At 54.4% G+C, this 56,755-nt stretch carries 53 protein-coding genes, 2 tRNA genes and 3 pseudogenes; 37 read left to right on the top strand and 21 right to left on the bottom strand.

The window, feature by feature from the left end:
• The first annotated feature begins 34 nt into the window (after positions 1–34).
• The 7 genes from AC2FGC_RS10625 (at position 35) to AC2FGC_RS10595 (ending at position 5,938) form a co-directional block, all read left to right on the top strand.
• Complete coding sequence (locus AC2FGC_RS10625; protein WP_170411194.1) at positions 35–547, top strand: MarR family winged helix-turn-helix transcriptional regulator; 513 nt, start codon at positions 35–37, stop codon at positions 545–547.
• Complete coding sequence (locus AC2FGC_RS10620) at positions 544–1,245, top strand: response regulator (protein ID WP_058272724.1); 702 nt, start codon at positions 544–546, stop codon at positions 1,243–1,245. The genes AC2FGC_RS10625 and AC2FGC_RS10620 overlap by 4 nt, the downstream gene beginning before the upstream one ends.
• Before the next feature lie 69 nt (positions 1,246–1,314).
• Positions 1,315–2,241: a histone deacetylase family protein gene (locus AC2FGC_RS10615; protein WP_496782287.1), complete on the top strand. Its 927-nt coding sequence runs from the start codon at positions 1,315–1,317 to the stop codon at positions 2,239–2,241.
• A complete protein-coding gene (locus AC2FGC_RS10610) occupies positions 2,238–2,480 on the top strand; it encodes an exodeoxyribonuclease VII small subunit (protein WP_496726181.1) in 243 nt (80 codons plus the stop codon). Before AC2FGC_RS10615 ends, AC2FGC_RS10610 begins: the two co-directional genes overlap by 4 nt.
• Complete coding sequence (locus AC2FGC_RS10605; RefSeq protein WP_496726182.1) at positions 2,481–3,347, top strand: polyprenyl synthetase family protein; 867 nt, start codon at positions 2,481–2,483, stop codon at positions 3,345–3,347.
• Between the two features lie 14 nt (positions 3,348–3,361).
• Positions 3,362–5,290: a 1-deoxy-D-xylulose-5-phosphate synthase gene (gene dxs, locus AC2FGC_RS10600; protein WP_472722590.1), complete on the top strand. Its 1,929-nt coding sequence runs from the start codon at positions 3,362–3,364 to the stop codon at positions 5,288–5,290.
• Between the two features lie 225 nt (positions 5,291–5,515).
• Positions 5,516–5,938, top strand: coding sequence for a hypothetical protein (locus AC2FGC_RS10595; RefSeq protein WP_496726183.1), 423 nt, complete (start codon positions 5,516–5,518; stop codon positions 5,936–5,938).
• Positions 5,939–6,085: 147 nt separating this feature from the next.
• Here the strand turns inward: AC2FGC_RS10595 and bfr are convergent, their stop codons facing one another.
• Positions 6,086–6,571, bottom strand: coding sequence for a bacterioferritin (gene bfr, locus AC2FGC_RS10590; protein WP_496726184.1), 486 nt, complete (start codon positions 6,569–6,571; stop codon positions 6,086–6,088).
• A gap of 359 nt (positions 6,572–6,930) precedes the next feature.
• Positions 6,931–7,006, bottom strand: a tRNA-Thr gene (locus AC2FGC_RS10585).
• Positions 7,007–7,229: 223 nt separating this feature from the next.
• Here AC2FGC_RS10585 and AC2FGC_RS10580 point away from each other — a divergent pair.
• From AC2FGC_RS10580 to AC2FGC_RS10560, 5 genes are all read left to right on the top strand, one after another.
• On the top strand, positions 7,230–8,063 hold the full coding sequence (locus AC2FGC_RS10580) for an arsenate reductase/protein-tyrosine-phosphatase family protein (RefSeq protein WP_496782285.1): 834 nt from the start codon (positions 7,230–7,232) through the stop codon (positions 8,061–8,063).
• Entirely contained in the window at positions 8,060–9,058 is a 999-nt protein-coding gene (locus AC2FGC_RS10575; protein ID WP_496726186.1) for an ArsJ-associated glyceraldehyde-3-phosphate dehydrogenase, read from the top strand. The genes AC2FGC_RS10580 and AC2FGC_RS10575 overlap by 4 nt, the downstream gene beginning before the upstream one ends.
• The gene (gene arsJ, locus AC2FGC_RS10570; RefSeq protein ID WP_496726187.1) at positions 9,055–10,320 is read left to right on the top strand and encodes an organoarsenical effux MFS transporter ArsJ; all 1,266 of its coding nucleotides are present in this window, start codon (positions 9,055–9,057) and stop codon (positions 10,318–10,320) included. Before AC2FGC_RS10575 ends, arsJ begins: the two co-directional genes overlap by 4 nt.
• A complete protein-coding gene (gene arsB / locus AC2FGC_RS10565) occupies positions 10,317–11,366 on the top strand; it encodes an ACR3 family arsenite efflux transporter (RefSeq protein ID WP_496782283.1) in 1,050 nt (349 codons plus the stop codon). The genes arsJ and arsB overlap by 4 nt, the downstream gene beginning before the upstream one ends.
• A gap of 269 nt (positions 11,367–11,635) precedes the next feature.
• Positions 11,636–13,612, top strand: coding sequence for an HAD-IA family hydrolase (locus AC2FGC_RS10560; protein WP_496782281.1), 1,977 nt, complete (start codon positions 11,636–11,638; stop codon positions 13,610–13,612).
• A 145-nt stretch (positions 13,613–13,757) separates the two neighbouring features.
• Here AC2FGC_RS10560 and AC2FGC_RS10555 read toward each other — a convergent pair whose 3' ends face one another.
• Together AC2FGC_RS10555 and AC2FGC_RS10550 are read right to left on the bottom strand one after the other, a co-directional pair.
• On the bottom strand, positions 13,758–14,558 hold the full coding sequence (locus AC2FGC_RS10555) for a hypothetical protein (protein ID WP_496782279.1): 801 nt from the start codon (positions 14,556–14,558) through the stop codon (positions 13,758–13,760).
• On the bottom strand, positions 14,555–16,363 hold the full coding sequence (locus tag AC2FGC_RS10550; protein WP_496782276.1) for a hypothetical protein: 1,809 nt from the start codon (positions 16,361–16,363) through the stop codon (positions 14,555–14,557). The genes AC2FGC_RS10555 and AC2FGC_RS10550 overlap by 4 nt, the downstream gene beginning before the upstream one ends.
• A 445-nt stretch (positions 16,364–16,808) precedes the next feature.
• On the opposite strand from AC2FGC_RS10550, the gene rfbC reads away from it, so the two are divergent.
• From rfbC to rfbA, 4 genes are read left to right on the top strand one after another with little or no spacing between them, the layout of a single operon-like run.
• Positions 16,809–17,378: a dTDP-4-dehydrorhamnose 3,5-epimerase gene (gene rfbC, locus AC2FGC_RS10545; protein WP_496726192.1), complete on the top strand. Its 570-nt coding sequence runs from the start codon at positions 16,809–16,811 to the stop codon at positions 17,376–17,378.
• Positions 17,375–18,415, top strand: a complete 1,041-nt coding sequence (gene rfbB, locus AC2FGC_RS10540) for a dTDP-glucose 4,6-dehydratase (protein ID WP_496726193.1) — start codon at positions 17,375–17,377, stop codon at positions 18,413–18,415. The genes rfbC and rfbB overlap by 4 nt, the downstream gene beginning before the upstream one ends.
• Positions 18,412–19,284: a dTDP-4-dehydrorhamnose reductase gene (rfbD, locus tag AC2FGC_RS10535; RefSeq protein ID WP_496782274.1), complete on the top strand. Its 873-nt coding sequence runs from the start codon at positions 18,412–18,414 to the stop codon at positions 19,282–19,284. Before rfbB ends, rfbD begins: the two co-directional genes overlap by 4 nt.
• A gap of 11 nt (positions 19,285–19,295) precedes the next feature.
• Entirely contained in the window at positions 19,296–20,165 is an 870-nt protein-coding gene (gene rfbA / locus AC2FGC_RS10530; protein ID WP_496782272.1) for a glucose-1-phosphate thymidylyltransferase RfbA, read from the top strand.
• Positions 20,166–20,301: 136 nt separating this feature from the next.
• On the opposite strand, the gene glf is transcribed toward rfbA, so the two are convergent.
• Genes glf through AC2FGC_RS10515 form a run of 3 tightly spaced genes read right to left on the bottom strand, consistent with a single transcriptional unit; the run spans position 20,302 to position 23,139 of the window.
• Positions 20,302–21,450 carry a UDP-galactopyranose mutase gene (glf, locus tag AC2FGC_RS10525; protein WP_496726196.1) on the bottom strand — a complete coding sequence of 383 codons (1,149 nt, stop codon included), beginning with the start codon at positions 21,448–21,450 and terminating at the stop codon, positions 20,302–20,304.
• A gap of 1 nt (position 21,451) precedes the next feature.
• Entirely contained in the window at positions 21,452–22,342 is an 891-nt protein-coding gene (locus AC2FGC_RS10520; protein WP_496726197.1) for a hypothetical protein, read from the bottom strand.
• Entirely contained in the window at positions 22,339–23,139 is an 801-nt protein-coding gene (locus AC2FGC_RS10515) for a glycosyltransferase family 25 protein (RefSeq protein ID WP_496726198.1), read from the bottom strand. Before AC2FGC_RS10515 ends, AC2FGC_RS10520 begins: the two co-directional genes overlap by 4 nt.
• 585 nt (positions 23,140–23,724) lie before the next feature.
• On the opposite strand from AC2FGC_RS10515, the gene AC2FGC_RS10510 reads away from it, so the two are divergent.
• From AC2FGC_RS10510 to AC2FGC_RS10480, 7 genes and pseudogenes are all read left to right on the top strand, one after another.
• Complete coding sequence (locus AC2FGC_RS10510; RefSeq protein ID WP_496726199.1) at positions 23,725–25,509, top strand: ABC transporter ATP-binding protein; 1,785 nt, start codon at positions 23,725–23,727, stop codon at positions 25,507–25,509.
• A gap of 203 nt (positions 25,510–25,712) precedes the next feature.
• A pseudogene (locus AC2FGC_RS10505) lies at positions 25,713–25,839 on the top strand (IS5/IS1182 family transposase); the annotation flags it as partial.
• Between the two features lie 239 nt (positions 25,840–26,078).
• Positions 26,079–26,552: pseudogene (locus AC2FGC_RS10500) on the top strand (DDE-type integrase/transposase/recombinase); the annotation flags it as partial.
• Positions 26,553–26,891: 339 nt separating this feature from the next.
• The gene (locus AC2FGC_RS10495) at positions 26,892–28,238 is read left to right on the top strand and encodes a class I SAM-dependent methyltransferase (RefSeq protein WP_496726200.1); all 1,347 of its coding nucleotides are present in this window, start codon (positions 26,892–26,894) and stop codon (positions 28,236–28,238) included.
• Between the two features lie 174 nt (positions 28,239–28,412).
• The gene (locus AC2FGC_RS10490) at positions 28,413–28,604 is read left to right on the top strand and encodes an ATP-binding cassette domain-containing protein (RefSeq protein WP_496726201.1); all 192 of its coding nucleotides are present in this window, start codon (positions 28,413–28,415) and stop codon (positions 28,602–28,604) included.
• Positions 28,605–29,543: 939 nt separating this feature from the next.
• The gene (locus AC2FGC_RS10485; RefSeq protein WP_496782271.1) at positions 29,544–29,933 is read left to right on the top strand and encodes a methyltransferase domain-containing protein; all 390 of its coding nucleotides are present in this window, start codon (positions 29,544–29,546) and stop codon (positions 29,931–29,933) included.
• Positions 29,934–30,566: 633 nt separating this feature from the next.
• The gene (locus AC2FGC_RS10480) at positions 30,567–30,806 is read left to right on the top strand and encodes a hypothetical protein (RefSeq protein WP_496726320.1); all 240 of its coding nucleotides are present in this window, start codon (positions 30,567–30,569) and stop codon (positions 30,804–30,806) included.
• A 25-nt stretch (positions 30,807–30,831) separates the two neighbouring features.
• On the opposite strand, the gene AC2FGC_RS10475 is transcribed toward AC2FGC_RS10480, so the two are convergent.
• Positions 30,832–33,987 carry a rhamnosyltransferase WsaF family glycosyltransferase gene (locus tag AC2FGC_RS10475; protein WP_496726203.1) on the bottom strand — a complete coding sequence of 1,052 codons (3,156 nt, stop codon included), beginning with the start codon at positions 33,985–33,987 and terminating at the stop codon, positions 30,832–30,834.
• Positions 33,988–34,343: 356 nt separating this feature from the next.
• Between AC2FGC_RS10475 and AC2FGC_RS10470 the strand changes: the two are divergent.
• Both AC2FGC_RS10470 and AC2FGC_RS10465 read left to right on the top strand, forming a co-directional pair.
• A pseudogene (locus AC2FGC_RS10470) lies at positions 34,344–34,543 on the top strand (IS5/IS1182 family transposase); the annotation flags it as partial.
• A gap of 38 nt (positions 34,544–34,581) precedes the next feature.
• Positions 34,582–35,433: a class I SAM-dependent methyltransferase gene (locus AC2FGC_RS10465; RefSeq protein WP_496782269.1), complete on the top strand. Its 852-nt coding sequence runs from the start codon at positions 34,582–34,584 to the stop codon at positions 35,431–35,433.
• Between the two features lie 22 nt (positions 35,434–35,455).
• Here AC2FGC_RS10465 and AC2FGC_RS10460 read toward each other — a convergent pair whose 3' ends face one another.
• The 6 genes from AC2FGC_RS10460 to AC2FGC_RS10435 form a co-directional block, all read right to left on the bottom strand.
• On the bottom strand, positions 35,456–35,749 hold the full coding sequence (locus AC2FGC_RS10460) for a hypothetical protein (RefSeq protein ID WP_496726205.1): 294 nt from the start codon (positions 35,747–35,749) through the stop codon (positions 35,456–35,458).
• A gap of 331 nt (positions 35,750–36,080) precedes the next feature.
• Positions 36,081–36,866, bottom strand: coding sequence for a hypothetical protein (locus tag AC2FGC_RS10455; protein WP_496726206.1), 786 nt, complete (start codon positions 36,864–36,866; stop codon positions 36,081–36,083).
• Positions 36,867–36,917: 51 nt separating this feature from the next.
• Positions 36,918–37,496 (bottom strand): tyrosine-type recombinase/integrase, encoded by a 579-nt coding sequence (locus AC2FGC_RS10450; RefSeq protein WP_496726207.1) that lies wholly within the window; start codon positions 37,494–37,496, stop codon positions 36,918–36,920.
• A gap of 18 nt (positions 37,497–37,514) precedes the next feature.
• Positions 37,515–38,018: a hypothetical protein gene (locus AC2FGC_RS10445; protein ID WP_496782267.1), complete on the bottom strand. Its 504-nt coding sequence runs from the start codon at positions 38,016–38,018 to the stop codon at positions 37,515–37,517.
• Positions 37,990–38,343, bottom strand: a complete 354-nt coding sequence (locus AC2FGC_RS10440; RefSeq protein ID WP_496726209.1) for a DUF6538 domain-containing protein — start codon at positions 38,341–38,343, stop codon at positions 37,990–37,992. The genes AC2FGC_RS10445 and AC2FGC_RS10440 overlap by 29 nt, the downstream gene beginning before the upstream one ends.
• 65 nt (positions 38,344–38,408) lie before the next feature.
• Positions 38,409–38,485, bottom strand: a tRNA-Arg gene (locus AC2FGC_RS10435).
• Positions 38,486–38,599: 114 nt separating this feature from the next.
• Here AC2FGC_RS10435 and AC2FGC_RS10430 point away from each other — a divergent pair.
• Positions 38,600–39,625: a LacI family DNA-binding transcriptional regulator gene (locus AC2FGC_RS10430; RefSeq protein ID WP_108860587.1), complete on the top strand. Its 1,026-nt coding sequence runs from the start codon at positions 38,600–38,602 to the stop codon at positions 39,623–39,625.
• 4 nt (positions 39,626–39,629) lie between these two features.
• Positions 39,630–40,844 (top strand): winged helix-turn-helix domain-containing protein, encoded by a 1,215-nt coding sequence (locus tag AC2FGC_RS10425; protein ID WP_496726210.1) that lies wholly within the window; start codon positions 39,630–39,632, stop codon positions 40,842–40,844.
• 9 nt (positions 40,845–40,853) lie between these two features.
• On the opposite strand, the gene AC2FGC_RS10420 is transcribed toward AC2FGC_RS10425, so the two are convergent.
• Together AC2FGC_RS10420 and hpaR are read right to left on the bottom strand one after the other, a co-directional pair.
• Positions 40,854–41,543, bottom strand: a complete 690-nt coding sequence (locus AC2FGC_RS10420; protein ID WP_496782265.1) for a fumarylacetoacetate hydrolase family protein — start codon at positions 41,541–41,543, stop codon at positions 40,854–40,856.
• A gap of 488 nt (positions 41,544–42,031) precedes the next feature.
• Entirely contained in the window at positions 42,032–42,466 is a 435-nt protein-coding gene (gene hpaR / locus AC2FGC_RS10415) for a homoprotocatechuate degradation operon regulator HpaR (protein ID WP_496765850.1), read from the bottom strand.
• 240 nt (positions 42,467–42,706) lie between these two features.
• Between hpaR and AC2FGC_RS10410 the strand changes: the two genes are divergently transcribed.
• The gene (locus tag AC2FGC_RS10410) at positions 42,707–44,119 is read left to right on the top strand and encodes a pyridoxal phosphate-dependent decarboxylase family protein (protein ID WP_496726213.1); all 1,413 of its coding nucleotides are present in this window, start codon (positions 42,707–42,709) and stop codon (positions 44,117–44,119) included.
• Between the two features lie 15 nt (positions 44,120–44,134).
• Entirely contained in the window at positions 44,135–44,905 is a 771-nt protein-coding gene (locus tag AC2FGC_RS10405; protein ID WP_496726215.1) for an HpcH/HpaI aldolase family protein, read from the top strand.
• 4 nt (positions 44,906–44,909) lie between these two features.
• On the opposite strand, the gene AC2FGC_RS10400 is transcribed toward AC2FGC_RS10405, so the two are convergent.
• Entirely contained in the window at positions 44,910–46,052 is a 1,143-nt protein-coding gene (locus tag AC2FGC_RS10400; protein WP_496726216.1) for a DUF3095 domain-containing protein, read from the bottom strand.
• 139 nt (positions 46,053–46,191) lie between these two features.
• Here AC2FGC_RS10400 and AC2FGC_RS10395 point away from each other — a divergent pair, with 139 nt between their 5' ends.
• The 5 genes from AC2FGC_RS10395 (at position 46,192) to AC2FGC_RS10375 (ending at position 50,447) form a co-directional block, all read left to right on the top strand.
• A complete protein-coding gene (locus tag AC2FGC_RS10395) occupies positions 46,192–47,364 on the top strand; it encodes an MFS transporter (RefSeq protein WP_496726217.1) in 1,173 nt (390 codons plus the stop codon).
• 23 nt (positions 47,365–47,387) lie between these two features.
• Positions 47,388–48,422: a glycosyltransferase family 4 protein gene (locus tag AC2FGC_RS10390; RefSeq protein ID WP_496726218.1), complete on the top strand. Its 1,035-nt coding sequence runs from the start codon at positions 47,388–47,390 to the stop codon at positions 48,420–48,422.
• A 111-nt stretch (positions 48,423–48,533) separates the two neighbouring features.
• Positions 48,534–49,556, top strand: a complete 1,023-nt coding sequence (locus AC2FGC_RS10385; protein WP_496726219.1) for an aspartate-semialdehyde dehydrogenase — start codon at positions 48,534–48,536, stop codon at positions 49,554–49,556.
• A gap of 188 nt (positions 49,557–49,744) precedes the next feature.
• A complete protein-coding gene (locus AC2FGC_RS10380; RefSeq protein WP_496726220.1) occupies positions 49,745–50,044 on the top strand; it encodes an ArsR/SmtB family transcription factor in 300 nt (99 codons plus the stop codon).
• Between the two features lie 4 nt (positions 50,045–50,048).
• Complete coding sequence (locus AC2FGC_RS10375) at positions 50,049–50,447, top strand: VOC family protein (RefSeq protein WP_496726221.1); 399 nt, start codon at positions 50,049–50,051, stop codon at positions 50,445–50,447.
• Between the two features lie 112 nt (positions 50,448–50,559).
• Here the strand turns inward: AC2FGC_RS10375 and AC2FGC_RS10370 are convergent, their stop codons facing one another.
• Together AC2FGC_RS10370 and AC2FGC_RS10365 are read right to left on the bottom strand one after the other, a co-directional pair.
• Positions 50,560–51,096, bottom strand: coding sequence for an SRPBCC family protein (locus AC2FGC_RS10370; RefSeq protein ID WP_496726222.1), 537 nt, complete (start codon positions 51,094–51,096; stop codon positions 50,560–50,562).
• Positions 51,097–51,198: 102 nt separating this feature from the next.
• On the bottom strand, positions 51,199–51,849 hold the full coding sequence (locus tag AC2FGC_RS10365; RefSeq protein ID WP_496726223.1) for a carbonic anhydrase: 651 nt from the start codon (positions 51,847–51,849) through the stop codon (positions 51,199–51,201).
• Between the two features lie 153 nt (positions 51,850–52,002).
• Here AC2FGC_RS10365 and AC2FGC_RS10360 point away from each other — a divergent pair, with 153 nt between their 5' ends.
• The 3 genes from AC2FGC_RS10360 (at position 52,003) to AC2FGC_RS10350 (ending at position 54,563) form a co-directional block, all read left to right on the top strand.
• On the top strand, positions 52,003–52,383 hold the full coding sequence (locus AC2FGC_RS10360) for a hypothetical protein (protein WP_058279209.1): 381 nt from the start codon (positions 52,003–52,005) through the stop codon (positions 52,381–52,383).
• Between the two features lie 63 nt (positions 52,384–52,446).
• Positions 52,447–53,829, top strand: a complete 1,383-nt coding sequence (locus AC2FGC_RS10355) for a leucyl aminopeptidase family protein (protein WP_496782263.1) — start codon at positions 52,447–52,449, stop codon at positions 53,827–53,829.
• Positions 53,826–54,563 (top strand): C40 family peptidase, encoded by a 738-nt coding sequence (locus tag AC2FGC_RS10350; RefSeq protein WP_496726225.1) that lies wholly within the window; start codon positions 53,826–53,828, stop codon positions 54,561–54,563. The genes AC2FGC_RS10355 and AC2FGC_RS10350 overlap by 4 nt, the downstream gene beginning before the upstream one ends.
• On the opposite strand, the gene AC2FGC_RS10345 is transcribed toward AC2FGC_RS10350, so the two are convergent.
• Both AC2FGC_RS10345 and AC2FGC_RS10340 read right to left on the bottom strand, forming a co-directional pair.
• Positions 54,560–54,910: a DUF2794 domain-containing protein gene (locus tag AC2FGC_RS10345; protein ID WP_058275250.1), complete on the bottom strand. Its 351-nt coding sequence runs from the start codon at positions 54,908–54,910 to the stop codon at positions 54,560–54,562. The two genes, AC2FGC_RS10350 and AC2FGC_RS10345, sit on opposite strands and share 4 nt — an antisense overlap.
• 76 nt (positions 54,911–54,986) lie before the next feature.
• Complete coding sequence (locus AC2FGC_RS10340) at positions 54,987–56,651, bottom strand: ABC transporter permease (RefSeq protein ID WP_496726226.1); 1,665 nt, start codon at positions 56,649–56,651, stop codon at positions 54,987–54,989.
• Positions 56,652–56,755 lie beyond the last annotated feature (104 nt).

The raw sequence follows: 56,755 nt of genomic DNA, 5'->3' as shown, positions 1-56,755 counted from the left end.
ATAAACTCGGAACGAGTAACGAATGAGGCATACTATGTCGGATACCCGCCCCGCCCCAGCCTTTGGTGGCGAGAGCCTGTTGTTTTTGACCGACGAGCAGTTGCGACAAGGAATTGAGGCGATGTTTTTCGCCTATCGCGGCTTTACAGCAGATCCCGATCGCATATTGACCGAAATGGCCTATGGACGGGCGCATCACCGGGCAATCCACTTCATCAACCGTGCACCGGGGACGACGGTCAATAACCTTCTGGCCATTCTGGGCGTAACAAAACAGTCTCTAAACCGTGTTCTGCGCACGCTGATCGAGGATGGACTTGTGGAAAGCCGGGTCGGATCAGTGGACAAACGTGAAAGACACCTATTTCTGACAGAACAGGGCAAGGCGCTAGAGGCCAAACTGTCTGAGGCGCAGCGCGTCCGAATGCGTGCAGCGTACAAAAAGGCGGGACCCGAGGCTGTGTCGGGGTTTCGTAAAGTGCTTGAAGCGATGATGGATGCTGATATGCGTCATGCCTATACGAAACTGCGGGAAACCACCTCATGAACGAAATGGATGCCCATCTGCTGATCGTCGACGATGACGAGCGCATTCGCGATCTGTTGAAGAAGTTTCTGATGCGGAACGGATTTCTGGTCACGGCTGCACGGGATGCAGCTCATGCACGGCGGGTGCTTTCGGGGTTGGATTTCGACATGATCGTGCTGGACGTGATGATGCCCGGCGAAGATGGGGTCAGCCTGACTAAAGCGCTGCGCGAAACCCATACCACTCCTATCCTGCTGTTAACCGCGCGCGGCGAAACTGAACATCGCATTGCCGGGCTTGAGGCCGGTGCGGATGACTACTTGGCCAAACCGTTCGAGCCAAAAGAGCTGTTGTTGCGGATCAATGCGATCCTGCGGCGGATGCCGGAAACACCTGCGCAGGACGCGACGGCGAAGATACTGCATCTTGGTCCGATCCGGTACGATATCGAACGTGGCGAGATGTGGCAGGGCGAAGACCCGGTGCGCCTGACGGCGACCGAAAGCCAGTTGATGAAAATTTTCTCGGCCCAGCCCGGAGAGCCGATCAGCCGAACCAAACTGGTCGAAGATCTGGGCCGCGACAAGGGTCAGGCGCAGGAACGCGCGGTGGACGTTCAGATCACCCGTCTGCGCCGCAAGATCGAACAAGACCCCAAGCAGCCGCGTTACCTGCAGACCGTCCGCGGGGCCGGATATATGTTGGCGCCAGATTGATTTAGCCGCGGCGCGGCGCTTTCTTGCCTTCGGCGAGGATATTTTTGGCCAGATGAAGATGGGATCCCGATGACAACCGCCCTTTTGACACACGCTGATTGCCTTGATCATGTGACCCCGCAAGGTCACCCTGAGAGGGTGGCGCGATTAGAGCATATTCTGCATGCGTTAGACGGCTTGGAATTGATACGTGTAACCGCCCCTTTGGCGGCGGATGACGACTTGCTGCGCGTGCATCCGGAAAGCCATATCCGTGAAATTCGAAATAGCAGGCCATCCGATGGCTTCAAACAGATTGACGGCGACACCTTCATGTCGCCGGGGTCGGTCGATGCAGCCTATCGCGCTGCCGGGGCGGTCGTGCGCGCAGTAGACATGGTTTTGGGCGGCGAAGCCTCGAATGCGTTTTGCGCCATCCGCCCGCCCGGTCACCATGCCGAGACCGAAACGGCAATGGGGTTCTGCCTGTTTGGAAACGCCGCGCTGGCTGCCAAACACGCATTGGATCATCATGGATTGAAGCGCGTAGCTGTCGTTGATTTCGACGTTCACCACGGAAACGGCACGCAGGATCTGCTGTGGGATGAAAGACGTGCACTGGTGATCACCAGCCAGCAAATGCCGCTGTGGCCTGGATCGGGGCGCCCGGATGAAACCGGCGCTTATGAGACCGTTTTGAACATCCCGCTGGCACCCGGCACTGGTGGGGCCGAGATGCGGACAGCTTACGAGACGCAAGCCTTCCCGAGGTTGCGCGCATTCAAGCCGGAACTGATCATCATCTCGGCAGGTTTTGATGCGCATCAGGACGATCCGCTGGCCAACTTGAACTGGTCTACAGGCGATTTTGCTTGGGTTACAGCCGAGCTGTGCAAGATCGTCGATGAGCTGTGTGAAGGTCGTATCGTCTCGACTTTGGAGGGCGGGTATGATCTGAACGCCCTTGCCGAGGCCACTCGTGCCCATGTGGAAGAACTGATGAAGGCAGCCCGATGACCGATACTCCTGTTGATCAGATGACATTCGAACAAGCGATGAAAGAGCTTGAGGCCGTTGTCGGCCAGTTGGAGCGTGGGGACGTGGCGCTGGATAAGTCCATTGCATTGTATGAGCGCGGTGCCGCGTTGAAGAAACGCTGCGAAGACGAATTGAAGCGGGCTGAAGAAAAGGTCGCAGCCATTACTTTGGATGCCAATGGGCAGCCAACCGGGACGACGCCTGTCGAAGGTCAGTAAATGTTCAAGGAAATTCTGGCGCAGGATGCCGCGCGGATTCAGGCTCAGTTCGATCTGGTCCTGAGCGCGCTGGACGAATTGGATGTTACCCGGGCGATGGCCTACACCACGCAGGGCGGCAAGCGATTGCGTGGGTTTCTCGTGCTGGAAAGCGCGCGGATGCATGGCATCGACTCAACACAGGCAATCTGGCCTGCGACAGGCATCGAAGCCCTGCACGCCTATTCGCTGGTCCATGATGACCTTCCCTGCATGGACGATGACGATCTGCGTCGTGGACGTCCGACCGTGCACTTAAAGTGGGACGAAGGCACCGCCGTTCTGGCCGGTGATGCCCTGCAGACATTGGCCTTTGAGCTGTGCACCCGGCCCGAGGTCGGAAATGCAGAGGTTCGTGCTGAATTGGCTCTAACCCTGGCCAAAGCAAGCGGTGCGCAGGGAATGGTGCTGGGGCAAGCGCTGGATATGGCGGCTGAAACAGCGGCCGCGCCCCTGACACTGGAGCAGATCACCACGCTGCAGGCTGGTAAGACCGGGGCGCTGATTGAATGGTCCGCCTGCGCCGGTGCGCGGTTGGCCCAGGCAGATCCCGAACCCTTGCGCCAATATGCCCAGGCGCTTGGCCTTGCTTTTCAGATCGCTGATGACATTCTGGATGTTGAAGGTGATGCCGAGAAGGCCGGCAAACGATTGCAAAAAGATGCCGAGGCAGGCAAGGCCACGTTTGTTTCGCTTTTGGGTCTGAACGCCGCAAAATCCCGCGCTGTAGAACTGGTCGATCAGGCCTGCGCGGCGTTGGATGGATACGGTGCCAAGGCTGAAACCTTGAAGGACGCGGCCCGCTTCGTTATTGCCCGGGACAGCTAAGCCAGGAACGCCAAATGTCTGACCGCCCGAACACGCCCCTGCTGGACCTTGTGAACCGCCCTGCGGATCTCAAGCAGTTTTCGGACGCGCAATTGCATCAGGTGGCGCAGGAGTTGCGGTCCGAGACGATCTCGGCCGTGTCTGTCACCGGTGGGCATCTGGGCGCGGGTCTGGGCGTGGTCGAATTGACGACCGCCCTGCACGCCGTGTTCGACACGCCGCGCGACAAGATCATCTGGGACGTTGGTCATCAGTGCTATCCGCACAAAATCCTGACCGAACGGCGCGACCGTATCCGTACCCTTCGCATGAAGGACGGGCTGAGCGGCTTCACCAAGCGCAGCGAGAGCCCCTATGACCCGTTTGGCGCGGCGCACAGTTCGACCTCGATCAGCGCTGCGTTGGGTTTTGCCGTCGCTCGCGATCTGGGCGGCGTGACACCAGAAGGTCTAGGCGACGCGATTGCCGTGATCGGCGACGGCTCGATGTCTGCCGGCATGGCCTTTGAGGCGATGAACAACGCCGGCCACCTGAAGAAACGCCTGATCGTCATTCTCAATGACAATGAAATGAGCATAGCCCCGCCAGTTGGCGCGCTGTCCAATTACCTGTCACGCATTTATGCGGAAGAACCGTTTCACGACCTGAAAGCCGCCGCCAAAGGTGCGGTGTCTTTGTTGCCGGAACCTTTCCGCGAAGGGGCAAAACGCGCCAAGGAGATGCTCAAGGGCATGGCCGTGGGCGGCACATTGTTTGAGGAGCTGGGCTTTTCCTATCTCGGTCCGATCGACGGGCACGATATGGATCAGCTGTTGCCTGTCCTGCGCACGGTCAAGGCCCGCGCCACTGGCCCGATCCTGATCCACGTGTTGACAAAGAAGGGCAAGGGGTACGCCCCCGCCGAGCAAGCCAGGGACAAAGGTCACGCGACAGCAAAGTTCGACGTAGTAACGGGGGAGCAGAAGAAAGCGCCCTCAAACGCACCATCTTACACGTCGGTCTTTGGCAAAACCCTGGTGGAAGAGGCCGCACGCGATGACAAGATCGTTGCTGTCACGGCCGCGATGCCCGACGGAACCGGGCTGAACCTGTTTGCGGAACGCTATCCGTCGCGCTGTTTCGATGTGGCGATTGCCGAACAACACGGTGTGACCTTCGCCGCCGCTCTGGCTGCGGGGGGGATGAAGCCCTTCTGCGCAATTTATTCCACATTTTTGCAGCGTGGATACGATCAGGTCGTGCATGACGTGGCCATTCAGCGCCTGCCGGTTCGTTTTGCGATCGACCGTGCAGGGTTGGTGGGCGCAGATGGCGCGACCCATGCAGGGTCGTTCGATATCGCCTATTTGTCCAACCTGCCCGGCATCGTGGTCATGGCCGCAGCGGATGAGGCCGAGTTGGTGCATATGGTGGCCACCGCCGTCGCGCATAATGAAGGCCCGATTGCGTTCCGCTATCCTCGCGGCGAAGGTGTCGGCGTCGACTTGCCCGAACGTGGCGAGGTTCTGGAAATCGGCAAAGGCCGGATCATCCAAGAAGGCGCACGGGTCGCACTGTTGTCCTTCGGGACACGGCTGGCCGAAGTGCAGAAAGCGGCCGAAGCTTTGACTGCGCGTGGGATCACCCCCACTATCGCTGATGCTCGATTTGCCAAGCCCTTGGACCACGACCTGATTTTGGATCTGGCCGCCAACCACGAGGCGTTGATCACGATCGAAGAGGGTGCCATCGGCGGCTTTGGCAGCCATGTTGCCCAACTTTTGGCCGATGAAGGCGTCTTTGACCAGGGTCTCAAGTATCGCTCGATGGTTCTGCCTGATACCTTTATCGACCAGGCCAACCCCGCAGATATGTATACAGTAGCGGGCCTGAATGCCGAGCAAATCGAGGCCAAAGTGCTATCCGTTCTGGGTGTAGCAACCATCGGCGAAAAACGCGCCTGAGGCATGAAGCTAGGCAACTGAATTTCACCGTTGTTGGAAAATCTGCAAGCACCGCTTTTGACGGAAATTTCGGGCAGCCGCCGAATTCAGCCGCTTTTGGGTGAGTCCTTGAGAACACAGGAACCGCTTGAGTCCCGGCGCAGCGTTCCCGCTTCCCCGCATTTCTGATAGTAGTAAGAAAAACAAAAACTCCACCCTTGAGCAGGCGGGCGGATGAGAAACATCATGGCAGTTTTGGTCGCGCTTTTTTTGATGAGCGTGGCGGCAAGTTCAAAAGAGATTCAGGTTGGCAATGATCCGGGGGGGCGGATTGTGGATCGCATGGTCCAGATCGAAATCGCCAACCGGACCAACGCGCAATTCCAGATCAACGGGGACTATTGCCACTCTAGTTGCACCATGCTGCTGGGTGCGGACGATGTTTGCGTTTCGCCCGAGACGATCTTTGGCTTTCACGGCCCCCATCACCCAAACCGAACGAAAATGACGGCAGATGAGTTCGACAGGAAAAGCGCGTCACTATCCAGCTACTACCCAAATCCGATCAGAAACTGGTTCATGTCCAAAGTAAGGTTCGCCGGGCCCAATGAGCTTTTTTATGTGACGGGTGAGTACCTGATAAGCCTCGGCGTGCAGGAATGCGCTTAGAAAGCTAGCATCTCAATACCGCGGCTGTTCCCGTCAGGTCATTCGCGCAGGCACACATTGAACTGAAAACAGAGTTCGGTTTTATCCAGAGCCTGATGTCCTGTTCACGGCGGTCGCTGAAACTCGGCTGATAACCACCACTACAGGTTAGTCGGCGTCTTCCATCTTCGTTGCATTGAGTTGCGCGAAAAGCTCGGGCCCGACGCGATCATACAGTTCGATCTGAGTCTCTAGAAAGTCGATATGGCCTTCTTCATCCGACATCAGGCTTTCGAACAATCCCATTGAGACATAGTCTCCGGCCTCTTTGCAGACATCCCGCGCTTCCTTGTAAAGCGCCCGCGCGCTTTGCTCTGCTGCAAGATCGCATTCCAGCGTTTCACGCGGGTTTTCACCGATCCGCAGGGGATCAAGTTTCTGCAGGTTGGGATGCCCTTCCAGAAAGATGATACGTTCAATCAGTTTGTCGGCGTGTTCCATCTCTTCAATGGATTCTTCACGGCTTTTCTTGGCCATGCTGCCAAGACCCCAATCGTCTTGCAGGCGATAATGCAACCAGTATTGGCTGACGGCCGTTAGTTCGTGGCGCAGAGCTTTGTTCAGGTATTCAATTACCTTTTTGTCACCTTTCATGATGAAACTCCTTGGCTGTGTCTAAGAACTGGCGTGGAAACAACTTTTTAAGCTGAATGCTACCACCAGAGCGGCTTAACCCAAAACCTTCAAATATCTGTTTTGAAACAGATATTTGCAAGTTTCCTGACGATTCTCGTTTGAACCAAAACCCGTCACTTGAAAGCGTTTTTCCACCACACTTACGATTCCCTGATACCTGCTTACCGATCGGAAGCATGGCCCTTGCGGATCAAAATCATGCGGGCAAACAGCTCCGGAGATTGAGCTGCGCTAGCATCCGATGATAGCCCGCAGGATCGAACCAAAAGTGAGATACGAGGTAGGCCGCTAGTTTAGCATAACTTTATAGGGGAACGTGGTGCCTCAAGAGGGACTCGAACCCCCGACCTTGTCCTTACGAAGGACCTGCTCTACCAGCTGAGCTATTGAGGCAAACGACGGTTCCCTTAAACCCTCGGGCAGAGGCGTGCAAGTCTCGATGTCCTTGGACGCCTACCGGTGTGTGATAGTGATTCCCGCAACTCAGATCGCTTGAAACCCAATCCATCACCACGCTCCAGCCAGAATATCTCGCCTATTCGGACGCTTACACTCGTCTTCAAGGGTCGTGTAATTTCGATTGACTGGCTTGTCTTATTTTAATATTTCATGAAATATGATAGAACAGATAACAGACCAATTGGCCATCCTGGGTCATCCGCAGCGTATCCTTGTGTTTCGCATGCTCATGCGACGTTTTCCTGACAGCGTCCCGGCAGGAGAGCTGGCGGCGGAACTCGACCTGAAGGCCAGCACCTTGTCGAACTATCTGAACGCGCTTCAGCGTTCAGGGCTGGTCACGCAGGAACGTTCAGGGACGTCGCTGCTCTATTCGATTGAAATGAAAAACGTGCAGCAGATGCTTGATTATCTGATCGTCGATTGCTGTCGCGGTCGCCCTGATATCTGCATGCCATTTTCTCAGGGAAATGAGGCCGCGACAGACCGGAAGTTCAACGTCTTGTTTTTGTGTGTGGGCAATTCTGCCCGGTCGATTTTTGCGGAATCCCTGCTGCGCACCCTGGGGGGTGACCGGTTCAACGTTTACTCGGCTGGTACGCAGCCCACATCCGAGCTCAACCCGATGGCCGTGCAAGTTCTGGACGACAAAGGGCATGACACATCCATCCTGCGGTCCAAGAACATGTCCGAGTTTGCAACCCCCGGCGCGCCCGAGATGGATTTCGTCTTCACGGTCTGCAATCAGGCCGCAAATGAGGAATGCCCCGCTTGGGAAGGCCAGCCAATCAGTGGCCATTGGGGCATGCCGGACCCGGTCAGGGCCGAGGGCACGGATGCCGAAAGAAGCCTTGCATTTCAACATGCATATGGCGCGCTCAAGCGCCGGATTGAGGCCTTTACGTCTTTGCCGGTCGAAGGCCTCGACCGGATCGCACTGCAAACTGCTGTTGATGATATCGGCAGGACGCCCACTGAGGACATGAAATGACGACTTATGCTGTGAACGGATTGGGCCGGATGGGAAAACTGGCCTTGAAACCGCTGCTCGACAAAGGCGCAAAGATCGCCTGGATCAATGATGCAGTCGGTGACCCCGAGATGCACGCGCACCTGCTGGAGTTTGACACGGTTCATGGGCGTTGGGATGCCGCGTTCGCGCATGATGCCGACAGCGTTACGATCGACGGCACCCGCCTACCCTTTATCGGCACCAGAGATCTGGCGGAACTACCGCTGAACGGTGTCGATGTGGTGATTGACTGCACCGGTGTTTTCAAGACTCAGGCCAAGCTGGCCCCCTATTTCGAAGCGGGTGTTAAGAAGGTTGTTGTCTCGGCCCCGGTCAAGGATGGCCCGACCGCCAACGTCGTTATGGGCGTGAACGAGGCCACTTATGATCCGGATGTCCACAGCATCGTGACGGCGGCCTCGTGCACCACGAATTGTCTGGCCCCAGTGGTCAAGGTCATCCACGAAAACCTTGGTATTCGCCACGGGTCGATGACCACAATTCACGACGTGACCAACACGCAAACCATCGTGGACCGCCCCGCCAAAGATCTGCGCAGGGCGCGATCTGCTTTGAACTCTCTGATCCCGACCACCACCGGGTCGGCCACGGCAATCACGCTGATCTACCCAGAACTCAAGGGGCGGCTGAACGGCCACGCGGTGAGGGTTCCCTTGCTGAATGCCTCGCTGACCGACTGCGTCTTCGAGGTTGAGCGTGAAACCACGGTCGAAGAGGTCAACGCGCTTTTCAAGGCCGCTGCCGAAGGTGAGTTGAAAGGCATTCTCGGCTATGAGACGCGACCGCTAGTTTCCACCGACTACACCAACGACGAACGGTCCTCGATTGTGGATGCGCCTTCGACCATGGTGGTGAACGGCACGCAGGTGAAGATCTATGCGTGGTACGACAATGAAATGGGTTACGCCCATCGTCTGGTCGACGTTGCCCTGATGGTTGGTGCATCGCTGTGACCCAAAGGCCCGAAGGTATGTCGGCCTATATCACGGTCACAGCAGCCTATTGGGCCTTCATGCTGACCGACGGGGCCCTGCGTATGCTGGTGCTGCTGCACTTTCATAGTATGGGATTCTCGCCGGTTCAGTTGGCATATCTGTTTGTTCTGTATGAGATCGCCGGCATGGGCACGAACCTTGCCGCCGGTTGGATCGCGGCGCGGTTTGGGCTGACCTCGACGCTTTATGCAGGGCTGGCACTGCAGATTGCAGCGTTGCTGGTTCTTACGCAACTAGACCCTAATTGGGCGATCCCAGTAAAAGTTGTCTTTGTGATGATTGTGCAAGGGGCCAGTGGGGTTGCAAAGGACCTAGCCAAGATGTCCTCAAAATCCGCCGTCAAACTGCTGGCCCCGACCGAGGGCGGAGGGTTGTTTCGCTGGGTCGCGATTTTGACCGGCTCGAAGAACGCTGTGAAAGGGTTTGGGTTTCTGCTTGGGGCGGCACTGTTGGCGACAGTGGGCTTCATGTGGGCTGTTCTGGCAATGGCGATCATACTTGCCGCATTCCTCGTCGCCGTCATCCTGTTCATGCCGACCGGCCTGCCCAAAGGGCGCAAAAGCGCCAAATTCTCTGAGGTCTTCTCGAAATCCGCCAACGTGAATTGGCTATCCGCCGCTCGTGTCTTCTTGTTTGGGGCGCGGGATGTGTGGTTTGTAGTCGGCATCCCGATCTATTTCTACGCGGTGCTTTCGGATGGAACTGAGGATGGCAACCGTGCCGCATTTTTTATGATCGGCACATTCATGGCCGTTTGGGTCATACTTTACGGAGCAGTTCAGGCCAGCGCGCCGAAAATCCTGCGCGCAAAGGAACGCCCGGAAGGGGATCTTATCCACGCCGCCAAGAATTGGGCCGCGGCGCTGTTCTGCGTGCCTGCTGCACTGACCATTGCGGTCCTGCTCTCATCCGGCCCCGAGACATGGCTGACCGTTACGCTGGTTGTGGGCCTATTGGCATTTGGGGCAATCTTCGCCGTCAATTCGGCGCTGCATTCGTACCTCATCTTGGCCTTCACCAAGTCCGAGCGTGTGACGATGGATGTGGGCTTTTACTACATGGCCAACGCGACTGGCCGCCTGGTCGGCACTGTCCTGTCGGGACTTACCTATCAGATTGGCGGGCTTCCACTGGTTCTGGGCACCGCTGCTGCTATGGTCGCGCTGGCCGCCCTGACATCCGGCAAACTAACCGACCAGACGAATGAGGCATATACATGAGCATCTTCGAACGCTACCTGACCGTCTGGGTCGCGCTGGCCATGGTTGGCGGCGTATTGATCGGACTGGTTGCACCCGGCCTGGTTCAACTGATCGCCTCGGCCGAAGTGGCCAGCGTCAATCTGGTCGTGGCCTTGCTAATCTGGGCAATGGTCTACCCCATGATGGTCGGCGTCGACTTCGGCGCAGTGGCGGGCGTTGCACGCCAGCCACGCGGGCTGATCGTGACGCTGGTGGTCAACTGGCTGATTAAGCCTTTCACCATGGCCTTTCTTGCGGTTCTGTTCTTTGAGCACGTCTTTGCACCATGGATCGAACCTGAAGACGCGGCTCAATATACGGCCGGGCTGATCCTGCTGGGTGCCGCACCGTGCACCGCCATGGTGTTCGTCTGGTCTCAGCTGACTAGGGGCGATGCGACCTACACGCTGGTGCAGGTTTCCGTGAACGACTTGATTATGGTGGTGGCATTCGCCCCAATCGTGGCCTTTCTGTTGGGTGTGACCGACATTCAGGTTCCATGGCAGACACTTGTTCTGGCAACTGTGATGTATGTCGTTTTGCCGCTGATCGCCGGCCTGATAACGCGCCGTACCTTGGGATCGCCCCAGGCCATCGATGCGTTTTCCGCACGCGTCAAGCCGTGGTCGGTCATGGGCCTGATCGCCACCGTCGTCATCCTGTTCGGCCTGCAGGGTCAAACTATTCTGGCAAAACCGATGGTGATCGTCCTGATCGCCATACCAATCCTGATCCAGAGCTACGGCATCTTCGCCCTGGCCTACGGCGCAGCATATGCCCTAAAGGTGCCACACCGGATCGCCGCACCCTGCGCGATGATCGGCACGTCAAACTTCTTTGAGCTGGCCGTCGCCGTGGCCATCAGCCTGTTCGGACTGAACTCGGGAGCAGCGCTGGCGACGGTCGTAGGAGTTCTGGTTGAAGTCCCGGTGATGCTGTCGCTGGTTGCCTTCGCAAACCGTACACGGGCGCGTTTTCCAGAAGTCGAAACGCAATACTCTAAAAAAACACTCAATTCCAACTGACAAATAGTCAGTCGCGGAGATCACCCAAAAGCGTAAAGTGAACCGAAAACTCGGGTTCACTAACGCTTTGTCTCGAAGTACTACTCGTGCTTCAGCAGCTGTCGAAAATGGACGAAGTTCAATTTCAGCTTGATAAGTCGTCTGCATTAACCGAATTTCTGCGCAAGAGTGAGTCAGTGCTTTTGTCGAGCCCTGACGCAAGCATCAATTCAGACAAACCTAGTTAGCGTGAGACTATTTTGGCATTAATAAGCAATCGCAGAAAAACAATGAATGTGTCTTCCAGTAGCGCAGTGCTTTCCAAGATCGGTGATTACGATTTCCTGTCTGTGGACATCTTCGACACCCTCCTCTTTCGCCATTGCAACTCTCCCATTGATGCCTTCGGTTTCATGGAGGAGCACATAGAAACAAGGCAGGTGACCGAGTATTTTAAGGACTATCGGGTCGCAGCCGAGCAATTGGCTCGGGAAGACGCAGACCAGAAAGGACTGGAGGACGTTTCGTTAAACGAGATTTATTTTTGTTTTCAACAACTCACGAATTGTAGCGGTACGCAAACTGAGCAGATCAAACAGCTCGAACTAGAAACGGAAATGGACCTGCTTCACGCCACCAATTTTGGAAGAAAGTTGGTGGCCAAGCTAAAAAACACAAAGAAACGACTTGTCATCACGTCGGATATGTACCTTCCCCAAAACTTTCTTGAGAAAGTGCTGGAGGCAAAAGGAATTATCGGATGGGAACGCGTCTTCGTTTCGAACGAGCAAGGAAAGACCAAACATACTGGCAACTTGTTCGAAGAGGTGGCTGAGTACTTTGGTGTTCCACACGAAAAAATATTACATATCGGTGATAACAAACATGCCGATGGCAAAATGGCTGCCAGCGCAGGTATGCAGTCCCATGTAGTCTTGGCTAGCAAGGACGTACCTGCCAGATCTCCAAAACCAAAGCACCATTCCAATATGCTTTCGGGATCGCGTCCCATATCTCAGATTTTTTCGGCAAATTTTCTGGAAACGCATCACTACGATTCTGAAAAGCTGGACTTCCGTACTTTGTCTGAGGATCAGTACTTTGAGGCCATTGGGGCCGTATTGATCGCACCATTGATCACATCAATGCTTATCTGGATGAAGCGGGAAATGGACGATAGGGGCATCTCACGCATCGCATTTCTTGCTCGCGATGGCATGTTTCCTAAAGCAGCATTCGAACTTTTGTGGCCAAATGAATATGACACGCAGTACATAGCTGCCTCCCGGCGATTACTCACGCTTCCATTCACAGTTTTGGAGCCGAACACTATTGGCGGGATGCTTCACACCACCTTAGAAAGCTCGGAGACACTGGACGAATTTCTGGGCAAAATCTCCGGCGGGCCGATCTTAACAGAACTTTTTGCCAATCATGGCCTAAGTGGAACGGACCCACTAACGCGAAAAGCGCGAAAAAAAATCTTGAGACTTCTAAAGGAAAGTCCGGACACCTTTTTTCAGTCGTTTGCCCACGAGCGCGCCGCTCTAAAAAAGTACTATCGTTCGGCCTTCCCGGCAGGTTCTAGCACGGCCGTCTTTGACGTAGGTTGGCGCGGCAGTCTACAGCGCTCAATTTGCGAGATTGTTGATGCAGAAGCGGATATCCTGGGCCTTTACTTCGGCACAAGTCGGCATGCCACATCAATCCTACGTCGCAACGGCTTGGAATATGAGAGTTTTACAGCGTTAAATGGTCTTCCTTCCCATTTAACGCCATGGTTCACGGATTTTCGGGATATCGTGGAGTTTCTCTGTTCGGCAAATCATGGCAGCGTCCTTGGGCTGCAGCAAAGTGAATCCGGTGATATTTCTTGGGTCACCGCTGAACTCAGCGAGTTGGAGGCAGCCAACCTCCAGCGCGCCAAGAAAATTCAAGATTCCGCCCTACAAGCAATCGAGTCCGTACTACGGGCAATGTCGACAGAGACGTTGGCAAAATACACCAACCCGAAGGATGAGCGAGACATGCGTCATTTCCTGAGTAAACCGCATCGCCAAGATGCCCTTAGGTTCAAGAATGTCAGAATCTTCGATGGCGTAGGTGACACAACCGGTGAGAGTTTGACGCGCATTGGTGAACGCAGCACACATTATCAAAACGCCAAAAGCAGCCGTTGGCGTGCTGCCTATGGATCGCAACTCAATCCCTTGTCATATGCCTTACTGAAATTTGTTTTGCGAAAAAGAAAAAAAATTAAGTTATAGCCCTATGCAGTGTTGATAGTCTGACAGAGTTCGCGAACGCAGGCTTTGCTCACCTTGAAAATCTCGCCGGTCACGATGAAGAACGTTTTAATGTCGTAACCTGAATAGATTTCGAGGTGTAAAGCCGTCAGGGTAAATTCGTCGCCTATGATCGTTTTCTGAACAATCGCCAGGCTCTCGAAGAGTTTCGAGCTTTTCTTGCTTCTTTGTCGCGCCGCTTTTTTCTGTTAGCCGGAATGTCATAAGTGTAGCGGGCCTCCAATTCTTGCGATTTCCCACCAATGAATGAGCAACTTCCGGGCACGCCAACATTAGGATATTTTTCACCCAAGTGCTTGATTCCAAGCCAATAACGCTCTGTAACAAAACCCTTTGAATAGTGTTGGAACTCGACGGGTAAAACTATCACAGGAATCCCAAAATTCTCCTGCGCGTTAATACACAGGTCTTCGGCGTAAAGGTCGAACGTTAGGGTCTCATCAAACCGCAACCCGGGCCGATCCCTAAGTAACCGAGTGTGAATTAGAATCGCCACACAATCCAGTGTTTCAACCCAAGTTGGTGCAGTCACCGGCAGACCGACCTGTAGCACCGAAGAGCCGTCTTTTTCACTACACTTATGCTGACCAAACCCGGCCGGTGCATGCCCATCCAGCCTTACTCCAAAGGTTCCGTAAATTGCTTCAAGTGCCAAGTTCTCTGTGTCAAACAACTCTCCCTGAACTTCGAAGTCTTCATGAACGAAAAAAAGCCACATGTCCTCGTTCAAGTACTTTTCAATAACCTCATTGTATAGCGTCGGCAGGCCTGCTGATCGACCGCGGTTGTCAATCAGATGAATATCCCTTTCAAACAAAAACTTGTTTCGAGAGAACAGTTCAGTTGCCATCTTTTCGTTCACAAACGGAACGAATATCTTCAACGGGTCGCTGCTAGAAACTGTCATTTCTGACCCAACTCTCTTTGTGTTCGACGCTGATACCGCCGTACTGAGTTCCAGTACGAGACCTTCAGCGGGTGGCGGTACATTATGCGGCGCCAATCTAGTTGCCCAATGTCGTCTCGAGTAGATAATTGCTTAATGGAATTTGGCAGCATGAGATCGTAGTTGTGCAACTGCTGCTCCTGATTTTGCCTACTAGAATTGTCCAAGTATTTTGACGAGATTGACTCAGGCTTCCAGTAAGACTCGACAGTTCTCCATTCACTTTCACCCTTGCATCGCGGAAACGGAACATTCTCGAATGCCCGATATTCCCTTTCAGTCGGTGTTGTGATCAGTCGCGTAAGACAGAAAAGGTTGAAGTCCTTTAGTTCCCGACGATCTAACGCGTCTTTTCTTGGCGCGATCATGCGGAGGAAATCGAGAGCCCCTCGTTGGACACAAATTGAAGCGAGGAGGCCAATATCGGCGTTCATTTCACATTTTGCACTCGAAGACAAAGATATGTCATTCCCTGAATTCAGATGTGGGAAGGACGTATCAGGATTGACGAACAAAAAGTCTGACAGAACTGGGCCTACCCTTACGGACATATCGGTGCTCATCGCATTCAAACCGTCAAAAAGGTAGGCTGAAGCCCTTGCCTCTCGGCTGGGAGAACTTTGACCACAAATACAATACCGATGCACTCTTAATGAAGACAGAAATTTAATGTCCGGTGCACTGCCATCGATATCCGCGATAGCAATGTTTTTTGAACCTTGAACCGTCCATGCGTCGATACGCTTCTGCAATTGTTTGCGTTCTACAGCAGAAGCATCCAAGAATTCACCGTCAAAAGCTTCTTTCACATCGCTGATCGAGTAGCTTGTTAACGGCAGTTTCAGAATGCTCAGAGATTGCTCAATAATGTGGTGCTGGCCAGGCGGAAGAAGCAGTTCATCGAACCCATCTTGTATTGAACGTTCCGCAATATAGTCACAGAACCCCAGCAATACCGGCCCGCAAACATTGAAGCCGAAACTATAAAGATCGGGTTCCGCGGGATCGACATGAGGCATTCGCGCTGCGATCTGGCCGATAATCAAGTCCGAGGCGAACGTATATTCTCCGCGGTCTTGATCAACAAATGGAGCATCATCCTGCCTAAGGCAATCGCTGTGTTGGTTTACATGAATTGCTGTCAAAGCGCAGTCCACGTCAACGTTCATGTTCGCGAATTCGCGCTGGCAAAAATGCAAGACACGGTTCGGTGCGACCTCCTCATTGGCTGCAACTTTCAAAAGAAAGTGACGGCCTTCCGTAGGGCTAATTAGCGCATCCAGTTCAATCCCATGTGATTTCAATAGCCTCGATAATTGGTCTTTATTCAGTCTCGTGTCATTAATACCGACCAATTGCTTCCCTTTAGCCCGAGCAACTGTGGCAATCATAACAAAGGCTTGATTTAAAAAGTGGAACTTTTCTTCGAACTCTCTTTCATCGTCAGGCGTCACGGTGTTGTCCGGCAGAAGGACTGCAAGAAGGCTATAAATTTCGTGTAAACTAATCTCGGACGCTTCGGTTGTCCCAAAACGCCTCCGGGCAAGCTGCTCCGCTTTTAGCCTTGCGCCATAAAAACCGTCGACACCGAGTGACTTCTCTATGAAACGGAAAACGCCATCCACACTTAACACGCTGCGCGACAACAATGTCTTCGAAACATCGAAGGCGATAACGTCGTGGTTTTCGATTAGGTTCGAAATTGTGGAGAATGTGCATCCCGTCCGTCGAACGACTTCAGCTTTGTTTCGTTCCTGCGACAGCATAGACACTCCAACACGAGGTGAGTAAGAATTCAGCGCTGTTGATACCAAGCATCGAACTCGGCTGCCAGTAGTCTATCAAACTCACTGAAACTAATTCCCCGATGACCTCGGGAGCCCCAAAACATAGAACAGAAGCGCACGACAATCGAGTGTTACAACCTGACATCAAGCCCTGACAAACCTGAGGCATGCCCCAAAACACAGCTTATTGCCTCAAGAAGAGATCCGCCAACGTAAACGGCTTTGTTGACTGCAAGTGAACTGTCGCTCGTGGGTAATCTGATTTGCAAACAGGCCTTCGAAAATGCAACTTTCTGCATTGAGACTTTCCCGGCCTCCATTTTCGAGTATAAGCCTATTTGGATATTGTCCAGCGATGGCGATTGAGATAGCCCATTCTTTACTCTGCGTGCGCCGCAGAATGGCACTATAGGTAATGTTAATTATGGAATTCACAACCCTCTCAATACCAGAGGTGAAGCTGATTACGCCGAGGCGATTTGGCGATCACCGAGGCTTTTTCGAAGAGACCTACAACTGTGATCAGTTCTCTTCCGCCGGGATCGATACAGTTTTTGTTCAAGACAATCACTCTGTGTCCAGTGAAATCGGAACGGTACGAGGCCTGCACTTTCAGGCACCACCGAAAGCGCAAGCTAAACTTGTTCGCTGCGGACGTGGAAGACTCTTCGATGTTGCGGTAGATATTCGCAAGGGTTCTCCGACGTTTGGTCAATGGGTCGGTGAAGAACTGAGTTTTGAAAATGGACGCATGCTACTCGTCCCGGCTGGATTTGCCCATGGGTTTATGACGTTGGAGCCGGACACCGAAATTGTATATAAGTGTTCAGACACTTATGCGCCAGAAACCGAGGGGGCTGTTCACTGGAGCGACCCCGAAATCGGCATTGAATGGCCGCTAACATCAACCGAAACAAAGCTATCTGAAAAAGACGCGGCTGCGCTGCGCCTGTCAGAACAAGAATCCCCCTTTACTTTTGAGGACACCAAATGAAACTTTTGGTCACTGGAGGCGCCGGTTTTATTGGGTCTGCCGTTGTTCGTCGTGCCGTTGCCCAAGGTCATTCGGTAGTCAACGTAGATGCGTTGACGTATGCAGCTTGCCTCGACAATGTTGCGGTAGCGGCTGATGCGCCAGGCTATGCTTTCGAACACGCAGATATTCGTGACGCTTCGGCGATGGAGGCTGTGCTCAGGAAACATAAGCCTGACGCGATCATGCATCTGGCCGCCGAAAGCCATGTAGACCGCTCAATCGATGGTCCAGCTGCCTTTATCGACACCAATGTCACGGGCACTTACGTTCTACTAGAGGCCGCGCGCGCCTATTGGACCGACGCAGGCAAACCCGCAGACTTCCGTTTTCACCATATTTCGACCGATGAGGTCTTCGGATCTCTGGGGGAGACCGGTTTTTTCACCGAAGATAGCCCCTATCAACCAAACTCGCCCTATTCAGCATCAAAGGCGAGTTCGGACCACCTTGTACGCGCGTGGCACGAAACCTATGGCCTGCCGATCATTCTGACAAATTGCTCAAACAACTATGGTCCATATCAGTTTCCCGAAAAACTGATACCGGTCGTAGTCTTCAAGGCATTGTCCGGGCAGTCGATACCGATTTACGGCAACGGCGATAACATCCGCGACTGGCTGCATGTCGAGGACCATGCAGAGGCGCTGCTGCTTGTTCTGGAAAAAGCGGCCGTCGGTGCAAGCTACAACATTGGTGGCGAAAACGAGATGACAAATCTTGAACTCGTCAAAATGCTCTGCAGTATTCTGGACCGGCTTCGTCCGGCAGAGAAACCTTACTCAGAACAGATCACATTCGTAACTGATCGCCCGGGTCACGACCGCCGCTATGCGATTGATCCAACTCGAATTGTCGAAGACCTTGGCTGGCATCCGAACTATACTCCTGAGACAGGATTGGAACAGACCGTCCAGTGGTATCTGGACAACGAAGCCTGGCTGAATGCACTTCTAGCGCGGGATGGTGTTGGCGATCGCCTTGGTGTTGCCAAATGAAAATACTTGTCTTCGGTCGAAGCGGGCAGGTCGCCACAGAGTTGCGAGCGCAAGCGCCTGCGCGCGGCATCATAATAGAGGCGTTGGGGCGCGAGGACGCGGACCTTTCACACCCGAAAACATGCGCAGACCACATAAGCAAAACCAACGCGGATGTGGTTATCAACGCCGCTGCTTACACTGCGGTCGATAAGGCTGAAGACGAGAAAGATATCGCTCGGCGCGTTAACACTGATGCGCCCGGTTCTATGGCCCAAGCGGCGGCCGAACGTGGCATTCCGTTCATTCACATCTCGACGGATTATGTCTTTGATGGATCAGGGACGCTCGCACGAACTACAAACGACCCGACTAGCCCGCTTGGCGCATACGGTAGTACTAAACTGGAAGGCGAAGATAAGGTCGCGGCGGCCGGAGGCTGGCATGGAATTCTCCGTACAAGTTGGGTGTTCTCGGCGCATGGAAACAATTTCGTCAAGTCGATGCTTCGATTGGCGGAAACACGAAACCACGTAACCATAGTTGCCGATCAGGTTGGGGGCCCCACACCTGCAGCGGACATCGCAGCTACATTGCTTAGAATGGCCGAGGCAGGGTCCAGTGTGGAGGGTGGCCTGTTTCATTATGCAGGAAGCCCAGACGCAAGCTGGGCAGATTTCGCACGCGAGATTTTTTTACAGGCAGGCTTAGATATTTCGGTTGAAGATATCCCGACCAGCGCTTACCCGACGCCTGCCGCCCGCCCAAAAAATTCGCGGCTGGACTGTTCCCGGCTTGAAAAAACTTATGGGCTTCTTCGCCCTGACTGGAAAGCCGGGCTAACCAAGGTACTGAGGCAATTAGGTCAGACCCCAAAAGGCCAATTTTGAAAGGTTAACGCATGCAACGTAAGGGAATTATTCTTGCCGGAGGCTCTGGAACGCGGCTTTACCCGATTACGATGGCCGTGTCCAAACAGCTGCTACCAGTTTACGATAAGCCAATGATTTTCTACCCACTCAGTGTATTGATGTTGGCGCAGATCCGCGAAGTTGCAATCATCACAACACCACAGGACCAGGAGCAGTTCATTCGCCTCTTTGGTGATGGCAGTCAATATGGACTGTCACTGACGTGGATCGTGCAAGACTCTCCTGACGGGTTGGCGCAAGCTTATACACTGGCGGAAGATTTCCTCGCCGGCGCTCCTTCGGCATTGATCTTGGGAGACAATATCTTCTTCGGCCACGGTCTTCCAAGTCTGCTGGCCCAGGCAGATGCCAACAAGCAAGGCGGTACGGTTTTTGCATATCGCGTCGCCGACCCAGAGCGGTATGGCGTTGTTGCTTTTGAGGACCAAAAGGTTCGTCAGATTGTTGAAAAACCACAAAACCCGCCGTCAAACTACGCAGTCACCGGCCTTTACTTTCTTGATGATGACGCGCCGGCGCGGGCTAAAGAAATCCAACCGTCTGAGCGCGGCGAGCTTGAGATTACTTCGCTTTTGCAAATGTACTTGGACGAAAACCTGCTCGATGTTCAGACTATGGGTCGGGGCTTCGCTTGGCTGGATACTGGGACACACGGCACTCTGCTGGAGGCAGGAAGCTTTGTAAGAACGCTGACAGAACGTCAGGGTATGCAAACCGGTAGCCTTGATGAGATCGCCTGGAGCAATGGATGGATCGATGATGCCGCTCTCGAGAAGCGCGCAAAACTGTTCGCAAAATCGACTTATGGCGCCTACCTTCATTCGCTTCTGAGCGATTAAAGCTAGCACCGAGTAAGTGCGCCTGACGATCCGGAATAAATTGCATCCAAGCTAGGGCCGTCACAAAGACATTCCGTCCGATCAGCCAGAACGTGAATCGAGTAAGCACTGGACCGAAACGGCCCGGCGCTCGCGCCTAAACTGGCGCGGTATAAAATGGTTTCAGGGCTTGTTTCGCTTCGAACGCGGCTAAAAAAACGCGCGCTGTGTCGAGGGCTTCGCGGATCGTGACGTCCATATCCAGATAACGGTAAGTACCCAAACGGCCAACAAAAGTTACCTTCTCTGTCTTGTCGGCCAGCGCAACATACTCACTCAGCAATGCTTTTTCTTTTACCTGACGGATCGGGTAATAGGGAATGTCATCCGGACCCGCCGCGCGGGAAAACTCGCGATAACAGACCGAGCCTTCGTGCGACTCCCACGGTGCAAAGTGCTTGTGCTCGGTGATCCGGGTAAAGGGCACCTCTTCCTCGCCATAGTTCATCACGGCGCAACCCTGATAGTCGCCGTCATAGGTGAACCGTTCGAAATCAAGGGTGCGGTATCCCAGGCGTCCAAGCTCATAGTCGAAATAGCCATCCAGCGGGCCTGAGTAGAACACATGATCGAAGCCATCCGCCATGTTGCGATCGAACATGGTGTTCAGCTTCACTGTGATCCCCGGGTGATCGAGGATGCCACCAATCATGTCGGTGTACCCGTTCTCGGGCATGCCTTGGAATTTATGGAAAAAGTAGTTGTCGTCGTAGTTGAACCGCACCGGCAAGCGTTTCAGGATCGACGCCGGCAGCTCGGACGGGTGGCAGCCCCATTGCTTGATCGTGTAGCCCTTGAAAAACGCCTCATACAGATCACGACCGACGAACCGCATCGCTTGTTCCTCGAAACTCTGCGGGTCGGCGATGGATGTATCAGCCTGTTCTTCGGTGATAAACGCGCGGGCCTCGTCCGGGCGCATGGTCTTGCCAAAGAACTGGTTGATCGTGTGCAGGTTCACCGGCAGCGAATAGACCTGCCCCCGCGAGGTGGTTTTGACCCGGTTCTTATAGGGCAGGAAGTTGGCGTATTGGTTCACATACTGCCAAACCTCTTCGTCATCCGTATGGAAGATATGTGGCCCGTACACATGGACCATGACGTCGGTATCGGCATCCCGTTCTGTGTGGCAATTTCCACCGATATGGTCACGGCTGTCGACCACGGTGACATCATGCCCTTGTTCCGCAAGTTGGCGACCGATCACAGCCCCAGACAATCCGGCCCCAACCATCAAAAACTGCATATCAGGGGCTTTCCTGTTTCATCGAAATCGTCGTCATGTCGAGCGGTTTGATCAGCTGACGGCGGGCAATCTTGAATATACCCGACCGCGCCTCGCTGGCACTGCGGAATTTCGGCAGGACCGACATCCATGCCCGGCACATATGCCACCCCAGCTGCAGACGACCCGAGATGGGTTGCCCTCCCTGCAGGATCGCGGCAAAGACGACCGGAACGGTACGCCGCGACAGATCAAACATCTGCTTCAGAACGGCTTCTTCCTCTTCCGAGCTGAGGTTGTTCGACTCGGCCATCGCAGCTTTCAGGTTCTTTCCGATCGGCCGCGTGTGGTGCATCGCGATCTCGTCCAGAATGGCAGTTCGAAACGCGCCAGCCTCGGCCCATCTGCACCAGATATAATCCAGGCCGTAGCCGCTCATGGTGCCCTGGAAAAGCGGCAGTGCTTTCTTCAGGATATCCTTGTGCAGGCACGGGGCCATGATCTCGATATAGTTCGTGTAGCGCAGTACGAAGCCCGGGCATTGGCTGAACACAAAATGCGAGAAATAGCTTTCGGGGGTCAGCGACGGTTGCGCAATACGCAGGCCGTGAACCTGCATGGCATCAAACAGCGCATTTACCGCCGTGGCGCTGATGTCCAGATCATCATCCGGCAGCCAATAGTAGTCATATTGATCCAGGTCACGATCCGCCAGGGTTTTGAACAACCCGTCCCATTTGCCGCCTTTTACCAGCACGGCCTCAACACCGGGTTCAGGTTCGAATGCCGCAAAAGCCTCGTCCGAGAAATAGCTGATCAGAAGATCGTAGCTACGATCTTCATAGGGGATTTCCTGCCACCGATGGTGCAATGACTTGTTGCCCGCACGGACAACCACAAGGCTATTCTTCATGCGCGGTTCCGAACCCGATTGCCGGCCTGCATCAGGGGGCCGAGCCCTTCGATCATGTCCGGGTTCAGCGGGTGGCTCAACCGTCCGTACGTGTACTTTGTCTGGTACATTAAGTTTCGAACGAACCTGGCCATGGGCGAGCCGGGTTTCATTTTACTGCGGCAGTGATCGATCGTGCTGTCTATCTCTTTGCGCTCTGCGACCATCTGCTCGGCAAGGGTGAGGATGGGCACATTGTGTTCCCAATAGAATTTTAGGTCGATGTCGATGGGACGCGCAATCGGGGCCTCAATCGCCAAAAGCCGAGCGGCAGCACGTCGGCCGATGATATAGCCCGTGGTTCTGGGTGGCAGACGGTCCGACAAGACAAGATCCTGATCTGCAATGGACTTAATGACCTGTCCGTTGTTTCCCGACACGCCGTCGATTTTGATCATGACGTCTTCGAAACATTCGCCACATTCAGCCAGTTCTTTGAAAAACGGCCTGGGATCTTGCACGAACGTCGCGTCATCTTCCAAAACAAGGCTGACGCAGTCGGAGGAGTCAGCAATATCCTGCCATATCTGACGATGTCCAAGGGTGCAGGCGACCTCGTTGCGGCTGAGCGGGCGTTTGAATTTAATCCGGTTCATGTCTGCGTCATACAGATGATGCAATTCGGAGTTGTTTAGCTGATCTCCGGCAATGGCGTCGCAAAATTCATGATTCAAGCCAAAGCGGGCAAATTCGCTTTCGCAGAAACGTCGCCGTTCAACATCTTTCGGCAAACTCAGAATGACAGCTTTAATCGACACTGTTCCATTACCAATAATACGTGCTTCGCGTTACTATGGGCCATATATACCAAGCACAAGGACAAAAAATCTATCCTTTTCCCCTGACGCGTCAAGGATTTCCTGCGGCAAAAAACCGCTGAATTTCAATCGTTACTCTCACGCTACAGTACTCAGCCCCAAAATATCAGCGGTTCCATTTTTCAAGCATATACATATCACAATGAAACCAAAAAGAAAAACGTTTGACCTGATCACTAGAGGTAACGCAAAAATCTGCCAGCACCTCAATCTATTCGTCAGAATTCGGGGATCACTCGTGACAAGAGGTATACACAAGACGCTATAAAGTTGTGCGGGCAACTTCGGGTTTTGACCTAAAAACGCCACGTAGAGGCCAGGGCTCGGAAGCCCACGATACAACGCGTCACCTTGTCAAAAGAGAACATCAAAACCTTGCACATCGCAACGCTAACCCTTATCTGACGAGGCCCCTGCGCAACCTTGTGATTGGGCAACTCTGTCGCGTCAATTGATCTGCCCTTTAGGCAGGAATGATTATAGGTTATCTGAGCGAGCGCATGATTTCATGATCTGGAGAATGTAATGATTAAGCGTGCCTGGACCGAATGGCGATCAGGCTATATGGGCCGTCTCATTGGTGAGAGCTTTTTTGCCCAAGGTCATCTTTACGCCATTGCCATCGTCGCAATGATAGCTGTTGCTGCGACCACTGCAGGCTCTGCATTCATGATGGAGTACATCGTTGATGCGATGACCAGTCCGGAAATGCGCGACTGGGCTATTGCGATCGCGCTCGGAGTTGTTCTGCTATTTCTGTCCAAGGCGCTCGCATCCTACATCCAGTCTATATACCTGGCGCGCGCGGGCAACCGGATCGTTGCGATGCAACAAGACCGGGTTTATCGTAAACTACTGAGGCACGGTGTTTCGTTTTTTGCCGAGAATGAGTCTTCGGACCTGCTGATGCAAACGACAATGGGTGCTCAATCTGCCCGAACTCTTATTGACGTAATCGTCACCGGCTTCGTCCGAGACGCCTTGACCCTGGTGGGTCTTGTGATTGTCATGGTGTACCAGCAGCCCGTGCTGTCCATCATGTTTTTTGTTGTCGGACCCGTGGCCTTGCTAGGCGTGCGCTACCTGCTGAAAAGCGTGCGCTCGATCATGCAGCAAGAGTTCAAGTCGTTAGCAGAGATTATTCGTGTGCTGCAGGAAACCTCGGCCGGCATCAAAGTCATCAAAGTATTCTCTCTTGAGGATCGGATGATCAATCGTATGGAAACGGCCATCCTTAAAGTCGAAGAACGCTCGAATGATATTGCGCGGCTGCAGTCGATCGCCAGCCCGCTGATGGAGTTTCTGGCCGGGTTGGCTATAGCCGGCGTTCTGATCGTTAGCACTCTCGGGATTGCGGGTAGCGAACAGCCAACAGCTGGTCAGCTGATGTCCTTCATCACAGCACTGTTAATGGCCTATGAACCTGCAAAACGTTTGTCGAAAATGCGCGTTCAGATTGAAGCTGCTATGGTCGGTGTTGGCATGCTTTTCGGATTACTGGACCAAGAAGACACAATGCAAGAAGACCCTGATGCACGTGACCTGCTTGACGGGCCGGGTGAAATCGCACTCCGCGATGTAACCTTCGGGTACAAAGGATCGATTCCGGTAATCGAAAACATGAATGTAACATTCGAAGCAGGGAAAACCACTGCGCTGGTCGGCCAGTCAGGTGGGGGCAAGTCGACGATATTCGGCCTGATTATGCGATTCTATGACCCCGACGGTGGGAGTGTCGAAATCGACGGGCAGAATCTGAAGAACGCTAGCTATTCTTCGCTTAGGCGAAAGATCTCATATGTTGGCCAAGACACCTTCTTGTTTTCCGCAACTGTGATGGAAAACCTGCGTTGCACGGCGCCGGATGCAACGGACGAGCAGGTTATCGAAGCAGCGAAAGCTGCACATGCGCATGACTTCATCTGCGGGTTATCGGGTGGCTATGATACGCATGTCGGCGAGAACGGAACGTTCCTGTCAGGCGGCCAGAAACAACGCATAGCCATAGCCCGTGCAATTTTGCGCGATGCCGAGATTTTGTTGCTGGACGAAGCCACTAGCGCATTGGACGCTGAATCTGAGGCGCTGGTGAAGGCGGCGCTGGACACGCTGACACAGAACACGACCGTTATCGTGATTGCTCACCGCCTGTCGACAGTCCTTGAGGCTGACAAGATTATGGTTGTTCAGGATGGTGCCGTGGTCGAACAAGGAAACCTAGACGAACTGATGCAACTAGATGGTCAGTTCAAGAACCTTTTTAATCAGCAATTCAAGAAACGTAATGTTGATACCAAGGTGGCAGAATGACGAGACCATTTCCTATTTCTTTCTACCGCGGGGATTCTCATGATCGAGATGGGCGGCGTTCTTACTTGGCTTAGAGATAGTAAACAACTTTGCTCACCGGCAGGCTACGGTCAGGGCGCTTTGATATAGAACAGTCAGTACGATTCACGGTTTGAAAACGAGCAGTGAATATGTCTGACCGCTTCTGATTAACGGATGCGCAGATAGCGCTTCAAACCTTTCCTTTCTGAATCGCACGGAAAACATCGTGTCGATGATCGGCCCGTGTTAAGTGGAATTGTGTTTGTCAATCGCAATGGCTTAGGCTGCTGCGATGCGCCCGCCGCTTACTTGGCGCCGAAGGAATCGGAGTTGTCGCCACACGAGTAGGCCGATACGTTCACCGCTCAAGAGCGCTAACTTTTGTTGGAAACTACGATATATCGCACGCTCAATCCCATGACCTGATCACCAGCCCGCCCTTTATTTTTTAGGTCGTCGATGAGTTCCAGCACAAAACGAAAGCGATCAACCAAGTTTGGCAGACGGGCTTCACCTACATCCAGGTTCTGGACTGAGGCTGGTTCTATCTTAGTACGGTTCTAGACAAATACGACCGTTACATCGTTTATTGTCAGCTGTACACGAACATGCGTGCTGACGATGTCACCGACACGCAGGGCATGGCGTTAAAGGCATCCGACTGTGATCAAATCCACGTCGACCACAAGCCACGCACGTTCAGCGACAACGGCACAAGCTATGTCTCGGGGGATTTAGCAGAATGGCTGGAAGACAATAGCATTGGGCAATCTCGCTGCGCACCGTACGATCCGCAAACACAGGGCAAGATCGAACGATGGCATCAAACCTCAAAGAACCGCAACTTGCCGAAAAACTACTTCCTGCCGGGTGATCTTGAAGCGCAGATCAATACCTTCTTCGATCATTACAACCGCCAGCGCTTTAGCGAGAGCATTAACAACGTCACAACTGCCGACGTCTGCTTTGGGAGGGACAAAACTATTCTACTACAGCGGGAATGGATCAAAAAAGACAATTGAAACAAGGCGCTTGCATCACAGCCAAAGCGCCGATGATGTGGGCGAACTCCCGCAAGATGTATTTTTGGATCGTCATTATGTGGAGACGCAGGACGGCAGCCCACCATTGATTTTGGACCCTCGTTTGGGTCTTCTGTCAGCGCAGTGAAGGGTCGAATCCAACCACGGTTGTGGAATGACGGCTCATTTCACCGGCATTGTGAAGTGCCGAAGAACTGCCGGGCGCGTTATTGAGTTGGCGCTAAACACAAACGCGACAAGCGTAGAATTTCCTTGGCCTTCGATGCTCTCGCCGTGTAAACGAGAAACCGCGGCAGCAACTAACCACGACAGGTCCAAATGAAAAATGATTCGCTTTACAACCTATACCTCGGACATGAGGGGAAGGTGAGCGACAAGTGGCATTCCTATCTCGATATCTATGAAGATCAGTTTGCGTCGCTTCGTGAGTCCCCTGTTCGTCTGCTTGAAATCGGAATTCAGAATGGCGGTTCACTTGAGATCTGGTCCCGTTATTTTTCAAACGGTTCGCTGTTCGTTGGATGTGATATCGATCCGAAATGCGCCGGTCTTCGTTACGATGACGATCGAATTCATGTGATCATTGGTGACGCGAATTCGGAAAAAACGCAGAACGAGATCCGCCAGATCTCGGATATGTACGATTTGATCGCGGATGACGGGTCACACAGATCGTCCGACATAATCACCACATTCTCCCGATATTTCGGCATGGTTCAACCCGGGGGGATCTATGTGATAGAAGACCTTCATTGCTCCTACTGGGAGACATGGCAGGGTGGTTTGAACTCGCCATATTCGGCGATGTCGTTTCTTCGGAGGCTGGCCGACGTGGTTAACGCGGAGCATTGGGGAGATGGTGGAGATATCCGGTCGCAACTGAAAGGGTTTGAACGCCAATGGAATCTGACGCTGGATGTGAACCACATCGCCCAGATCCAATCCGTTTCATTCTACAATTCCGTTTGCATCATTCGAAAAAGTGCCAGCGGACCGCCGCAGGTAGGCTCGCGTGTTGTGGCAGGCCAGGACCGTATGGTGGCGGACGACCCGCTCCTCCGATCTGGACAAGAGGTTGGCGCGATCAAACTTGATTTGGATAAGAAGCTTCTGGGCGAAGCTGCGGTGGTTGATCGGCCGCCATCATCCATGGGCGAGGGTGCCAATCCGTGGGGAGCCGGAGCAGAGCCGATGGAAGAGGTGGCTTCGGCAATAGGTGAGCTGCGGCTGGCTGGGCACGACCCTTTCACAACATCAGATTTGGTTTCAGCGATCATGGATGTGCGTGCACTCTACCCTGAAACGCAGAATCCGATTCCCCGCCTTCTCAATGACGTAACGATGCTACGGGAGCGTACCGAAGTTCAGGCAACGAAAATATCCGAACAACAACAGGTCCAGGATGAGTTAGTTGGTGATGCGAGCAAACTACGGGAGCTTGCCGAAGCTCAAAACAAGAAAATATCCGAATTGAGTCGGTCATTCGAGCGGATTGCCCGCAATCCATTGCTTGGCTTTTTTCTCTGGCTGAAATTCATAATTCTCTCAATTCTGACCCGCATTCCTTTCCTCTCAAGTTCGTTCCGTGAGAAAATGGGCAGGTCAGCCAAAAAAATAGCACCCCAACGCTTCAGGGCATACACAGAGACTGCAAACCAAGAATAAAAGAAAGTAATCAAGGCAAGGGTTGGAGTAACCGTCTTTAAGTGGAACCGACCGTGTAGTTTGAAGTCGTAGTCAACTTTTTCTTGAGGCTTTCTACAAGTCATTACGTTATCGGGTCTACATTGAAACTCTGATTGGCTAGGGCGATCGAGCTCAAGTACATCGACAAGTGCTATGGCTCGTTCCTTGCGCACAAGGATTTCGAATCTGACTGTTCGACGGGGCAAACGGATCGTGGTCGCGGGTCCCTCGGGTTCCCGCAAGTCTACGCTGATCCGCCCTATTAACCGGCTGGAGAAATTTCAGAAAGGGCAGATCTTCGTTGGCGGGGTCGAGCTGACGGATGACACCAAGTATTTCGTTTAGATCCGATTTGAGTTTGGAATGTGCTTTCCGCACCATAAACTGACTCCATACCTAACTATTCTGGAATACTAGACGCTGACTTCCATGTGGTCGCGCAGGGTCTAGCGCTCAGAGCGCTGTAGAAGTCGTCGTGCATTTTCTCAACAAAGTTCGCATCCCGGATCAGGCTGGCAAACATCCTGGCCAGTTGTCCAGTGACCAGCAACAACGCGCCGCCAAGGTACGTGCCTTGCGAATGAAACTCGTATCATGCTGCTTAACGAGCCCACTTGGCAACTTGACCTCGAAATGATCAAGGACGTGCTCAACACCGTGGTTGAACCGTCCAAGGAGCCCCCCCTGAAATCCGGACACTGATGTGTCAGATCCATGAGCAGTTCTCGGACCCTCCGTTCTTCGGGGTTCGGCAGGTGACCTGGCGGTTGATGCGCCTTATGGGACTGATGCCGATCTATTGGAAACCCAACACAGTAAGGCAACGAGGGGACATAAGGCCTATCCTTACTTGCTCCGCGGTATGCAGATGACCCTATCCAATCATGTTTGGGCGGCTGACATCACCTGTCTGCCAATGGGTATGGGGTTCTTGTATCAGCTCGCGATCATGGGCTAGCGCACCTACGAGTTGTAAGGCTGGCGCATCTCGAACACGTTGGAAGCTGACTTCTGCGTCTTGGCACTGAACGAGGCCATCCGAAGCGAAAATCAATTGACCCAGTGGCTTAGTCGGGCGGTATCGTCGAAAAATGGTAAGCCTATTGGAAAAAGTCAGCTAACATGATCTTTCAAGGCGAGGCGTTTTGGGCAAGTACAGCTCTCGACGCGTTTTTTGGGACACTTCTGGACTCTTGAGTTTTTGAACTAGAAGAGTGGTTATTTGAAAAAGTTAGCAGCACATCACGATCCTCTTGGTAGTTAGGCGGACTAAGGAGTGATACTATGACACCGGAGTATTTGGCAGTTCTAGAGCGGAAGCGCGGACGACTATTCTCAGACTGGAGTCCACTCGGTAAGCGTGGAGCAGAGATCGGACCACTCAATCGTCCAATCGTTAGGCGATCTGACAGCGATGTAATCTATGTCGATCACTGTTCGACAGATGAACTGCGCAAAAAATACCACAAAGAGGAAGATACCAAAGACTTGGAACATATCGACTTAGTTTGGCGTGATCAGCCTTTGAGGCAGATGCTTGGAGGTCGCCAACCTCTGGATTTCATCGTGGCCTCGCATGTGATAGAGCATGTTCCTGACCTCTGTGGCTGGCTTCATGAAATGCATGATTGCCTGGAAGTTGGGGGGGGCGCTGTTACTGATAGTTCCAGATAAGCGCTTTACGTTCGACGTACATAGAGCCGTTTCCAATCCTCAAGAAGTAAGGGAAGCATATAAGGAACGGCGCAGGCGGCCAAGTAAGCGTTTGATTGCTGACCACTTTGCAAATGTGGTGAATGCAGACACATGGGGTCTCTGGGATGATTACACAAGCATAGATAGTCTGGAATATTGCCACCCTCCAGAATTCATCGACGAGGGCCTTAGGGCTTTTGAAAGGGGACAATATGTTGATGTCCACTGCTGGGTATTCACCCCTTGGCACTTTATGCGTTTGATGGGTCTCATTGTAAGTGAAACAGGCTTGTGTTTTGACTTACGCTACTTCCTGACTACGCAGGAGCACGATCTTGAGTTCTACGTTCAATTGGAGCGTACGAAGTCACCGACTACGAACTGGAGTTTTGAGGCAACTAGAGCAAGACGCGATGCGCTATGGCCCTCACAACCCAATGCCAGTCCACAACGCTTTCGAACTCCAAGATTCCTTCGTAGTCTACGAGCTTAAAAACGCGCCAACCGCTCTCATCGACAAATGGATGTACAGAGCTCTCCCCCTTGAAATACGGAAGCTGACGAAAGCTACAATTCGTTGTCTGCTGAACTTCGACAAAAAGGAGATCAGAGATGTCGAAACGGAAGAACCATTTGCCGGAATTCGAAGCGAAGGTTGCGCTTGAGACGCTGAAAGGTGAACAGACGTTTGCCGAGCTGGCGAGCCGGTTCATCGAGCGCGCCCGGGTGATCGTATTGCGTGGGCCGTTGAAGCCGCAAACTACCGAAACCAACAAACACAATATGCCCCAAAGCTGTTCCCAGTTGTCGTTCGACTGTCTGTATGCAGTGCGGCTTGTGCCAACCGCATAGCAAAGTAGATCCAGTGCCAAACTCTCTAGTTCACGGTTCGAAGGGAGCGGGCGACCTCCGCCGGGTCGAACTCAGGAACATTCGATGCGGGACGGATGATTTCTGATGGTGCCACGATCTTGCCGATCGGAGCGGACGCAGTCGCATGGTCCAATGCGTCAGCTATGCGATCAGGCGCGATAGAAGGCAAGCTGATGATGTTCGAATTACGTTCCGACATTGTCTTGTGGTCGTAGTCATTCGTGATCACCCGTGCACCGGCAATCGCCAGCTCAAGAGGGGGGTAACTCGGATGCGGGCTCATCATCAGTGACAGTCCAACGCCTGTTTCGCTCAGCAGAGCGGCGTAGTCCTCCAAGCTAAGTTTGCCGACGCAGGAGGCATTCTCCAGTTCGTCGATCATTTGCGGGGGAAACGGTTCGCCCGCAAAGACGATTCGCCAAGCGCAATTGGCACCCGGATCGCGTGCCTGCCAAATGCGCAGGCCCTCAACGAGAGCTGCAAAACAGTTTCGCGGCGTATTGGGGCGGCCATAAGCAAAAATCGTTTTGCTTTTCGGGATAGGCGTGAGACGAGAGGCGATCGCCTGATTAATCTCAAATGGCAGGCGTGAAACCGATGAAAAGCGATACTTTTCAGTCATGAAATTCGCAAGCTCTTCAGAGTTGATGATTGCGATCGTTTCTTCGCCTCGACCATAGGTCGCTTCAGCGCCGGCAAATGTGTCTCCCCACTGATAAAAGCCAGGTTCGTAGTCTTGTATCAGATAGACGAGCGGGGAACATTTTCCGAACATGCGACGTTGATCTGCCATCAGTCGAAAGGCGAGATCTGCGGTCCACCAGGCAGTTGAAAAAAAATAGTCGTTTTTCCGCAGCCTGATCGCATCATAGCGATCATTGCTGGTGGATATTACGGTGGCTCCCGAGGCAATATCGCTTGCCCGTACTCTTGGTACCGGACAGTCAACCAGTCCAGCGGCCGTTTCCAAAGAGGCTTTGTCGATTTCGGCTGAAGTGACGACGAAACGTATGTCTGCATCGTCCAATTCCTTATAGATCCGCATTGCCACCTTAAGCGCCGTCGAAATCCCGCCAAATGTATGCTCGGGTTTTAACGATGGAATCAGCACATTTAGCCTCGGGCGATCTGTTTGGTCCGGGACTGTCGCGGCAGGATAAACCTCCGGTACGGCATTAAAGTACTTTGATCCCTGTCGTTTGCTCCGGAGATTGAGCTTGGATATACGTTTCAGGAGTACGGAGAGTTCTGATGGGCGAACTGACATGGCGATTCCCGAAGCTAGGTCTGTTTTGTTTTCTGCTACAACCGGCACACTTGTGTATCCGAGACTTTCGGCGACATAAGTGAACGAACGCTCGATAGCGTGTGCAAGTGTTCCGTCCTCCTGACCCGCCTCGGTTGGAAAGTCATTTGGGCAGAAACCAAGATCCACTAGCGGACGCAAAACCTCCGATCGAGCCCAAAACATTGTGCCGGCTGGGAAATCTAGGACCTGGTCCGCAGTAATGCGAACGCCGATCTTTTCAAGCTGGTCGCGCGCAGCCGGAAAGTTGAATCCCCAGTTTAACCGACCTGCAATAGTCGTCGTATGAGCTGGATGAACGAGGCCGACGCCGTCTTGCCCCAGGATGGCAAGGTTGGATGCAATGATCTCTGCTGAGCCAACAAGGCTTTCGAAAAGGTATTCTCCCCAGTTGCTGAGTTCATGATCATGAGGGGATTTTTTTGTATGTAGGTGCAAAACGAAGTCAGCATGATCGAGATGCCGCGCGCAAGCGGCCAGAAACGGCATAACATCGCGCCCGCGGTTCTCATGAAGCTCTACGACGACGTTCATTCCTTCGCGGTCGGCAATGTCCGCTAATTGATCCACCTTTTGCTGCGTATCGGTGGTAAGCACAATTCGTGAATCGGTACCCAAAGGTTTCAATCTTTTGAGTAACTCCTTAGCAACGTCCACATAGAAACAGTGGACGATTGCAAGGACACGGGCTTGCGAGGACTCTGGAATGGCCGTATCTCCCAGCTCATGCGCCAAGGGCACTTTGAGAATGCCGCAGGTGCTCGGATGATGATTCCATGAAACCTGAACACCGTGCATGTCAAGCAACCCTGCGTGGGGCGACGTTGGTGTGGGCGGGACATTTCGCCTCAGTTCACTATCGTTGTTGGAACAACGGCGGCTTTCAATGTGTTTTTCAAGAAGACCGAGCACATCAATTGAAAGTACGCGCTTCAGGCGCGGGTCGTCGAAATCCAGGCCGCCCTCTGTAACAAGGGTCGCCTTCACGAACGGGAAACCGCGTTCGACCAGTTCTTCGAATCTGTGAACTGTAACGTTGCTCGGGTCATCAAGAAGATCCTGATCGTCAAAAACGGCTCCGACAGTCAGACCAAGCGCCGCAAAGTGGTCGGATAGGTGAATCTCGACCTCGTTAATCAAATCCCATTTCGAAGTGTATTCGGTCATGTCCGAAAGCAGATCGAACGCAGAGCCTTCCAATGCCCGGTTTCTAAGCGTGAAAAAGTAGCTTTGTTTATGCGGGCGCAACTCATTATTGTTTGTCATGAACAGCACGTCGTCAGCCCGTCCGTCAGACCGCACCAACAAATCACGTAACGCGTCAGCCGAGGTCGGAATGATGGAGTCGTTGGTAAAGCTCACTTCTTTGCAATTGCTCAATCCACCGATGGAGCGGACGGCGCAGGACCATGCTCCGAAATCGAACCCCCGATTCGGACGCGACAAAATGCAGACAAAACGGCTCAAATCTTGCTCGGTGCATTTGAACTCACCATCGGAGTTGGCAACAAGAACGACCGAGAAACCAGCCTCCCGATAACAGTCCACCTGGTAGCGATGGAGTTCAGAAAGGCGACTTTCAGCCGCGTACACCACGTAAATCAAAAGGCGCGCCTGTTTTGGGAACGGCTCTGCGTGAATCACATGATAGTCTGTATTGCTTGGCACAAGCGGTTCCGTGCTCTGTAAGCTGTCGAATACTCCCTCGATAAATGGCGCAAAGCGGGCCCGCGGCTTTCCTGATTTATGAAAAACCAAGCGCTTCGCGTACGGGCGTGCAGTTCTGCCATCAAAGAGCAGACTACGAACCCAGCCGCGTGGCTTGCCACTGGCATGAAATGCAAATCCAGACATGGTGACGAGACTTCTAAGGTTTAAATGAGATATGCATGTAAGAGGGTCGCGCGTGAACAATCGACAGCGCGAAAGTAGTATAAGCCGCCAGGGAACTCAACCCCACGATAACGTCCGAAGGGGCTACTATTTTAATCGCCAGGTTCGGCTACATTTGAGTTTTGAGGTTGCCATTGGGCAGTTGAAGCCTTTTTGCACCCAGTTAGTCTATTGGCTACCAATCGAAATTGCATTGCTCCGAATGACGATGATATGAACGGGCGCAATGTTCCAACACACTTGGGTCAGAAAAACCAATTAATCGCTGCGCACAAAAACTAACGAACGTTAGATTTGGACCTGATCCGCTGCTCACCATCCCAGCCTGCATCTCCGGTCGAAAGCAAAACAAGACGCCGGTCAAATACGACATGCGTAAAAGTATGCGGCGACACCGAATTGAGGTCATTTCCGCAGGCTGAAAACCTAGCGGCGAGTTACAACCCGATATGACAAGTACCCGAAGGGCATCCTGCCAGCAATCGCACTGGTCAATCTCGCAATTTACTGGGTATAAGTCCGGAACTTAGATCATTTTATATTGGAATGAAGCATATGGACACTAACTCAGGTAATGGCGAAACATCAGTCGACCAATCTCTGACATTCGACTATCATGGCTATGACGTGCCCATCAAATTGGCCGAGATGACGGGTGGGGGACCTGACACCTTTCCGCCGATCGCCGAGCATCATCAAAGACTTCTACGTCGCTGGATTAAACTCGTGCCCTCGGATCGGGTCTTGGAGTTAGGTTGTGGAATTGGTCGCGATGCTATTCCATTGGAAGAATACCTGACCACCGGAAGTTATACCGGGGTGGATGTTATCGCACCGTCTATCGAATGGCTGAACACTAACGTCGCGCCGCGGAATCCAAGGTTTACATTCCATCATTCAAACGTATCAGACGACCTTCACAACCCCGCAGGTAGCGAGACGGCAGAGAACATTAAGCTTCCGGCGAAAAACAACTCGATTGATAAGATTTTTTTATTTTCCGTTTTCACCCACATGTTTAAAAACGAAATCGAGCACTACTTAAGTGAGTTTCGTCGTATTCTGGCTCCCGGTGGTATGGTCTTCGCAACCGGTTTTACCTATACACCAGCCGTTTTAAATAAGGCACGCCAAACTGACCTCACCCCATGGCGTCTTGCGTTCGAACACGAAGTCGAAGACGGAGTCCGCATTAATTCGCCAGAGTCGCCACGCGGTGCAGTTGCCTTTAGAAACGACGTTTGGCGAGGCATCATGGAGTCGTCCGGGCTCGAGGTACAAGCTCATTTGAATGGCGGATGGTCAGGGTATTTTGACGACGCCGATGACGGGCAGGACGTTGTTGTGCTTCGGATGCCACGCCGTTCCCTGGCAGAACGGATATTTCAACGAAAACGGCGAAAGTAGATCCGACGCAGAATTTAACCGACTAGATGAATAGTCTACTATCTCGGTTCACGCGTCCTTTTCTTCCATATCGACTGACGACGGGCAGAAGCTCTTGGCACTCGTCAGCCTTAAGGAACCCATCACGCTCCATCCTTTCGACGGTGTTACCTTGAACTTGACGCAGCTCATCCTGTCCCAGCCCGTGGTTGTAAATCTCGCTGGCGCGGCGTTCATCCTTAGACCAACCGCCCAGCTGCACGGCGTCCTCGTCATCAATGCCCGCCCTGTGTGCAATCGTCCGCCAAGTGTACCTGATTGAAAATATGTCCAGCATTACGTTGTCTGTGGCCGGCCCAGAAAATCATCGCTAAGGCGGCTATCCCAACGATACTTCTCGAGGTCTCGGAGAAACGGAAACCTATCGAGCACTCTTGTTGTGTTTGCGCAATCGCCAGTTTTCGGAAGCCTTCCCAATCCGACTATGTGATTAACAACGCCCTTCACTTCTTCTCGATCCATTCCGTCGATAGCGTAGAGGTCTGCATCGGCTTCAATCTCTAGTCCAAATAAACCATGCAGCGTTGTCAACTGACATGCAGAGATGTCAATCTGAACGGTATCTTCGCCGTTAATCTGAATGGCATTTCTGACCTTCTTTGGAAGCCCTAGGTAGCCCCCTTTGCCCGTCTGAAACCTCCCCCTCGGTCCCATTCATAGCCGTCTTTCTTCCCGTCATTAAAAACACGGTACAGCACAGGAGGCGCACAATGGCTGTATTCCCATTCAGCCAAGAATCGATTTATTTCCCTGACCTTCTGTTCCAGCTGATCTGTGTACGGAGTCTCAGTGTACTTAATGCGGTCTCCCCTTGACTGCCTCATCAGCTTCGACGCCCTAAGATGAATTGGCTCTTCAGTTTTCCAATCCCTTCTGAAATGCAGTGCCATGCTTTCTGGAGTGATCCCACTTTCGGCAAGTTCTTTCAGAAGAAGCGGTGTAGCTCTAAGGCGTGATGCCCTAGCTTTGGTTGCTTTCTTTGAACGGTATGGCTGACCATCAAAGTCCTCCAGAACACTGTAGCCTTTAGCCACATCCATCAAACCCATTCGCGGCCAATAACTGTACAATGTTTCGTAGTGCCGACTCGTGGCCCTTGTGTTCCCGAAGCCCCGTCTATCGCTCAGACGCCAACACCAGCCCTCAGCATCTTGGTTCAATGACGCTTCCAAAAGGTCACCAACCAAAGCTGCTACCGTAGACCTTAGAGACTCCCTAGCCGCAGCTGTGGGCCTTCTACTCTTGGGCTCTTGGGCTTTCCCAAAATTAACTGTTTGCTCCAAAAGATCATCTACAGCCTCGGACACTGCCTCAAAATTCGGGATCAACCTTAAGGATACCATGTGGGCAGAATTGAGAACATTGAAGTTAAGTTCTGGTTTGGTCTCGGTCATTTTTTTCATTCCGCTCTACGTTTTTGCGGCGCGGGTCATTGGTACATGCATTTAGTCGTGCATCTTGTCAGGTGTTGTATTGGTAGACGTTGTGGATTGCCGTCTTTCTGCTTCCCTTTGAAGCATCTTCGACAGATGGTCATGCAGACCAGACAACTCATGTCCAAGACCGTACCCTTCGCCCACTCCATCACGTTTCCAGCCGCCTATTCGGTCAACAACGTCAGGTGGACAGTTGGTGTTTCTTAGGCGATCTCGCATAGAGTGCCGAAGACTGTGCAGAGTTTGTTTTTCACCTCTGAGGTTCTGGTCTTTGAGCCATTTGTTCAAAGTCGCGGACACAGAGTTGCTATTGAAGTCTCCGTTTTTGACAACTTTGGGAAAGACAAATTTGCCGTCTGCAGCGGCCACGGCCCGCCTGATTGCCCATAACGACACGCCACTTAGCGGAACCGCTCTTTTCGATGCCTTTGTCTTTAACCCCCTAACACTGTTGGGAGTGAGTTTTATATGCGGAGTTTCGGCTTCAAGGAAAACATCGTCGCGCAATAACCCAGCGATCTCCGCCAGCCTAGCAGCTGTGTCGCTGAGTGCAGCGATAACCCATCGTCGCTCGTCATCCACTTCCATGCAACGTTGCTGAATTGCCTACACTTCTTCCAGCGAAAAGGGTAACCTAGTTGGCTCCCTATCAGAGTCTATTTCAGGGATAACCAGATCTGAGAGTGGATTCTCCATACGAACTTTGAGCTCTCTGATCGCCGTATTGAATATTGGCCTAATCTGGTTCAGGTATCGCTTCACTGTGGCGGGTTTGACCGTCTTCAGCAATTCCTCCACGAAAGCATTACCGTGATCCCTGTCGTATCGGTTGATGGGGAGTTCACCGTTTATTTCAATGAACAACGCTACAGACCTATCAAACTGACTGTCTTCCGCGCGTTTAGGGTAGAAATACAGATGCTTGTCCTTGACCTCAGAAAAGTAAGGAGCTGATAAATCGTGCAGTTCCTCTGAGTCAGCATGATACAGTTCTGCTGCCATCCTTAGAGCGGGCGGAAGCCGTTCCGCTACGATACCCGGTGCGTATCCATCTTGGTCGCGAGACTCTTGAACAAGCTCATCAATAAAAACGGTCTGGCTCAAGGTCATACTTGGCATACTCGGCAGCTTGTCCCGGTTTCAAATCATGCTTTCGAAGGATTGCCATCGCTTCTTCTCGAAGCGCAAGTTCCCCACCCTCGTCTGACTTCAAGAAGCCCCATTCACGGTCTAACCTTTTTGTAATCTGTTGCGCCTTCCTTGCGGCCTCTGCTGGTTCCTTAGTTCCAAGGGACTCGAAATAAAATTCCTTCCCATTGTAATGAACCTGTAAGTCCCTTGGTATTCTGCGCCGGTAGTTCGCTCTACCTCCACGCCATTCAACATGTTTGATAGTCATTCTTATTGGACCGTATCTGAACCAGTTCTTCGACATGTGTCACCTATCGGGGTACAGGAAGCTTCTAAGGTATGGAAAGCACATACTTTTTTAGAATAGTCTGGCGACCCCGGCAGGATTCGAACCTGCAACCTGCCCCTTAGGAGGGGGCTGCTCTATCCAGTTGAGCCACGGGGCCGCGCAAGGCTCTCTGTAGCCGGGTTTTTCGGCCTTGTCATGGCCTTTGCGCGATGGTTGTAAATCTTACTCTGTTCACGCTACCATCGGGCAAAACAACATCGCAGGTGCCCCAGTGACAACAGAAACCAAACGCCCGCTTACCCTTCGTGATGTTTCGGAAGCGTCCGGAGTATCGGAAATGACGGTCAGTCGGGTTCTACGGAACAGGGGCGATGTTTCGGACGCCACGCGCACCCGCGTCTTGGCCGCCGCGAAAGAGCTGGGGTATGTGCCAAACAAAATCGCGGGCGCATTGGCATCCAGCCGGGTTAATCTGGTGGCGGTGATCATCCCCTCGCTGTCGAACATGGTCTTCCCCGAGGTTCTGACCGGCATTAACCAGGTGCTGGAAGACACCGAGCTGCAACCGGTTGTGGGCGTCACCGACTATATGCCGGAAAAAGAGGAAAAAGTACTGTACGAGATGCTCTCGTGGCGGCCGTCCGGAGTCATCATTGCAGGCCTGGAACACACCGAGGCCGCGCGCGCCATGCTGGATTCCGCGGGGATTCCGGTGGTCGAGATCATGGATACAGACGGCAAACCTGTGGACGCGATGGTCGGGATCTCTCATCGTCGTGCCGGGCGCGAAATGGCGCAGGCGATCCTGAAGGCGGGCTATGAGCATATCGGGTTCATGGGCACCAAAATGCCGCTGGATCACAGGGCGCGCAAACGGTTCGAAGGCTTCACCGAAGTTCTGGGCAAACACGGGGTCGAGATCGAGGATCGCGAATTCTACTCTGGCGGATCAGCTCTGGCCAAAGGGCGTGAGATGACTCAGACCATGCTGGAACGGTCGCCCGATCTGGATTTCCTCTATTACTCCAATGACATGATCGGTGCGGGTGGGCTGCTGTATCTGCTGGATCAGGGTATTGATGTGCCGGGGCAGATCGGCCTGGCCGGGTTCAATAACGTTGAACTTTTGCAAGGCCTGCCGCGCAAGCTGGCCACAATGGACGCCTGCAGGTTGGAGATCGGACGCACAGCCGCAGAGATCATCGCGGCGCAATTGGCTGATCCCAATGCCGAGGTCGACACACGTGTAACCCTGACCCCCAAGATCAGCTTTGGCGACACCCTAAAGCGGCGCTGAACACGTGGCGCTGCAACGGCTGGGCAACCGAACAGCTCGCGCGCTGTTCATGGATCGTCATGCATTGGCCGAGCCGCCATCGGGCGGCGCAAAAGGCGCGGAATTGCTGGACCTGATCCATCGTCTTGGCTTTGTGCAATTGGACAGCATCAACACGGTGGCGCGCGCCCATGACATGATCCTGTTTTCGCGGCGCCCATCCTATCGCGCAGGCAATCTCAAACGCTTGTACGAAAGCGACAGGGCACTGTTTGAACACTGGACCCATGACGCCGCTGTCATTCCGATGGCGTTTTATCCGCACTGGCATTTGCGGTTTCAGCGCGATGCAGATCTGCTGAAGTCCCGATGGAAAAACTGGCGCCGCGACGGGTTCGAGCAGCGATTTGCAACCGTTCTGCAACATATACGGGATCACGGGCCAGTATCCTCGTCCGATGTTGGCAAGGACGAGAAAAAGGGGTCCGGCGGCTGGTGGGACTGGCATCCGTCAAAAACGGCGCTGGAGTTTCTTTGGCGCTCGGGCGCACTGACGGTCATAGGGCGGCAAGGATTTCAAAAGCGCTATGATCTGACAGAGCGTGTGATCGAAACGAATCTTTGCCCGGGCAATATGCCCTGTGATGCCGAGGAGACAGTGGATTGGCTGTGCAACGCGGCGCTTGATCGGTTAGGGTTTGCAACCTCGGGCGAATTGGCTGCGTTTTGGGACACTGTCACGACAAGCGAGGCAAAATCTTGGTATGAACAGGGTCTAATCCAGGGAAAATTGGAAGAAATCGAGGTGATCTGCGCGGACGGCAAGCTGCGCAAAGTGATCGCTCGACCAACCATTTCCAAGGATGCAGGGGCTGCACCCCGTCCCCCAGGCCGCATTCGGATCCTTAGCCCATTTGATCCCATGCTGCGCGACCGCAACCGGGCCGAACGGTTGTTCGGCTTCCACTATCGCATCGAGGTTTTTGTACCCGCTGCAAAGCGCACCTACGGTTACTATGTGTTCCCGCTGCTTGAGGGCGACCGATTGATCGGGCGGATTGACATGAAAGCCAACCGGGATCGCGGGGTGTTACAAGTCAGCGCCTTATGGCCGGAACGATCCGTGCGCTGGTCCGATGCCAGAACCAAAAGGTTGCAGTCAGAGCTCGACCGAGTCCGACGATTTACCGGGCTGGACAACGTAGAATTTGCCTGCGATTGGTTGAAAGACCCTAAATAGGGTCTTTTTTCAGATCAAACTCAGGCTGATAGGCTGTAATCCGTCAATCCCGCCTTCCAGGACATCGCCCGCCAACACCGGGCCAACCCCAGCCGGTGTGCCAGTCAGGATCAGATAACCGGGCCGCAGGTGATAGTATCCAGACAAATGGCAAATGACCTCATCTATCTTCCAGATCAGCTCTTCCAGCGTCGCGTCCTGCCGCGTTTCCCCGTTCACGTTAAGATAAATGCGTTTATTGTCGTCCGGCGACCAATCTGCCGCGCGGGTCAACGGGGCCAGCACGGTGCCGTTTTCCAGATCCTTGCCCAGATCCCACGGGCGCTGTTTATTCCGTTCGCGGATTTGCAGGTCACGGCGCGTCATGTCCAGCGCACAACCGTAGCCATAAACCGCATCCAACGCCTCGGCACGCGTTGCACGGAAAACGGGTTTGCCGATCGCAACCGCCAGCTCCATCTCATGGTGAAAATTCTCTGTTCCCGGCGGATAAGGCACGGTTGCACCTGACAGAACCGCGTTCGGGGCAGATTTCGTAAAGTAGAAAGGCGCCTCACGATCGACCTCATTTCCCATTTCGGCCGCATGGGCCGCATAATTGCGGCCGACACAGAAAATGCGTCCCACTGGATACGTCGACAATTCACCCTCAACCGGGATCGAAATCGGGTCGGGTAAGGAAAACAGGTTGTCCGGCATCAAAGCCCCCTAACTGCAACTGGCAGCTTGTTTCTAAGTTGGCAGGGCCAGTTGAACAAGCCATGCAGGATCGCGCTGGACCTCACCTTCATGCGATCTGGACCTGTCGTCGGCTGTTCACAATTCAAAGTTTCGCCTTGGAAAGCTTTGGGCACGCGCTACCTTTGGTTGTATCATGGATCGCGCCAACATCGTTTAGACACTCATTCCCTGGCGAGAACCGAAATCCACCCGTCGCTGATCAGGCGATTTGCCTGCAGGCGGGTGCAACTGAATCAGAGAGCGACGGCCAAAAACCTGTACCCCCACACGGTCTTTGTGTCCGGATGTCCGCCTATTTTCAGGTGGCTGTTTCTCTGAGGTGTGAGCCGGATAAAGCCATCCGGCCACAGGCCAGACACGCAGTCCAGTCAAAGTCTGGCCACCCCGCCGGAGGATACCCATACTTCTCTGGCGGGGACAAAAGCCTTTGCATGCGCGACGTGCGATCAGGTCTTCAGATCATGCAGATCATTCAGCAGGTCCAGCAGCGCTTCGTGCCGATCCGGGCCTAGCTGGGTCTTGATCTCTTCAGCCAGGCGTAGTGTCACCTGCATGTTGTCCTGGATGATCTTTTGGCCTTTGGCCGTGATATCGATGATCTGACGACGCTTATCCTCGGGATGGACCCGGCGCCGGATCAAATCCTTGGCTTCCAGTTTTTGCAGAATGCGCGTCAGACTGGGCAGCAAAAGGCACGATCGATCCGCGATATGCGTTGGCTCTTGGGGGCCTTCTTCTTTCAGAACACGTAGAACGCGCCATTGCTGTTCCGTAACACCCGCATCAGCCAGCATATTTCGAATGGGCCCCATGACCCTTTCGCGCGCCCGCAGCAGTGCAATCGGCAATGAGCGGGACGTATTAGGCAGGTCTCTGGTCATAGTGGAATTTTTGCCCAAATCGAATCAAACTGCAACTGGCAAAGCATTTTATATATGATATCAAAGATTTAACTGTTTAGTATTCGACCTTTTTAGGCACAGCGCAGCATCTAGGCGCATCTCAAAATTAGTAAACAAAGCAATTAATATTGACGTTTTCTTCAGAATGACGATCACTGGACGCGCAAAGAAACTAAGTCCCGGTCCGATCCCGGGGTTGGCAGAAATCTGAGGGTTAAGATGAAGTGGGATGAGTTTTCGGATTGGGGCAAACGAATTGCCGAGTGGACGCAGGATTACCACCTGACTGTAGGTGACAAGCCCGTCCGCGCTCGGACTGAGCCGGGGGATATCCTCAACGCCCTGCCCGCGCGGCCACCCGAGCACGCACAGCCACTGGAGGACGTGTTTCAGGATTTCGAACAGATCGTGATGCCAGGGATCACTCACTGGCAACACCCAAGGTTCTTTGCCTATTTCAACTCGAACGCCTCAGCCCCATCGGTCCTGGCCGAATTTCTGGCCAGCGCCATCGCACCGCAATGTATGTTGTGGCAGACCTCACCAGCCGCGACCGAGATGGAAACGCGGATGATGGACTGGTTGCGCCACGCGCTGGATCTGCCCGAGGGTTTCGCTGGCGTTATTCAAGACTCCGCCTCGTCAGCGACATTGGCTGCTGTGCTAACGATGCGCGAGAAGGCGTTGAAATGGCAGGGAAATCAACAGGGTCTGTTTGGGCAAAAACCTCTGCGCGTCTATTGCTCGGCCGAAGTGCACACGTCGGTCGATCGTGCCATTTGGGTTGCGGGGATCGGGCAAGACAATCTGGTGCGGATTCCGATCAAGGGAGATTGGCGCGGGATGGATCCCGCAGCACTGGAGGCAGCGATCCAGGCCGATTTAGACTCTGGTTTACATCCGGCGGGCGTTATCCTTTGCGTTGGCGGAACAGGAACGGGTGCAACCGATCCTGTGGATGAATGTCTGAAGATCGCCCAGAAATACGGTCTTTATTCCCACGTGGATGCGGCCTGGGCCGGATCGGCCATGATTTGCCCGGAATACCGCCACTACTGGCCCGGCGTGGATCAGGCCGACAGCATCGTGTTCAACCCGCATAAGTGGCTGGGTGTGCAATTTGATTGCTGCGCGCATTTTCTGAAAGACCCCGATGATCTGGTGCAGACGCTGGCGATCAGCCCCGAATTCCTCAAGACCCACGGCAAGGATGGCATCATCAACTATTCGGAATGGTCGGTGCCTCTGGGTCGCCGGTTCCGGGCGCTCAAGCTATGGTTCGTGATCCGGGCATATGGGCTGGAAGGGTTGCGCCAACGGCTGCGCAACCACGTGAACTGGTCCGTGGCGCTGCATGACCGGTTGGCGGCAGAGGCGGATTTCGAAATCGTAACTCAGCCTATGTGGTCTTTGTGGACGTTCCGCTATGCGCCGGAAGGTCATGCGGATCTGGACGACTTGAACCTGCGTTTGGTAAACGCCATCAATGACGACGGCCGCATCTATTTGACGCAAACCCGCGTGGATGGCGATCTGGTGATCCGGTTCCAGGCCGGTCAGTTCGAAACCACCGAAGACGATGTCCGAATGGCCTATGACGTCATAACCGAAATCGCCCGCTCACTGACATAGACAGGAGGTCCGGCCATGCCAGTCCAGAAAAACAGTTTCAAACAGGCTCTAATACAGGGTGAACTGCAGATCGGCTGCTGGATGAGCTTTGCCGAATCCGTCACTGCAGAAATCATGGGCACCGCCGGGTTTGACTGGCTGGTCATTGACGGAGAACATGCGCCGAACGATATCCGATCAATACGTGATCAGCTGATGGCGTTGGCGGCCTGCGCCTCGCACCCGGTGGTGCGGGTTCCGGTTGGCGAAACCGCTTTGATCAAGATGGTGCTGGATGCCGGGGCGCAAACTGTTCTGGTACCGATGGTCGAAACTGCCGATCAGGCGCGACAGTTGGTTCGGGACTGCCGTTATCCCCCAACAGGTGTGCGCGGCGTAGGGGCCGGTGCGGCTCGGGCGACAATGTACGGCTCGATCCCGGAGTACATTCAATCTGCGGACGATCAAATCTGCCTTCTGGTGCAAGTGGAAAACCGCGCCGGGATGGCCGCACTGGATGATATCCTAAAGGTCGAAGGCGTCGACGGGGTGTTTATCGGCCCAGCGGATCTGTCCACCGACATGGGATATCAAGGAAACAGCGCAGCGCCGGAAGTGCGCGCTGTCATTGCGGACGCCATCACAAAGATCAGAGCCGCGGGCAAAGCCCCCGGCATACTGGGCACCAATGACGAGGCCAGCCAAGCCTATTATGAAATGGGCGCACAGTTTCTTGCGGTCGGCATTGATGTGATGTTGCTGGCGCAGGCATCCCGCGCGTTGGCGGCGAAATGGAAGGCGAAATAGCGCGTCAGGCGTACATGGTGGCGGCGGCCTGCGCATAGCCGCCCGAAGCCCCATCCACAAAGTGAACATGATCGTCGCGCGTCGCCGAGGGGACGATACATGTCATCATCGCCTCGTCCTGCGCATGCAGCCCATAACGGATCTTGCCCTGTCCGCGCGCCTGTTCGAGCATCATCCGGATTTGCGTCAACGTGGCAGCGTCACAATCCAGCGTCATTTTCAGCCCATCATCGAATTTTCGGTAATCGGCGTTGCGGCTGACCATGCGTTTGTAATGTTCAGGTTCAAACTTGCCCAACCGTTTTCCCGATGCGAACAACAAGGCAATCAAAAGATTCTGGCCCAGCAATTTCACCCGCTGCATCAACAAATTGCGCCCTGCCCGCGATACGCGGGCGTCCAGACCCACATCCGGCGGCGGCCAACTGATCGGTGGACCATTTTCTGGCACCGGATGCCCCGAACGCTCCAATTCTTCTGACGCCGACAGGACCGAACGGGCCAGATCCGCAAAGTCACTCTCGGTCGCATTTGCTGTGGGCTGAACCACGACCGAGACGATCTGACCATTGCGAGCCCTGCTGTTGGACCAACGGCAGGACAACCCGGTCAGGTCGGGCTGTGCCCCAGGGTCGGCAGGCGGCACAGTAAAGGTACCAGCCTTCATCTGTGCTTCGGCCCAGGCCAACCCGCCACCCGAAAACATGGCGTAATCCACCCCATCAGACGGCGCATAACGCGCGACCCGCAGGTCCTTTCCTGCCTTACGAATTTCGGCAACCGGAACCAACGCCGCGCGTAGCGAGATCGAGAATTCTTCTTCCGCCCAGCGCCTGAGGTCCGCCAATACCGTTTTGGCGGTGTCGATCTCACTTGCGGGCACGGCGAATCCGGCACCGTCGCCGCCAAAAACATAAGGGAACTCCTTGCCGTGAAGCGCGTTGATCATGGCCGAGATCACCGCCGCGCCGACCATATTCACCGTCTTGTAGCGCCCTTTTGCAATCTCACCGGTGGAGTCGACGATATCTGCCACGCCCAACGCCCAATCGCCCGGAACGGCAGAGAAACGCGCCGGGTCCACCAAACGGGTAAAGTCCCGCAACAGGGGAAGACTGTCATAGAACGCGGCCTGGGCGTCTTTCATTGGCACCTCGGATATTCGGTAAGGACAAGGATAGCCCGAATGTGATCACTGTCCGGCAAAATCAGTATAGCACACGCGCTTGTGTGTGGCACCGTGACGTGCCAAGCATTTCTTCGCCGGTTTGGGGGAGAGGGTTTTCATGAAGGCAGGTCTGGTGGTGTTGTGCCTGGGCTATGTGCTCAGCCAGTTCTTTCGCGCCTTTCTCGCGGTTCTCAGTGTTGATCTGGGGCGCGATATCGGGGCCACGCCCGAGGATCTGGCCTTTGCGTCAGGTCTTTGGTTTCTGATCTTTGCCGCCATGCAGTTGCCCGTAGGCTGGGCACTGGACCGAGTTGGACCGCGCCTGACGGCGGCGGTCTTGCTGCTGGTCGGTGGTGCCGGCGGAGCGGCATTGTTTGCCCTATCCAGCTCCCCTTTTCACATCGCCATCGCCATGGGGTTGATCGGGGTCGGCTGCTCACCGGTTTTGATGGCGTCTTACTATATCTTCGCCCGCGAATTCCCACCTGCCCGCTTCGCCACTTTGGCGGCTGTCATGCTGGGTGTCGGATCGGTCGGCAATCTGGTTGCCTCGTACCCTACTGCGCTGGCGGTCGAGTTGATGGGATGGCGCGCCACGATGGGAATGCTGGCCGTTTTTTCCGCCGCGATCGCGTTGGGCATCTGGTTCAGCGTACATGATCCCAAACGTGTCGAGACCGAACACAGGGGATCGGTGCTAGACCTGCTGAAAGAACCCGCCCTGTGGGCGATCTTGCCGCTGATGCTGGTGGCCTATGCCCCGTCGGCGGCAACGCGCGGCCTTTGGGCCGGGCCATACCTCAGCGATATCTTCGGCCTTAGCACCACCCAGATCGGGACAGCGACCTTGATCATGGGGGCGGCGATGATTGCAGGTACCTTTGCGTATGGGCCGCTCGATCGAATGCTGGGAACGCGAAAATGGGTGATCTTTGGCGGCAACGCGCTGGGCACAGTGGGGCTGGTTCTGATGTGCCTTTGGGTCGACAACGCAGTTTGGCTGGCGGTTGTCCTGATGGCAGCGATCGGGTTTCTGGGGGCCAGCTTCCCGGTCATCATGGCTCATGGCCGGGCATTTGTGCCGCCGCATCTGGTTGGGCGCGGCATGACCCTCCTGAACCTCTTCGGCATTGGCGGTGTAGGACTGGCGCAATTTGTTACCGGCCGCATCCACGCTGCCACGGTGGACATCAGCCCGACCGCGCCCTACACAGCGATATTCGGCTTTTTTGCGCTCACGCTGGCCATCGGCTGCGTGATCTATTTGTTCAGCCGCGACAGCGTCGACTAACGCTGGAACTGCCAGGAGTGTCCATGTCCGACCCGCGCGTCATTGCCCCCAACCTCAAACGCAGACTTTCGGGTGTGACCGCGACGATTGCCCGGTTGGTGCCGCTGCAAGTGCAATGGATCGACATCGCGGCCACCGGGCCGGGTCTGCCGGATGACATCCCACATATCCCGCTGGGCCGCCTGCCCTTTTTGTCGCGCAAAACACTGCGCGTCTGGCACGCGCGTCGCAATACCGAGATGCTGCTGGGCCTGATCCTGCGAAACGTTCTGCGGCTGCGGTTGAAGCTGCTGTTCACCAGCGCCTCGCAACGTGCGCATTCGGGTTACACCAAATGGCTGATCGACAAAATGGACGCGGTCGTCGCGACTTCGCGCAAAACCGCCGGGTATCTGGAGAGAGATGCGCAAGTCATCATGCATGGCATCAACTTGCAGGATTTCACACCGCCCGAAGACAAAGCTGCAGTTCGGGCGCGACTGGGGTTGCCAGATGGTCTATTGCTGGGCTGCTATGGCCGCATTCGTCACCAGAAGGGCACCGATGCCTTTGTCGACGCAATGATCGACCTGTGCGGCCGCTTCGACGACGTCCATGGCATCGTCATGGGCCGCGCCACGGAAAAGCACACGAGCTTCCTGACCGAATTGAAAGACAAGGTCGCCAAGGCGGGCCTGTCCGACCGCATTCTGTTCATGCCCGAGGTGACCGTCGATCAGATCGCCGAATGGTATCAGGTGCTGGACCTGTTCATTGCTCCGCAAAGGTGGGAAGGGTTCGGCCTGACGCCGCTGGAAGCAATGGCTTGCGGCGTGCCGGTTGTTGCCACGGATGTAGGCGCGTTCTCCGAGATCGTCACTGACCCGTCGCTGGGCCGCGTGGTCCAACCCGGTGATATACCCGCGCTTGCCGAAGCCGCCGCCGAAATGCTGTCCGACCTCGAATCCCTTGCCCGTTCCAGTATCACAGCCCGCACCCATGTCGAGCAGAATTTCGACATCAATGGTGAGGCAAAGACGCTTGTCGCGCTCTATGAACGCCTTTTGACCGACACCTGAGGCGATGCGCCACGTCAAATCGGTGTCATTGCGCGAAATAAACCCCGAAAACTCTTTTTTCTTTGCTGCAACGCGGCTATGAACGCGCGTCCTTAACATTGGAGACATGAAATGGGCTATCGCGTCGTAGTCGTCGGCGCCACGGGTAACGTGGGCCGCGAAATGCTGAACATTCTGGCTGAACGCCAGTTCCCCGTCGATGAACTTGCTGTTCTGGCAAGCCGTCGTTCGCTGGGCACCGAAGTAAGCTTTGGCGACACGACACTCACTACCAAGGATCTGGACACGTTCGATTTCACCGGCTGGGACATGGCGCTGTTTGCCGTGGGGTCCGAGGCGACCAAGGTCTACGCCCCCAAAGCGGCCAAAGCTGGCTGCGTGGTGATCGATAACTCGTCGCTCTATCGTTATGACCCGGACATTCCGCTGATCGTGCCGGAATGTAACCCGCAGGCGATCCACGACTACAAAAACAAGAACATCATCGCCAACCCCAACTGCTCGACCGCGCAGATGGTTGTCGCGCTGAAGCCGCTGCATGACCGCGCGCGCATCAAGCGCGTCGTCGTGTCGACCTATCAGTCGGTGTCTGGCGCCGGTAAGGAAGGCATGGACGAGCTGTGGGATCAGACCAAAGCGGTCTACAATCCCACCACGGACGTTCCGCCAAACAAGTTCCAGAAGCAGATCGCCTTCAACGTCATTCCGCAGATCGACGTGTTCATGGAAGACGGCTCGACCAAGGAAGAGTGGAAGATGGTTGTGGAAACCAAAAAGATCGTCGATCCGTCGATCAAGGTCACAGCCACCTGCGTCCGCGTTCCGGTCTTCGTCGGCCACTCTGAGGCCGTGAACATCGAGTTCGAGGAATTTCTGGACGAAGACGAAGCGCGCGACATCCTGCGCGAGGCCCCAGGCATCATGGTGATCGACAAGCGCGAACCCGGTGGCTACGTCTCGCCGATCGAATGCGCGGGCGATTTCGCAACATTCATCAGCCGCATTCGTCAGGACTCGACCATTGAGAACGGCATCAACCTGTGGTGCGTCTCGGACAACCTGCGCAAAGGTGCAGCGCTGAACGCAGTACAAATCGCCGAATTGCTGGGCCGTGAGGTTCTGAAAAAGGGCTAAGTTCCTTTTCAGCATTTAGCGAACAGAGAATTTAAGCCTCGCCTTTCCCGGCGGGGCTTTTTTTGTCTGATGTCGTGCGACAATTGTTTGCCTACTTTCTGCAGTCCTTTGCCATTTACTTGGCCAAATCTGCAGCCCACTTTGCAATCAAGCTTGATATGCAGTAAAATTACTGCATATTGATTTCGATGACAGATAATCACCTCGATCTTATTTTCAAAGCTCTCTCCGACAGCACGCGCCGCCGCATCATCGACCATCTGAGCAAACAAACGGCTCAGTCATTGTTCGAGGTATGCGCGGCATCGGTTGCAGACGACGGCATCGCTTTGTCCCGCCAGACGGTTTCCCAGCATCTCACCGTTTTGGAGAAGGCTGGTTTGATCGAGACCACATGGAGGGGGCGGACGAAAGCCCATTCGCTAATCGTCAACGAAGATCATATCGCCGCGGCATCATGGCTCATGAAATACAAACAGAAGGGATAGAAAAATGAAAATCTATGTGACCAACGTTTTTGTCGACGACCAAGACAAGGCAGAAAAATTCTATACTGATACTCTCGGCTTCACAGTTAAGAACAATATCCCGTTGGGTGAAAATCGTTGGCTGACAGTGGTGTCAAGCGAAGAACCCGAAGGAACAGAGTTGTTGCTTGAACCAAGCGACCACCCTGCTGTGAAACCTTATAAAGAAGCACTTGTGTCTGACGGTATCCCTGCACATTCGTTTCAGGTGGAAGACCTGGATGAAGAAAGGAAAAGACTGGGCGATCTTGGCGTGGAGTTCACTGTTGAGCCAATGGATGCCGGACCGGTTCGCATGGCGATTTTTGACGATACCTGTGGGAACCTCATTCAATTGATCCAGATGATGGACGCTGCCCAATAATAAACGTCAAATTTGTCACCATGATCTCCTTCCGAACGGCATCTAAAAGCCGTTCGGTTAAATCGCAGTATCCGGCAGAATCGACTCGAACAAAAATAAGAGCTTCTGCCAATCACCCCTGCTGCTCAACCAATGCCTTGAGGTTTGTCAGACCGCGCTCGTAATCTCCGCCGACCCAGCTATCCATCATCAGACCCATCCAGCGCGACATTGGGTTCATGCCAAGATCGGACTCGAACCCCCATATCACCTGAGTCTGATCACCCTCGGGCGTCAGGTCGAAAGAGGCCGATGCTTGCCCCATCGGACCAAAATCCAGCGCCGTTTTAACCGTCTGGTCCTGAACGCTTTCGACGATTTCTTGCGAACCGGTGCCCACCTGCGGGTTCTCTGATGTCCAGTTCAGAGTATTGCCGACACCTGCCTCGGGGCCTGAATAAGACAGCTGGGTTTCCGGATCGCGCGACAGCCAGGGCGACCATTGTTCGGTTTCCTGCATCGAGTTTACGTAAGGAAAGATCGCGCTGGCGGGTGCGTCGATCGTGATGCTGCGGGACAGTTCGGCCTTGCCGGGCAAAAGGTAAGATACGCCAACCAGAACCAGAATGAGAACAAGCAGAATGACAAGAATACGTTTGATGAATCGCATGGCGCGCTCCTGATCCGAAAAATTTGTGTCAATCATAACAAAAAATGGCGCGAAATCAGAGACCTGATCCGCGCCATTCGAATTCTTCAGATGTCGGGTCGCTTAGACAACCACGAATTTCTTCTCGGCAGGGTCATAACATTGCAACCCACCTTCACCGATGTCGGTCCACAGCCCATGCAAGCTCAGCGAGCCGTCATCTACCGCAGAGGAAACGAAGGGAAAGGTCATCAAGTTCTCCAGCGATGCCACGACTGCCTGCCGTTCAAACTGCCGCGCCTGATCGACGCTGTCTTCAACATCGGCAACCAATTCATATCTCGGTTTCAGGATATCCATCCAGCGGCCAACGAAGCTTTCTTTTGCTTCCAGTTGCGGGGCTTTGCCCTTGCACATGTCGATGCAGCCCTGAACGCCGCCGCATTGCGAGTGGCCCAGAACGATCAGGTGCGCGACTTTCAGCGCCGTAACCGCGTATTCGATTGCCGCACTGGTGCCGTGGTGATCGCCATCAGGGGCGTAAGGCGGCACAAGGTTGGCGATGTTGCGGTGAATAAAGAACTCGCCCTGATCAGCGCCGAAGATCGATGTTACGTGAACCCGGCTGTCACAGCATGAAATCACCATCGCACGCGGGCGCTGTCCCTCGGTCGCCAGGCGGCGATACCAGACCTGATTTTCTGAATAGGTGGTGGCTTTCCATCCGTGATACCGCTTGACCAGATAGGTCGGCAGAGGTTTGGCTAAGTCCATTCTCATGTCCCCGTTCTTGTATCTGCCGGCTGCTGTAACCTGAATTCGCAGAAAATTCGACCCATTTTCCAGCATCGACGCAAGGTTTTGCAAAGGATTCTACCGTCAATGTCCAGCTATGCCGTGGGGGCGTAGAGAATTGGGGTAGATGTGGTGGATAAAATAGTCACGCTTGAACAAAAGGAAACCGTTCGGCTGGATACGGACCGCTTGAACGGGCTGTATCACCAATTGGGCGACAAGAATGCATTGGATGTTTTGTGCCGTACGGTCGAGGAATTGGCCGTGCGCCTGTCAAACTGCGAGCGATTTTGGCGTCAGCGCGACTGGGCCGGGCTGCGCAAATGCGCCCGGTCACTGGTGGCCATTGCCGAACAGATTGGCATGACGGCGCTGGCCCGAGTCGCCGGTGATGTGGCGCAATCGGTGGATGTTGGGGATGCGGTCGCGACGGGGGCCACCCTGTCGCGCCTGATCCGTGTAGGTGAGAAATCGCTGACCGTAATCTGGGATCAGCAGGATCTTTCCCTCTGACGGGGCTTGCGGACGGATTGTGGGCGGCTAGGCTGGGCACAAATCGAACCAGCCGAGATGTCCATGACCCTGTCCTTCGCTTCGCCGTCCGAACCCTCTGTACCGCTGCATGTCATTTCGCAACCCGATCTTGACGATTGGTTGAAAGACCAGCCAAGCCACATCGCATCGTGGGTCGAGGCCAATGGATTCACCGGGGCCATGGGACAGGCACTGCTGATCCCGCAATCAGATGGTGCGCCCGAAATGGCATTGGCGGGTTACGGAAATAGCAGCAAGCGCGCGCGCAAACGGTTCCCGTTGGCAGCGGCGGCCGAAGCCTTACGGAAGGGAACCTATCACATCGCATCAGGTGTGCCCGCTGATGCGATAAGCAACGAGTGCCTTGGTTGGTTGCTCACAGGATATGCCTTTAACCGTTACGCCAATCAATCACCTGCCAAGGCGCGACTCATTGCACCCGAAGGTGTTGATGCCGCGCGGATTGAGGCGCTAGCCAGTGCCGAGGCGCTGACCCGCGATTTGGTCAACACACCGGCCTCGGACATGGGACCGGATCAGCTGCAGGCCGCGGCCGAGGATTTGACGCAGGAATTCGGCGCGTCCTGTTCGGTAATCAAAGGCGACGCCCTGCTGGACCAGAATTTCCCGCTGATTCACACGGTCGGACGCGCCGCCGCGCAAACACCGCGCTTGATCGAGATGACATGGGGCAACACCGGGCCCAAACTGACCCTTGTCGGCAAAGGTGTGTGCTTTGACACTGGCGGACTGAATCTGAAGCCAGGGAATTCGATGTCCCTGATGAAAAAGGACATGGGCGGCGCGGCCAATGTGCTGGGACTGGCGCGGATGATCATGGCACTAAAGCTGCCTGTACAACTGCGCGTGCTGATCCCGGCGGTCGAGAACTCGGTGTCCGGCAACGCGTTCCGGCCGGGCGACATCCTGACCTCGCGCAAAGGTCTGACGGTGGAGATTAACAACACCGACGCCGAAGGGCGGCTGGTTCTGGCCGACGCATTGGCGCTGGCGGATCAGGGTGAACCTGACCTGATCATCTCGATGGCGACGTTGACCGGTGCCGCGCGCGTGGCGGTTGGTCCCGATCTGGCGCCCTTTTACACCGATGACGATGGCGCGGCAGACGCGCTGGCCAACGCTGGTCGGCAATCGGCCGACCCTGTCTGGCGGATGCCTTTCCATGAACCCTATGAGGCGATGATCGAACCCGGCATTGCTGATTTGGACAATGCTCCATTAGGTGGGTTCGCAGGCTCGATCACCGCGGCCCTGTTCCTGCGCCGCTTTGTGGGTGACAGCCGCTATATGCATTTCGACATCTATTCCTGGCAGCCCAGCAAAGCCCCCGGACGCAGCAAGGGCGGTCTGGGCCAAGGGCCGCGTGCCGTGCTGACCGCCCTGCCCGAGATTCTGAACCTATGACCCGCCTGCGCGTCATAAAGCCGGTTGTTGATTTGTTGCGCAGCCCGAATGGCCCAAGGGATCGGCAGCTGTTGTTTGGCGACCCGGTAGATGTTGTTGACGATACCGATGGGTGGAGCCGGATCACCTCGGTCAAGGATGGCTATCCCGGTTGGGTCAGGTCCGATCAACTGGGGCCTGAGGCGCAACAGACCCACTGGGTCACCGCGCCCGCGACACATGCCTATCAACAGCCCGACATGAAAAGCCAGGACCGCGTATCGCTGAGTTTTGGCAGCAAATTATGCGTGCTGTCGGAACAGAATAGATTTCTGGAAACTGAACTGGGGTTCATTCCAGCGATTCACGCCAAACTCAGAGCAACGCACCTGACCGACCCCGTAGCGGTGGCCGAGCTATTTCTGGGCACGCCCTATCTTTGGGGGGGAAACAGTTGCTTCGGTATTGATTGTTCTGGGTTGGTTCAGGCCGGTTTACTGGCCTGCGGCATACCCTGCCCCGGTGATAGCAGTGATCAGGAACGCGAACTGGGTACGGCGCTGCCCGCCGGGACTGAACCAAAGCGCGGGGATCTGTTGTTCTGGAAAGGCCACGTGGCATGGGTCTATGGCGAGAACATGCTGCTTCACGCCAACGCCTACCACATGGATGTGACGTTCGAGCCGATGGATCAAGCAATCACACGGATTCTGGAGCAGGGCGACGGGCCAGTAACAGCCCACAAAAGGCTCTAATCAAGGTCGACAGATCGGATCAGCTTGCGTTCTAACACGCGCAGCACGGTGCGCAGGTCATGGCCTCGCTTCAGGATCCGCCCGTCCATGCCGATCACTGAATACATCCCCTGTTTGGATCGCAGACGAGGGTGTTTTTCAACCCGGTAGATCGGATGCTCTGCCGTGCGTCTGAAAATGGAAAAAACCGCCATATCGCGCAGGTTGGAAATACCATAGTCGCGCCATTCTCCGGCGGCGACCATCTTGCCATAGACGGACAGGATATGTGACATCTCGCGCCGGTCGAACGCGACGGGCATCTGGGCCGAGTTTGCAGAAAACCGGCTGGGAGGCTGCATGTTCATACCCTCAGCCTTGCCGGAAAACGCATTTGAATCAAGTCCGGTGCCAACAGGTGTGGTAATTTTGAATCGTTTCGCCTTACCGTCGCCCAACTTGTCGACAGATTAGAATCACCGGCAAAAGCCCAACGGCCAGGATCACAAGCGAGGGTACCGCTGCCCCCTCCAACCGTTCGTCCGAGGCCAGACGATAGGCCTGGACCGCAAGCGTATCAAAGTTGAATGGGCGCATGATCAGGGTCGCGGGCAGCTCTTTCATCACGTCCACAAACACGATCAACAAGGCCGTCAGCAATGAGGGTGTCAGGATTGGCAAATGCACACGGCGCAAGGTGCCCAGCGGCGATTGGCCCAAAGACCGGGACGCAGCATCCATATTGGCGTGCACTGTGCTCTGCCCACCCTCATACGCGCTGAGCGCTGCCGCCAGAAAGCGCACCATGTAAGCTGCCACCAGCAACCAGATCGAACCCGTCACCAGCAGGCCGGTCGAGACGTCGAACGTCTGGCGCATCCACGAATCCAGCGCGTTGTCGAATCTGGCGAAGGGTACCATCAGGCCAACAGCGATCACGCCGCCGGGCACCGCATAGCCCAACCGCGCCAGATAGCCTGTGGTCGATGATCCTCGACCCGGACGAAGGCGCTGAAAGAACCCAACACAGATCGCGGCGCAGACCGTAACTACGGCGGCCACTCCTGCAAGTGTCAGCGAGTTTTGAATGAACCCGATATATCGCCGAGACAGCAGGTTTTGTTCCGAGGTCAGGCCCATCTGGATCAAGATAAATACCGGCAGCAAGAACCCCAGTACCACCGGAATAGCGCACAAGGTTATGGCTGCTGCGGATTGCCAGCCCTTAAGCTGCGCCGAAGGCAGGGACGCATGGCTTTTGCCTGCCTGATAGTACTTTGCCTTGCCGCGCTGCGTCCGCTCGGCCACGGCCATGACCAGCGCAAAGCCCAGCAGGCACAAGGCCAACTGCGCCGCAGCCGCTCGGTCGCCGATCGAGAACCAGCTTGTGTAGATGCCCGTGGCGAATGTCTGAACGCCGAAATAGGCGACCGTGCCGAAATCAGCGATGGTTTCCATGATGGCCAGCAGGACACCCCCGGCAATGGCTGGACGAGCCATCGGCAGCGAGACATGCCAGAATGCCAACCACGGGCTTTTGCCCAGCGCACGGGCGGCCAGAAAAGCGGTGGCACTTTGCTGCAGAAACGCGGCCCGCGCCAGCAGATAGACATAAGGGTAGAGCACTAGGATCAGCATCACCGCCGCGCCCTCGGTCGAGCGGATTTCCGGGAACCAATAGTCGCGCGGCCCCCAACCTGTCACGTCGCGCAGCGTGGTCTGCACGATACCGGGGTGATCCAGAATGAACGTATAGGCATAAGCCAGAACATAGGCCGGAAAAGCCAACGGCAGCACCAGTGCAATTTCCAGAAAACGCACACCGGGAAAGCGTGTCATCGTCACCAGCCACGCCGCGCCTACCCCGATAGAGAACGTGCCGATAGCCACCAAAACGACAAGGATCACGGTTGTCAGTGCATACCCGGGTAAAACCGTCTCGAACAGATGTGAGACCGTATCCGTACCCCCCGTCACCGCCGCCAGAACAACCGCAACCATCGGCAGAAGACAAGCGGCTGCTACCATATAGGCCACAGTGGCCACCAACCGGGTGCCCAGCGCGCCGCGATTGCGTTTCCCGTGTTCTGAATAGTCGATTTCGGCCATGGACCCGGATTGTGACTGGCGTTGGCTATTGATCAGCCTTTAATCGACCAAAAAGCTAAGAAACACCAGTGCAGGAAAAACAAATCTGCGGCACATACTGCCGC

Source organism: Ruegeria sp. CDSC054 (genome assembly GCF_059610645.1).
Note: the sequence above shows the minus strand (reverse complement) of the source record. Positions and strands in the feature narration are given on the sequence as shown.

Bases quoted from the DNA above. Each gene is read 5' to 3' on its own strand.
- hpaR (WP_496765850.1), bottom strand. From the start codon at position 42,466: ATGACCAGAGACCTGCCTAATACGTCCCGCTCATTGCCGATTGCACTG.
- AC2FGC_RS10365 (WP_496726223.1), bottom strand. From the start codon at position 51,849: ATGGACTTAGCCAAACCTCTGCCGACCTATCTGGTCAAGCGGTATCAC.
- AC2FGC_RS10445 (WP_496782267.1), bottom strand. From the start codon at position 38,018: ATGACCTTGAGCCAGACCGTTTTTATTGATGAGCTTGTTCAAGAGTCT.
- AC2FGC_RS10615 (WP_496782287.1), top strand. From the start codon at position 1,315: ATGACAACCGCCCTTTTGACACACGCTGATTGCCTTGATCATGTGACC.
- AC2FGC_RS10480 (WP_496726320.1), top strand. From the start codon at position 30,567: ATGTCGAAACGGAAGAACCATTTGCCGGAATTCGAAGCGAAGGTTGCG.
- AC2FGC_RS10465 (WP_496782269.1), top strand. From the start codon at position 34,582: ATGGACACTAACTCAGGTAATGGCGAAACATCAGTCGACCAATCTCTG.
- dxs (WP_472722590.1), top strand. From the start codon at position 3,362: ATGTCTGACCGCCCGAACACGCCCCTGCTGGACCTTGTGAACCGCCCT.
- rfbC (WP_496726192.1), top strand. From the start codon at position 16,809: ATGGAATTCACAACCCTCTCAATACCAGAGGTGAAGCTGATTACGCCG.
- AC2FGC_RS10380 (WP_496726220.1), top strand. From the start codon at position 49,745: ATGACAGATAATCACCTCGATCTTATTTTCAAAGCTCTCTCCGACAGC.
- rfbD (WP_496782274.1), top strand. From the start codon at position 18,412: ATGAAAATACTTGTCTTCGGTCGAAGCGGGCAGGTCGCCACAGAGTTG.
- AC2FGC_RS10460 (WP_496726205.1), bottom strand. From the start codon at position 35,749: ATGCTGGACATATTTTCAATCAGGTACACTTGGCGGACGATTGCACAC.
- AC2FGC_RS10420 (WP_496782265.1), bottom strand. From the start codon at position 41,543: ATGCCGGACAACCTGTTTTCCTTACCCGACCCGATTTCGATCCCGGTT.
- AC2FGC_RS10340 (WP_496726226.1), bottom strand. From the start codon at position 56,651: ATGGCCGAAATCGACTATTCAGAACACGGGAAACGCAATCGCGGCGCG.
- AC2FGC_RS10410 (WP_496726213.1), top strand. From the start codon at position 42,707: ATGAAGTGGGATGAGTTTTCGGATTGGGGCAAACGAATTGCCGAGTGG.
- rfbB (WP_496726193.1), top strand. From the start codon at position 17,375: ATGAAACTTTTGGTCACTGGAGGCGCCGGTTTTATTGGGTCTGCCGTT.
- AC2FGC_RS10350 (WP_496726225.1), top strand. From the start codon at position 53,826: ATGACCCGCCTGCGCGTCATAAAGCCGGTTGTTGATTTGTTGCGCAGC.
- AC2FGC_RS10450 (WP_496726207.1), bottom strand. From the start codon at position 37,496: ATGGAAGTGGATGACGAGCGACGATGGGTTATCGCTGCACTCAGCGAC.
- AC2FGC_RS10475 (WP_496726203.1), bottom strand. From the start codon at position 33,987: ATGTCTGGATTTGCATTTCATGCCAGTGGCAAGCCACGCGGCTGGGTT.
- AC2FGC_RS10375 (WP_496726221.1), top strand. From the start codon at position 50,049: ATGAAAATCTATGTGACCAACGTTTTTGTCGACGACCAAGACAAGGCA.
- AC2FGC_RS10575 (WP_496726186.1), top strand. From the start codon at position 8,060: ATGACGACTTATGCTGTGAACGGATTGGGCCGGATGGGAAAACTGGCC.
- AC2FGC_RS10625 (WP_170411194.1), top strand. From the start codon at position 35: ATGTCGGATACCCGCCCCGCCCCAGCCTTTGGTGGCGAGAGCCTGTTG.
- AC2FGC_RS10345 (WP_058275250.1), bottom strand. From the start codon at position 54,910: ATGAACATGCAGCCTCCCAGCCGGTTTTCTGCAAACTCGGCCCAGATG.
- AC2FGC_RS10560 (WP_496782281.1), top strand. From the start codon at position 11,636: ATGAATGTGTCTTCCAGTAGCGCAGTGCTTTCCAAGATCGGTGATTAC.
- rfbA (WP_496782272.1), top strand. From the start codon at position 19,296: ATGCAACGTAAGGGAATTATTCTTGCCGGAGGCTCTGGAACGCGGCTT.
- AC2FGC_RS10550 (WP_496782276.1), bottom strand. From the start codon at position 16,363: ATGCTGTCGCAGGAACGAAACAAAGCTGAAGTCGTTCGACGGACGGGA.
- AC2FGC_RS10395 (WP_496726217.1), top strand. From the start codon at position 46,192: ATGAAGGCAGGTCTGGTGGTGTTGTGCCTGGGCTATGTGCTCAGCCAG.
- AC2FGC_RS10520 (WP_496726197.1), bottom strand. From the start codon at position 22,342: ATGAAGAATAGCCTTGTGGTTGTCCGTGCGGGCAACAAGTCATTGCAC.
- AC2FGC_RS10620 (WP_058272724.1), top strand. From the start codon at position 544: ATGAACGAAATGGATGCCCATCTGCTGATCGTCGACGATGACGAGCGC.
- AC2FGC_RS10400 (WP_496726216.1), bottom strand. From the start codon at position 46,052: ATGAAAGACGCCCAGGCCGCGTTCTATGACAGTCTTCCCCTGTTGCGG.
- AC2FGC_RS10490 (WP_496726201.1), top strand. From the start codon at position 28,413: ATGGCTCGTTCCTTGCGCACAAGGATTTCGAATCTGACTGTTCGACGG.
- AC2FGC_RS10580 (WP_496782285.1), top strand. From the start codon at position 7,230: ATGATAGAACAGATAACAGACCAATTGGCCATCCTGGGTCATCCGCAG.
- AC2FGC_RS10455 (WP_496726206.1), bottom strand. From the start codon at position 36,866: ATGACCGAGACCAAACCAGAACTTAACTTCAATGTTCTCAATTCTGCC.
- bfr (WP_496726184.1), bottom strand. From the start codon at position 6,571: ATGAAAGGTGACAAAAAGGTAATTGAATACCTGAACAAAGCTCTGCGC.
- arsB (WP_496782283.1), top strand. From the start codon at position 10,317: ATGAGCATCTTCGAACGCTACCTGACCGTCTGGGTCGCGCTGGCCATG.
- AC2FGC_RS10485 (WP_496782271.1), top strand. From the start codon at position 29,544: ATGACACCGGAGTATTTGGCAGTTCTAGAGCGGAAGCGCGGACGACTA.
- AC2FGC_RS10385 (WP_496726219.1), top strand. From the start codon at position 48,534: ATGGGCTATCGCGTCGTAGTCGTCGGCGCCACGGGTAACGTGGGCCGC.
- AC2FGC_RS10495 (WP_496726200.1), top strand. From the start codon at position 26,892: ATGAAAAATGATTCGCTTTACAACCTATACCTCGGACATGAGGGGAAG.
- glf (WP_496726196.1), bottom strand. From the start codon at position 21,450: ATGCAGTTTTTGATGGTTGGGGCCGGATTGTCTGGGGCTGTGATCGGT.
- AC2FGC_RS10355 (WP_496782263.1), top strand. From the start codon at position 52,447: ATGACCCTGTCCTTCGCTTCGCCGTCCGAACCCTCTGTACCGCTGCAT.
- AC2FGC_RS10595 (WP_496726183.1), top strand. From the start codon at position 5,516: ATGGCAGTTTTGGTCGCGCTTTTTTTGATGAGCGTGGCGGCAAGTTCA.
- AC2FGC_RS10440 (WP_496726209.1), bottom strand. From the start codon at position 38,343: ATGTCGAAGAACTGGTTCAGATACGGTCCAATAAGAATGACTATCAAA.
- AC2FGC_RS10390 (WP_496726218.1), top strand. From the start codon at position 47,388: ATGTCCGACCCGCGCGTCATTGCCCCCAACCTCAAACGCAGACTTTCG.
- AC2FGC_RS10605 (WP_496726182.1), top strand. From the start codon at position 2,481: ATGTTCAAGGAAATTCTGGCGCAGGATGCCGCGCGGATTCAGGCTCAG.
- AC2FGC_RS10555 (WP_496782279.1), bottom strand. From the start codon at position 14,558: ATGACAGTTTCTAGCAGCGACCCGTTGAAGATATTCGTTCCGTTTGTG.
- AC2FGC_RS10370 (WP_496726222.1), bottom strand. From the start codon at position 51,096: ATGCGATTCATCAAACGTATTCTTGTCATTCTGCTTGTTCTCATTCTG.
- AC2FGC_RS10610 (WP_496726181.1), top strand. From the start codon at position 2,238: ATGACCGATACTCCTGTTGATCAGATGACATTCGAACAAGCGATGAAA.
- AC2FGC_RS10510 (WP_496726199.1), top strand. From the start codon at position 23,725: ATGATTAAGCGTGCCTGGACCGAATGGCGATCAGGCTATATGGGCCGT.
- AC2FGC_RS10405 (WP_496726215.1), top strand. From the start codon at position 44,135: ATGCCAGTCCAGAAAAACAGTTTCAAACAGGCTCTAATACAGGGTGAA.